General features: G+C 65.3%; 37 protein-coding genes. 19 read left to right on the top strand and 18 right to left on the bottom strand.

Going from position 1 to position 43,897, the window contains the following annotated elements:
- Together AC1DJT_RS06965 and AC1DJT_RS06960 are read right to left on the bottom strand one after the other, a co-directional pair.
- Positions 1-695 (bottom strand): carbohydrate ABC transporter permease (locus AC1DJT_RS06965; RefSeq protein ID WP_476833791.1); only part of this gene is annotated, 695 nt, incomplete at its 3' end.
- Complete coding sequence (locus tag AC1DJT_RS06960; protein ID WP_476833790.1) at positions 692-1,588, bottom strand: carbohydrate ABC transporter permease; 897 nt, start codon at positions 1,586-1,588, stop codon at positions 692-694. The genes AC1DJT_RS06965 and AC1DJT_RS06960, both read right to left, overlap by 4 nt.
- Positions 1,589-1,737: 149 nt before the next feature.
- Here AC1DJT_RS06960 and AC1DJT_RS06955 point away from each other — a divergent pair, with 149 nt between their 5' ends.
- Positions 1,738-2,997 (top strand): ROK family protein, encoded by a 1,260-nt coding sequence (locus AC1DJT_RS06955; RefSeq protein ID WP_441507829.1) that lies wholly within the window; start codon positions 1,738-1,740, stop codon positions 2,995-2,997.
- Positions 2,998-3,043: 46 nt separating this feature from the next.
- Here the strand turns inward: AC1DJT_RS06955 and AC1DJT_RS06950 are convergent, their stop codons facing one another.
- Positions 3,044-3,910: an MBL fold metallo-hydrolase gene (locus AC1DJT_RS06950; RefSeq protein ID WP_476833789.1), complete on the bottom strand. Its 867-nt coding sequence runs from the start codon at positions 3,908-3,910 to the stop codon at positions 3,044-3,046.
- 86 nt (positions 3,911-3,996) lie between these two features.
- Between AC1DJT_RS06950 and AC1DJT_RS06945 the strand changes: the two genes are divergently transcribed.
- On the top strand, positions 3,997-5,286 hold the full coding sequence (locus AC1DJT_RS06945; RefSeq protein WP_476833788.1) for an extracellular solute-binding protein: 1,290 nt from the start codon (positions 3,997-3,999) through the stop codon (positions 5,284-5,286).
- Between the two features lie 58 nt (positions 5,287-5,344).
- On the opposite strand, the gene AC1DJT_RS06940 is transcribed toward AC1DJT_RS06945, so the two are convergent.
- Genes AC1DJT_RS06940 through AC1DJT_RS06925 form a run of 4 tightly spaced genes read right to left on the bottom strand, consistent with a single transcriptional unit; the run spans position 5,345 to position 9,962 of the window.
- Entirely contained in the window at positions 5,345-6,592 is a 1,248-nt protein-coding gene (locus AC1DJT_RS06940; protein ID WP_476770111.1) for a Gfo/Idh/MocA family protein, read from the bottom strand.
- Positions 6,593-6,605: 13 nt separating this feature from the next.
- Positions 6,606-7,472 carry an ABC transporter permease gene (locus tag AC1DJT_RS06935; RefSeq protein ID WP_476833787.1) on the bottom strand — a complete coding sequence of 289 codons (867 nt, stop codon included), beginning with the start codon at positions 7,470-7,472 and terminating at the stop codon, positions 6,606-6,608.
- A complete protein-coding gene (locus tag AC1DJT_RS06930; protein ID WP_476833786.1) occupies positions 7,469-8,410 on the bottom strand; it encodes an ABC transporter permease in 942 nt (313 codons plus the stop codon). The genes AC1DJT_RS06935 and AC1DJT_RS06930 overlap by 4 nt, the downstream gene beginning before the upstream one ends.
- Before the next feature lie 31 nt (positions 8,411-8,441).
- On the bottom strand, positions 8,442-9,962 hold the full coding sequence (locus AC1DJT_RS06925; RefSeq protein ID WP_441507832.1) for an ABC transporter substrate-binding protein: 1,521 nt from the start codon (positions 9,960-9,962) through the stop codon (positions 8,442-8,444).
- Positions 9,963-10,161: 199 nt separating this feature from the next.
- On the opposite strand from AC1DJT_RS06925, the gene AC1DJT_RS06920 reads away from it, so the two are divergent.
- Genes AC1DJT_RS06920 through ggt form a run of 3 tightly spaced genes read left to right on the top strand, consistent with a single transcriptional unit; the run spans position 10,162 to position 13,763 of the window.
- Positions 10,162-11,403 (top strand): ROK family transcriptional regulator, encoded by a 1,242-nt coding sequence (locus tag AC1DJT_RS06920; protein ID WP_441490498.1) that lies wholly within the window; start codon positions 10,162-10,164, stop codon positions 11,401-11,403.
- Positions 11,400-12,149 carry a glucosamine-6-phosphate deaminase gene (gene nagB, locus AC1DJT_RS06915; protein ID WP_441507833.1) on the top strand — a complete coding sequence of 250 codons (750 nt, stop codon included), beginning with the start codon at positions 11,400-11,402 and terminating at the stop codon, positions 12,147-12,149. The genes AC1DJT_RS06920 and nagB overlap by 4 nt, the downstream gene beginning before the upstream one ends.
- Before the next feature lie 21 nt (positions 12,150-12,170).
- Positions 12,171-13,763, top strand: a complete 1,593-nt coding sequence (gene ggt, locus AC1DJT_RS06910) for a gamma-glutamyltransferase (RefSeq protein ID WP_476833785.1) — start codon at positions 12,171-12,173, stop codon at positions 13,761-13,763.
- 106 nt (positions 13,764-13,869) lie between these two features.
- Here ggt and AC1DJT_RS06905 read toward each other — a convergent pair whose 3' ends face one another.
- Entirely contained in the window at positions 13,870-15,105 is a 1,236-nt protein-coding gene (locus AC1DJT_RS06905; protein ID WP_476833784.1) for an MFS transporter, read from the bottom strand.
- A gap of 206 nt (positions 15,106-15,311) precedes the next feature.
- A complete protein-coding gene (locus AC1DJT_RS06900) occupies positions 15,312-16,199 on the bottom strand; it encodes a LysR substrate-binding domain-containing protein (protein WP_441507835.1) in 888 nt (295 codons plus the stop codon).
- A gap of 245 nt (positions 16,200-16,444) precedes the next feature.
- Here AC1DJT_RS06900 and AC1DJT_RS06895 point away from each other — a divergent pair, with 245 nt between their 5' ends.
- The 5 genes from AC1DJT_RS06895 to AC1DJT_RS06875 all read left to right on the top strand — a co-directional run bounded on the left by AC1DJT_RS06895 (position 16,445) and on the right by AC1DJT_RS06875 (position 22,458).
- Positions 16,445-17,188, top strand: coding sequence for a helix-turn-helix transcriptional regulator (locus AC1DJT_RS06895; RefSeq protein WP_441507836.1), 744 nt, complete (start codon positions 16,445-16,447; stop codon positions 17,186-17,188).
- Positions 17,189-17,270: 82 nt separating this feature from the next.
- A complete protein-coding gene (locus AC1DJT_RS06890) occupies positions 17,271-17,978 on the top strand; it encodes an HAD-IA family hydrolase (RefSeq protein WP_476833783.1) in 708 nt (235 codons plus the stop codon).
- A 78-nt stretch (positions 17,979-18,056) separates the two neighbouring features.
- Positions 18,057-20,474: a heavy metal translocating P-type ATPase gene (locus tag AC1DJT_RS06885; RefSeq protein WP_476768636.1), complete on the top strand. Its 2,418-nt coding sequence runs from the start codon at positions 18,057-18,059 to the stop codon at positions 20,472-20,474.
- 348 nt (positions 20,475-20,822) lie between these two features.
- Positions 20,823-22,094, top strand: a complete 1,272-nt coding sequence (locus tag AC1DJT_RS06880) for a hypothetical protein (protein WP_476833782.1) — start codon at positions 20,823-20,825, stop codon at positions 22,092-22,094.
- Positions 22,095-22,110: 16 nt separating this feature from the next.
- Positions 22,111-22,458, top strand: coding sequence for a hypothetical protein (locus AC1DJT_RS06875; protein ID WP_441507840.1), 348 nt, complete (start codon positions 22,111-22,113; stop codon positions 22,456-22,458).
- Between the two features lie 15 nt (positions 22,459-22,473).
- Here AC1DJT_RS06875 and AC1DJT_RS06870 read toward each other — a convergent pair whose 3' ends face one another.
- Positions 22,474-23,463, bottom strand: coding sequence for a radical SAM protein (locus AC1DJT_RS06870; RefSeq protein ID WP_441490290.1), 990 nt, complete (start codon positions 23,461-23,463; stop codon positions 22,474-22,476).
- A gap of 135 nt (positions 23,464-23,598) precedes the next feature.
- On the opposite strand from AC1DJT_RS06870, the gene AC1DJT_RS06865 reads away from it, so the two are divergent.
- Positions 23,599-24,117 (top strand): hypothetical protein, encoded by a 519-nt coding sequence (locus AC1DJT_RS06865; RefSeq protein WP_441490289.1) that lies wholly within the window; start codon positions 23,599-23,601, stop codon positions 24,115-24,117.
- A gap of 177 nt (positions 24,118-24,294) precedes the next feature.
- Positions 24,295-27,465 carry an ATP-binding protein gene (locus AC1DJT_RS06860; protein ID WP_476833781.1) on the top strand — a complete coding sequence of 1,057 codons (3,171 nt, stop codon included), beginning with the start codon at positions 24,295-24,297 and terminating at the stop codon, positions 27,463-27,465.
- A 51-nt stretch (positions 27,466-27,516) separates the two neighbouring features.
- Here the strand turns inward: AC1DJT_RS06860 and AC1DJT_RS06855 are convergent, their stop codons facing one another.
- The 4 genes from AC1DJT_RS06855 to AC1DJT_RS06840 all read right to left on the bottom strand — a co-directional run bounded on the left by AC1DJT_RS06855 (position 27,517) and on the right by AC1DJT_RS06840 (position 31,587).
- Positions 27,517-28,455 (bottom strand): homocysteine S-methyltransferase family protein, encoded by a 939-nt coding sequence (locus tag AC1DJT_RS06855; RefSeq protein WP_441507842.1) that lies wholly within the window; start codon positions 28,453-28,455, stop codon positions 27,517-27,519.
- Positions 28,456-28,535: 80 nt separating this feature from the next.
- A complete protein-coding gene (locus AC1DJT_RS06850; RefSeq protein ID WP_476833780.1) occupies positions 28,536-30,374 on the bottom strand; it encodes a CHASE2 domain-containing protein in 1,839 nt (612 codons plus the stop codon).
- Positions 30,371-30,880 (bottom strand): FecR domain-containing protein, encoded by a 510-nt coding sequence (locus AC1DJT_RS06845; protein ID WP_476833779.1) that lies wholly within the window; start codon positions 30,878-30,880, stop codon positions 30,371-30,373. The genes AC1DJT_RS06850 and AC1DJT_RS06845 overlap by 4 nt, the downstream gene beginning before the upstream one ends.
- A 23-nt stretch (positions 30,881-30,903) precedes the next feature.
- Complete coding sequence (locus AC1DJT_RS06840; protein WP_441490284.1) at positions 30,904-31,587, bottom strand: Crp/Fnr family transcriptional regulator; 684 nt, start codon at positions 31,585-31,587, stop codon at positions 30,904-30,906.
- A gap of 159 nt (positions 31,588-31,746) precedes the next feature.
- On the opposite strand from AC1DJT_RS06840, the gene AC1DJT_RS06835 reads away from it, so the two are divergent.
- Positions 31,747-32,052, top strand: coding sequence for a hypothetical protein (locus AC1DJT_RS06835; protein ID WP_441490283.1), 306 nt, complete (start codon positions 31,747-31,749; stop codon positions 32,050-32,052).
- A gap of 90 nt (positions 32,053-32,142) precedes the next feature.
- The gene (locus AC1DJT_RS06830) at positions 32,143-35,322 is read left to right on the top strand and encodes a cyclic nucleotide-binding domain-containing protein (protein WP_476833778.1); all 3,180 of its coding nucleotides are present in this window, start codon (positions 32,143-32,145) and stop codon (positions 35,320-35,322) included.
- A 21-nt stretch (positions 35,323-35,343) separates the two neighbouring features.
- Here the strand turns inward: AC1DJT_RS06830 and AC1DJT_RS06825 are convergent, their stop codons facing one another.
- Positions 35,344-35,838, bottom strand: a complete 495-nt coding sequence (locus AC1DJT_RS06825) for an Lrp/AsnC family transcriptional regulator (RefSeq protein ID WP_441490281.1) — start codon at positions 35,836-35,838, stop codon at positions 35,344-35,346.
- Positions 35,839-35,996: 158 nt separating this feature from the next.
- Between AC1DJT_RS06825 and AC1DJT_RS06820 the strand changes: the two genes are divergently transcribed.
- Genes AC1DJT_RS06820 through lpdA form a run of 5 tightly spaced genes read left to right on the top strand, consistent with a single transcriptional unit; the run spans position 35,997 to position 41,258 of the window.
- Positions 35,997-36,296, top strand: coding sequence for a hypothetical protein (locus tag AC1DJT_RS06820; RefSeq protein ID WP_441507846.1), 300 nt, complete (start codon positions 35,997-35,999; stop codon positions 36,294-36,296).
- Entirely contained in the window at positions 36,293-37,522 is a 1,230-nt protein-coding gene (locus tag AC1DJT_RS06815; protein WP_476833777.1) for a thiamine pyrophosphate-dependent enzyme, read from the top strand. Before AC1DJT_RS06820 ends, AC1DJT_RS06815 begins: the two co-directional genes overlap by 4 nt.
- A 4-nt stretch (positions 37,523-37,526) precedes the next feature.
- Complete coding sequence (locus AC1DJT_RS06810; protein ID WP_441507848.1) at positions 37,527-38,543, top strand: alpha-ketoacid dehydrogenase subunit beta; 1,017 nt, start codon at positions 37,527-37,529, stop codon at positions 38,541-38,543.
- Positions 38,543-39,856 (top strand): dihydrolipoamide acetyltransferase family protein, encoded by a 1,314-nt coding sequence (locus AC1DJT_RS06805; protein ID WP_441507849.1) that lies wholly within the window; start codon positions 38,543-38,545, stop codon positions 39,854-39,856. The genes AC1DJT_RS06810 and AC1DJT_RS06805 overlap by 1 nt, the downstream gene beginning before the upstream one ends.
- A gap of 4 nt (positions 39,857-39,860) precedes the next feature.
- Positions 39,861-41,258: a dihydrolipoyl dehydrogenase gene (lpdA, locus tag AC1DJT_RS06800; RefSeq protein WP_476833776.1), complete on the top strand. Its 1,398-nt coding sequence runs from the start codon at positions 39,861-39,863 to the stop codon at positions 41,256-41,258.
- A gap of 36 nt (positions 41,259-41,294) precedes the next feature.
- Here lpdA and AC1DJT_RS06795 read toward each other — a convergent pair whose 3' ends face one another.
- The 3 genes from AC1DJT_RS06795 to AC1DJT_RS06785 all read right to left on the bottom strand — a co-directional run.
- Entirely contained in the window at positions 41,295-42,761 is a 1,467-nt protein-coding gene (locus AC1DJT_RS06795) for an ATP-binding protein (RefSeq protein ID WP_476833775.1), read from the bottom strand.
- Positions 42,739-43,395: a response regulator transcription factor gene (locus AC1DJT_RS06790; RefSeq protein WP_476833774.1), complete on the bottom strand. Its 657-nt coding sequence runs from the start codon at positions 43,393-43,395 to the stop codon at positions 42,739-42,741. The genes AC1DJT_RS06795 and AC1DJT_RS06790 overlap by 23 nt, the downstream gene beginning before the upstream one ends.
- On the bottom strand, positions 43,395-43,897 hold a 503-nt coding region (locus AC1DJT_RS06785), incomplete at its 5' end, for a PepSY domain-containing protein (RefSeq protein ID WP_476833773.1). The genes AC1DJT_RS06785 and AC1DJT_RS06790, both read right to left, overlap by 1 nt.

Below are 43,897 nucleotides of genomic sequence, written 5' to 3'. Positions count from 1 at the left end.
CGGTCATTTGTGGCGATCAGCGGCCAGAGGAAGGCGGTCCAATTGCCGAGGAAGGTGAAGATCGCCAGGGCCGACAGCGCCGGCGTCACCAGCGGCAAAGCCACCTTCCACCAGATCGCGAATTCGCCGAGCCCATCGATACGCGCGGCATGGATGTAGTCGTCGGGCACGCCGGCGAAGAACTGCCGCATCAGGAAGACGCCGAAGCCGGTCATCAGTCCGGGAAACATGATGCCCCAATAGCTGTTCAGCCAGCCGAAATTCTTGGCCATCAGATACCAGGGCACTACCAGCATCTCGGTCGGGATCATCAGCGTCGTCAGGATGGCGATGAACACCACCTCGCGGCCGCGGAACTTGAACTTGGCGAGCGTGTAGCCGATCAGCGAATCGAAGAAGAGCACGGACAGGGTGACGAGGAGGCTCGTCACCAGCGAGTTGACGAACCACAGGCCGAAGCGCGTGTTCTTGAAGATATAAACGTAGTTCTCGAAGGTCGGTTCGCGCGKGATGATGTTGAGTTCATAGACCTCGTTGGAGAGCTTCAGCGAGGTTGCGACCATGTAGAGCAGCGGCATCATCATCGCGATGGCGCCCATGGCGAGGAGCGTCCAGGCGAGCACCTGGCCGGGACGAGCGGCGAGTTGCAGCCGCCAGTTCGGCATCGGGGACGCGGCGGAGGTTGCCGTGCTCATGATTTCTCCCGCATCAGCCAGAGTTGGAGGAGGCTGACCGTCAGAAGGATCACGAACAGCACCAATGTCTGCGCCGCCGCATAGCCCATCTGATATGAACGGAAGGCGGTCTCATAGATGTAGAGCACCAGAGGCTTGGTGCTGTTCAGAGGTCCGCCGGCGCCGTTGTCGGTCATGTTGTAGACCGTGTCGAAGATGCGCAGGAAGCCGATCGACGAGATCACCACCAGGAAGACGATGGTGGGCTTGAGCAGGGGCAGGKTGATCTGGCGCAGGATCATCCATTTGCCCGCGCCGTCGATCCGCGCCGCCTCGTAATAGCTCGACGGAATGGCACGCAAGCCCGCCATGAACAGCACGATCTGGAAGCCGAGCCCGGCCCAGATCGCCGGCGTCAGCACTGCATAGAGCGCCTGCGTCGTCGAGCGCAGGAAGGGCTGCGCATCGAGCCCGACCGCGTTCAGCATGTTGTTGAGCAGCCCGATCGGTGGCGGCTGGTAGAACCAGCGCCAGACCCAGGCCATCGCGACTGTCGTCGTCAGGTGCGGGATGAAATAGCAGGCCCGGATCAGGCCATGCGCGAAGCGGACCTGATCGAGATAATAGGCGATGACGAAGGACAGGAGCAGGCTGAGCGGCGTGCCGACCATGAGGTAGATGAACGTGTTCTTGAAGGCGAGCCAGAACACCGGATCGCCCATCATCTTCCGGAAATTGTCGAGCCCGATGAAGACCGGTTTCGAGAGCAGGTTCCACTGCATGAAGGCGATGCCGAACGATTCCAGTGCCGGATAGAATCGGATCACCGCGAAGAATGCGATCGGCACGGCAAGGAACGCCCAGGCCGTGAGTGCCTGCTTCGTCTCGATCGTCAATCCCGCGTAGCCCCGCATTCGTCGCATCCCCGTTCCGGCGTCCCCGCTGTGTGTCGTCCGATTAAATCAAGTCCGTTGATTTAATACGAAGCCGGCGACATGATGCAAGCCCTGCTTCGCGCCAGGCCCACAGGCTCTGCATTTCAATCGGAAGGTTCGCGCCGCTCATGAGCGTATCCGGTCTCGCCCCGTTCGATCGCCGCGGCCATCATCGCCGCGTGGTGATCGAGGCGTTGAGGCGTTCCGGTGCAGCCTCGCGCGCGGAGATCGCCGCGGCGACCGGGCTCTCGGCCCAGACCGTCTCGACCGTGACTGACGAGCTGTGTCGCGAAGGACTGGTGAGCATCGTCGGCCGCCGCGCTTCGGCGCGCGGCCAGCCGCCAATCGATCTCGCGCTGGCGCTCGATGGCGGCTTTGCCGTCGGTGTGCAGGTCGAGCCTGGCCGCATGACCGGTATCCTCGTCGATCTCGGCGCCCATGTCCGGGCCGAGCGCAGCATCGATTGCGATACGGGGCGCCCCGATCTCGCCCTCCCGAGCCTGATTTCGCTGGTTGCCGAGTTGGTCGAGCAAGGCCGCATTGCGCGCGCCCGGCTCTGGGGCGTCGGCATCGCATTGCCGGGCCCGTTCGGTGATGTCGCGGAGAGCGAGCAGGACCCGCTAGCCATGGCGGCCTGGTCGCGGCTTCCGTTTCGCGAAGCCTTCTCTGCGGGGCTGAACCTGCCCGTCATCGTCGGCAACGACGCGACGGCTGCGGCAATCGGCGAGCATCTGCATGGAGTTGCGCGCGATCTGCGCAGCTTCGTCTATCTCTACCTTGCCGAAGGCATCGGTGGCGGCCTCTTCGTCGAGGGACAACCGGTGACCGGCGCCTTCGGCAATGCCGGCGAGATTGGCCGCATGATCGTCGGCCACGAGCCTGATCGGGGTGGGCTTGTGACGCTGGAGGCGCGTGCTTCGCTGCATGCGTTGCGTCGGATGCTGGGTGAGGCCGGCGTCGGGGATGCGGACAACTGTGCCGTTGAGCGTCTCTTCGACGGTCACGAGGCGATCGTCGCATGCTGGATCGCCGAGGCCGCGCGCCATTTGCGCATCGCCATCGCCAACATCGAGAACCTGCTCGATCCCGAGACTATCGTGATTGGTGGGCAGGTGCCGGAGCGGGTCCTGGCTGCGCTGATGCAGGCCATCGCGCCGCTGCCGGCCTCCGTCAGCCAGCGCAAGGGCCGACAGCAGCCGCGCTTGCTGACCGGGCGCGCTGGCCGCAATTCGCCGGCTCTCGGCGGCGCGACCTTGCCGTTGTTCAGTGGCCTGACGCCGCATCCGCGTGCGGCAAAACTGCCGAAACCGGCGCGTGCGGCGAGAGCATCGGAGCTAGGAAAAACCCGTCCGGCCAATGGCAGGCGGGATCTGGCGGCGGGGAGCTGAGGCCATGGTGCCGGCTTGTCCCGCAATCGAGATCGAACCGGCCAGCCTATTGGTGGAGCGGTTGGTAGGCGAGGGCGCCCGTCGCGGCGTCCTGTACGATCTGGCCGAAGGCCTCGGACTCGATGAAATGCCCGGCGGCAACGATCGCCCCGGTTCTGGCTGCATGTTCCGCCACGGCGCGGCGGCTCTGCCGCGCCTGATCCTGGTCGCGATCGGCACGATGGCACCACTCGGGAACCGCGATCTGGGCCGGGTTGTGCCAGCTGTCTCCGGCGATCAGGACGGGGCGGCCCGCACCTTCTATCAGGATCGCATGATGGCCGGCGGTATGTCCGGGAGCCGGCAGGAGCGAGGCGGTGATTTTGCCGCTGTCGAAGATCGGCAGTCCAGCCTCTGCGGCCTCGAGCCGACGGCTCTCGACGATGGGCGCGATGCTGCGCCGGAAGGCCGCGACATGGTGCGGCAGGGCGGCTTCCTCGCCCTGAGCCTGCCAGTGCGCGATCTCGGCTGCCGGCGCGAGATAGCGCGCCTGGCTGAAGCGGAGAGCGCCGGTCTCGTCGAGTGYCCAGCCGACATGGTCGAGATGGAAATGGCTGAAGACCACGAGCGAGACTGCGTTCGGATCGAGCCCAGCGGCCTTGAACTCCTCTGGCAGCCGGCCGCCGAGCCCGTCGAAATAGGGACTGGGGCCGGGGCCGAGGCCGGCATCGACCATGAGGATGCGGCCATCGCGGCAGAGCAGCGCGAAGACGCCGAAGCGCGTGTGGAACATCCCGCCGGGGAACCAGCGCGCCGTCAATTCAGGATGCGCCGCGAAATCGGCTTCGGGAAACGCATAGCGCGAAGCAGCCGGCGCTGGCGCGGCATCGGTCAGCGCAAACAGCGTTGCGCCATCGAGGTCCAGTCGCCGCATTTCAGTCTCCAGCCACAGATGCGGGCCGGCGCCCGCCTGTTCCACGCCTGCCATCCTTCACCAGGGACAACAAGGGAGAGTAGACCATGACGACAGACAACCAGGGCTTCCGCCTCAGCCGGCGCAGCTTCGCGACCGGGGCCGCGGCCGCCGGCCTGACCGTGGCGGCGCCGAGTGTGCTGCGTGCCCAGACCGTGCAGATCKAGTACTGGCAGTACTTCTTCAAGGAACGCGTCGAGGCGATGGATGCGCTCATCCAGCAGTTCGAGGCTGCCAATCCGGGCATCAAGGTCAAGYACACGCACTTCCCCTACGCCCAGTACCGGACCAAGACGGCGGCTGCCGTGCCGGCGGGCGAGGGACCCGATGTCCTGCAGCTCTTCTTCGGCTGGATGCGCGAATACGCCAAGTCGAAGCTGATCCAGCCGCTGCCGGCCGAGCATTTCAACGTCGCCGATATCGACAAGAACTATTTCGAGTTCGTCCGGATGATGCGGACGAACGAGGGATACTGGGCGCTTCCGACCGCCGTCCGCAGCCTCGGCCTGTTCTACAACAAGACGCTGCTGAGCAAGCCGGGCGCATCTGGTGGCAAGCCGCCGGTGACGCTTGACGACATGCTGAAGAACGCGCTGGCCGTCACCGAGCGCGACTCGCGTGGCAACATCACCACGGCCGGCGCGACCATCGGCATCCCGTCGCAGGACTACCATTGGTGGCGCGAGATCCTGCTGCGCCAGTTCGGCGGCAAGCCCTACTCGGACGATGGCCGCACCGTGACCTATGCCAACGACGCGGGGGCCGCCTCCTTCGGCTGGTATACCGATCTGCAGCGCAAGCATAAGGTCGCTGCGGCGGGCTTCCTCTCCGAGAGCCAGGCGGCCTTCAAGGCCGGCAAGGCGGCGCAGCATGTCGACGGTTCGTTCCGCCTCGGCACCTTCAAGAGCGCGCGTGGCTTCGACTGGGGCGTCTCGGAAATGCCGACCCATAACGGCATTGCCAGCAACTACGCCTCCTATTGGGTCAATGGCCTGGCGTCGAGCGCGACCGGAGCCAAGCGCGATGCAGCGCTCAAGTTCCTCGCCTTCATCACCACCAATGACGCGATGCAGCTCTGGTTCGAGAAGACCGGCGAGCTGCCGGCCAAGCCCGAGGTCGCACTGAGCGCCAAGAACCTGGCCGATCCGCTTTCCGGCCCGATGCTGGCTGGCCTCAAATACGCCCATGCCACCGATTTCGTGGCGGAAGAGGCTCAGGGCCAGATCTTCCAGGACATGCTCGACCGGGTGCTGCTGCAGAACCAGGATCCGCTCGCGGCCCTGAAGGAGGCTGCCGCTGCCGAGYAGAAGCTGATCGACGACTACTACAAGGCCTGATCCAAGGCTTTGGTCCAAATGTGCTGCCGCCCGGTTCTCCCGGGCGGCAGCGCTGATCTCAGGTCGCCGGCCGCGCGACGACGGGGACGTACTCGTCCAGATCCTCATCGGCGAAGTTCACGGTCCGGCCGAGTTCCGCCGAGCGATAGAGCGCCATCAGCATGTGCACGACGGCGACGCCGTCGGCAAAGGTCTCCTCCGGCATGGTGCCGCGCCGGAACGCCTCGACGAAATGCCGGTTCTCCAGCGTGTAGCCATAGACGCCGGCTTCGTCCTCCAGCACGGGCATCAGGCCGTGCTCGGCATTCTGCTTCTCGACCAGGTCCTCGCCGCTTGCGCCGCTGACCGCGCGCGAGAAGAAGATCTTCAGTCCCGTGTTCAGCGAGCTGAACTCCATCGCATATTCCGGCCCGAGCAGTTCGAGCGTGATCCTGAGGCCGGGGCCGACATAGGCCCATGACGTCGTCGCCTCGATCATCAGCTCGTTGCCGTCGGGGTCCCGCAGCGTGATCAGCCCGCGTGCAAAATCCTCCGACGGCCGCTTRGCATAGTCGACCTCAGGGCCCATCCCAGCCTTGAGCTGCTTGACATAGGCCGGCCGGTTCCATTTCAGCGTCGCGACGGTGGCATTGGCGGAGACCAGGGTCAGCGCATCGCGGGGCTCGCCCGGCGCGGTCAGCAGATGGCGGGCGACCTCGACGCTGTGGCACATCATGTCCGAGAGCACGCCGCCGCCCTGCTTCTCGCCCTGCCAGAACCAGGGTTCGTGCGGGCCGCTATGTTCTTCGGCGGCGCGCGCGATATAGGGCCGACCGGCGCCGGGCACGGCGCGACGCCAGATGATCTCGCGCCCGCGCTGCACCGCCGTCGAGAACAGCTGGTTCTCGAGATAGCCGTGCAGCAGCCTGGCATCCTCGGCCAGCCTCAGCATCTCGCGCGCCTCGCGCAGTGTCCGGCCCAGAGGCTTCTCGCAGGCGATGGCGCGCAGGCGGGACCGGCCGGACGTTACCGCCGCGTGGATCTCGCGCATCGTCTCGACGCGCGTGTGGTTCGGGCTCAGCAGCCAGATCGCGTCGATCTCGCCGGAGGTCAGCATGGCCTCGAGGCTGGCGAACGCCTTGCAGGGGCCAAGATCGAGTTCGTTCGCCCGCGCCGCGAGGGCCGCGCGGCGTTCCGCGCGCGGCGAGTAGACCCCGGTGACCGCGACATTGCGGACTCCCATCAGCGCCGTCAGATGGAAATGCGCGATGAAGCCGGAGCCGACGAAGCCGATCCGCAGGGTGGGAAGCAGGGAGTGATCGGGCATGGCCACCTCGTGATCAGTCGCGCGGGTTGAGAACGTCATTGAGCGCATCGCCAAGCAGGTTGAAGCCGATCACGACGACGACGATCGCGAGCCCGGGCCAGATCGCCATCCAGGGGGCCTCCACCAGGAATTGCCGCGCGGCGTCGAGCATKCTGCCCCAGGATGGGTCGGGGGGCGCCTGGCCAAGGCCGAGAAAGGCGAGGCTCGCCTCCGCCAGCACAGCGATCGCCGTGGTCAGCGTTGCCTGCACGACGAGCGGCGGCATGATGTTGGGCAGGATATGCGAGATGATGACCTTGCGATGCGACGCGCCGAGCGAGACCACCGCGCTGACATAGTCTTCTTCCCGCACGATCAGGGTCTGCCCGCGCGCGAGCCGCACGAAGATCGGCATCGCCGAGATGCCGATGGCGATCATGGCGTTCTGCAGGCTTGGGCCGAGGAAGGCGGCAAGCGCGATCGCCAGAACCAGGAACGGACAGGCGAGCAGCGCGTCGGTCAGGCGCGAGATCACGATGTCGACGACACCGCCGAAATATCCGGCGATCAGGCCGAAGGGCACGCCGAAGACCAGTGCGATCGCCACCGAGAGGAAGCCGGCCGCGAGCGAGGCCCTCGCGCCGAAGATGATGCGCGACAGGACGTCCCGGCCCAGATCGTCGGTGCCGAAGGGGTGGGCGAGTGTCGGGCCGAGCCGGATCGTCGACCAGTCCGAGGCATTGGGATCGTAGGGGGCGACCCAGGGGGCGAAGACGGCCATCAGCGCGAAGACGAGCACGATGCCACCGCCGATCAGCGCCGAAGGCTCGCGCAGCAGGMGCTCCCACCCCGTACGGGTCCGCACCGGGACAGAGGGCCCAATGATCTCGACCTGGCTCATCCGCGCAGCTTCGGATTGAGCGCCGCATAGGCGATGTCGGCGAGAAGGCTCATCAGCAGGAAGAAACCGGCCGCACACATCACCACGGCCTGGACCACGGCGTAGTCGCGGCTGAAGACGCCGTCGACGATCATCTTGCCGAAGCCGGGAATACCGAAGACCTGTTCCGTCAGCACGGCGCCGGAGAGGAGCTGCCCGAATTGCAGCGTGCCAAGGGTGACGACCGGGATCAGTCCGTTGCGCAGCGCATGGCGGACCACGACGACATGTTCGCTGAGGCCTTTGGCGCGCGCCGTGCGGACGAAATCCTGCTTCAGCACGGTCAACATCGAGCTGCGGGTATGGCGCATGATGATGGCGMCGGAGGCGGCGCCGAGCACGAGGCTCGGCATGGCCATGGTCTTCAGGTTGCCGAGCGGACTTTCGAAGAAGGGGACGTAGCCGCCTGACGGCAGCCAGCCGAGCGAGACCGAGAACAGCAGGATCAGCATGATCCCGAGCCAGAAGCTCGGGATCGAGAGGCCGGCGAGGCCGAACAGGCTGACGGCGTGGTCGAGCACCGAACCGCGCCACAGGGCGGCGATGATTCCGGCCGGGATTCCGATCGCGACCGCGATCAGCATCGAGAGCGTCGCGAGTTCGATCGTGACCGGCAGTTTCTCTGCGATCATCGTGCCGATCGGCAGTCGGGTTCGGATCGAGAGACCGAAATCGCCCTGCACGAAGGCGCTCAGCCAGCTCCAGTATTGCACCGGCAGGGGCTGGTCGAACTGGTACTTGGCGCGGAGGTACGCGATGATCTCGGGGCTGCGATCCTCGCCGGCGAGTGCGAGCGCGGGGTCGCCGGGCAACAGTTTCTGCAGCCCGAATACCAGGATCGAGACCAGCAGCAGCGTCGGCACCGCGACGGCCAGACGCCCCGCCAGGAAGTTGATCATTCCGCGCCCCTCTCGGCCGCCGGCACGTGCCTCACGGCGCCGGCTTGACGCCCTTCAGCCGCAGCAACCCGTCGGGATACACGCTGAGGCCGCCGACATTGGCGCGCGCCGCGAAGAACCAGTTCGGATGATAAAGCGGGATGCTGGGCAGGTCGGCGAGATAAAGGCCGGTGGCCTTCTCATAGAGCGCCTTGCGCTTGCCGGCGTCACCCTCGGCACGGGCGTTGTTCAGGACGGTTTCGAGATCGCGGTTGCAGTATTTGTTGAAATTCTGCCCGCCGGCGCAGGAGAAGAAGGCGTAGAGGGTCGGATCCGGATCGCCGCGCCCGCTCCAGTTGCCGATATAGACCTCGAAATTGCCCGCGAGATAGCGCTGGATCGCACTCGCCGTTTCGAGCGGCAGAAGCTTGACGTCGAAGCCCGCCTCCTTGGCCATGGATTGCACGATCTGTGCGACGCGCGCATCCGTGAGGGCGTTCTCGAAGGTGATCTCGACCGGCACGCTGGTCACTCCGGCCTGCGCCATCAGGGCCTTGGCCGCGGCGACGTCACGGGCCGGAACCGGATGCGCCTTCGAATGGAACGGGTCCGAGGGCGGGATCATCTGGTTGTCGGCGGTGTATTCACCGTTGAAGGCAACGCGGTTGATGATGGCSCGATCGAGCGAGAGCTCGAAGGCCTTGCGCAGCCGGGCATCCTTCGCCAGGGGGCCGTTGGCCTTCTCGCCATTGCCGAGATTGACCATCAGATGCGAGACGGCGAGACCGGGCGCGCCGTGCAGCTTGAGGCTCTTGTCGTCACGCACGGTCTTGAGATCGGTCGGTGCGACGCGCTCGACGAGATCGAGATCGCCGGCCCGAACGCGCGACAGGCGAACGGTTGAATCCGGCACGTAATAATAGGCCACGCTGTCATAGCCGTAATTGGCGGCGTCCCAGTAATCTGCGAACTTCGTCAGCTTGATCAGGTCGCGCGCCTTGCGCTCGACGAACTTGTAGGGTCCCGCACAGACAGGCGCGTTGGCGAAGTCGTCCTTCGCACCGGCCGCAGGCGAGACCATCATGCCGGCGCGGTCGCTGAGCACGGAGAGCAGGGGGGCGAAAGGCTCCTTGAGCGTCAGGCGCACCTGATCGGGGGCCACGACCTCGACGCCAGCCACCGCTGAAAGCTCGGCCTTCCGGCGAGAGTCCTTCATCGTCAGCATGCGCTCGATGTTGAACTTCACGGCCTCCGCATCGAAGCTGGTGCCGTCGTGGAACTTCACGCCTGGGCGGAGCTTGAAGGTGATCGCCTTCTGATCCGGCGCCCATTCCCAGCTCTGGGCGAGTTGCGGTGCGATCGTCAGGTCAGGCGCAATATCGACGAGCTTGTCGCACATGGCCGCGAAGACGAAGCGGCCGGCATAGGTCCCGCTCGTCGCCGGGTCGAGCGCATCGGGGTCGTCCTGGATGCCGACCCGCAGATTGGTGCCCTGGGCTGAAGCGGCAACTGCAGCGCCTGCCAGACTGGCTGCGAGCGCAGCGGCAAAAACCAATGGTCTAGAATTTCGCATGATCCAGCCTCCCGAGCCGTCTCGTCACCAGCTGCCGCCGAGGCGGCGCCGTCTTGAGCGTGATGCTGACGGGAATGCATGCACGTGCTCTCGAGTTTGTAAAGACACCTGACGAACAATGCCGCTCGGCAAGAGGATTTAGTCGCATCTTGCATGTGCGAGATTGACAATTGGCAAGAACGATCCGTTATTAGTTCGCATGGTTGACGAATTGACGGATGAACCGCCTCGCGCAGAGGCTTACTCCACGCCGGTTGCGCGCCAGATGTCGGTGCGCTCGGTGATTGAGGCCGTGCTGCATCGCGGCCCGATTTCACGTGCCGAGCTGGCCCGCATCACCGGCCTGTCGAAGCAGACGACCTCCGAGGTCGTGCGCGCGCTGGAGGATAGCGGCTGGCTGCGTGTGCGTGGGCAGACGCAGGGCGCGGTGGGACGAAGTGCCGTGACCTACGAGATCCAGCAGGACGCCGCTTTCGTGCTCGGCGTGGATCTCGGGGGCACCAAGATCCACGCCGCGCTTGCCAATGTGGTCGGTACGATCGTCGCGGAAGAGATGGAGCCGACGGATTCGCGCGGCGGCCTTGCGGTGGTAGAACAGATCGGCGCGCTGGCTGAGCGGCTGGCGCGCAAGGCCGGCCTCGCTCCGGGCGGCCTGCGCTGCGCCGCCATGGGCAGTCCGGGCGTCGTCGATCCACGCTCGGGCAAGATCGAGATCGCGCCCAACATCCCCGGCTTCGACCGCATCCGGGTGGCGGACGAGCTCGAGCGCCGTCTCGGCTGTGCCGTGGTGATCGAGAATGACGTCAATCTCGCAGCGATGGGCGAGCAATGGCAGGGCTGCTGCAAGGACGTCCGCAACTTCGCCTTCATCGCGATGGGCACCGGCATCGGCATGGGCCTTGTTCTGGATGGGCGACTTGCCCGCGGCGCCAGCGGGGCTGCTGGCGAAATCGCCTTTCTGCCGGTTGGCGGCGATCCTTTCGACTCGCGCGGCCAGTTCCATGGCCCCTTTGAGACCGCGATCGGCAGCGTAGCCATCCTTCAGCGTTACCGCGGCTTTGGCGGTCGCATGGCGCAGGATGTGCGCGGTGTCTTCGCGCAGCTCGCCCAGGGCGAAGAGGCCGCCATCGCGACACTCGACGAGACGGCGCGCGTCATGGTCCAGGGCATGATGGCGATCCGCGCCGTGGTCGACCCTGAACTGATTGTGCTCGGCGGCAGCATTGGCGTGCGCGAAGAACTGATCTCGCGACTGCGTACGCTCGTAGCCCGGCATCTCGGGGGAGCCCTGCGGATCGAGCCGAGCGCGCTTGGCAGCCGCGCGACGCTTGTCGGAGCCGTCGGCACGGCGCTGTCACGAATCCATGACAGCCTGTTCGGCCTGACCAGCCTCCAGAGCGACTTCGCTCTCCCCGTCGGGAAGGCGACCGAGACAGCATGAACGCCCATGTCACTGCCCCCGGCCTCGTCGTGCTCGACGATGCCGCTACCGTTGCCGCGGATGTCGCGAACAGGATCGTGGCGGAACTCTTGTCGCGGCCTTCGACCGTGCTTGGCCTGGCGACAGGCGAGACGATGCGCCCGGTCTACGGCGAGTTGGTTGCGGCCTATCGCGCCGGGCGGGTCTCCTTTGCCGCGAGCACAAGCTTCAATCTCGACGATTATGTCGGCGTGCCGCCGCAGCACCCGGCCTCGTTCCCGCGTTTCATGAATGAGACGCTGTTCGACAAGGTCGATGCCGATCGCTCCCGCACCTTCATGCCAGACGGCAATGCGTTCGATCTCGCTCGTGAGGCGGCAGCCTATGAAGCCGCTATCGCGGCGGCCGGCGGCATCGACCTGCAGCTGCTGGGCATCGGCTCCAACGGCCATATCGCCTTCAACGAACCCGGTTCGGATTTTACCTCGCGTACGCGCCAGGTCGCGCTCGCGGCCTCGACTCAGGAAGCGAACCAGGGGCCCTTCGACGGAAGCGAAACGGTGCCGGAATTCGGCATCACCATGGGGATCGGGACGATTCTGGAGGCGGGCCGGATCATCCTGATCGCTACCGGAGCGGGGAAGGCGGCGGCGGTGGCCCGCGCGGTCAAGGGGCCCCTCGATCCTGCCTGCCCTGCGTCGATCCTCAGGACACATCGCGCCGCGATCATGATATGCGACCGCGCAGCAGCAGCCGGTTTGAGCTGACGACAAAGGGAAGAGACGACCATGTTCGGGACGCGGGATTTCACCAGACCGGGGCGTTCGCTGGCGGTGGCAGAGAACGGGATGGCGGCGACCTCCCACCCCGCGGCCACATTGGCGGCGCTTGGCATCCTGAAGGCGGGCGGTAATGCGATCGATGCGGCGATCGCCGCCGTGGCGATGCAGGGCGTCATCGACCCCCATATGACCGGCATCGGCGGTGACTGTTTCGCGATCTACGCTCAGCCCGGCAAGGCGCCGATCGCGCTCAATGGCTCCGGGCGTGCACCCGCGGCGGCGACGCTGGCTTGGTTCCGCGAGCAGGGCATGACCTCGATTGCCGATAACTCACCCCATGCCGTGACGGTTCCAGGCGCGGCCGATGCCTGGTGCCGGCTCTCGGCCGACCATGGCCGCCTCAGCCTGGAGGAAGTGCTGCAGCCCGCCATCAAGGCGGCGGAGGACGGCTTCCTGGTGACCCCGCGCGTCGCCCATGACTGGGCGATCTACGCCAATCGCCTGCGTAAATATGAAGGTGCGGCCGCTGTCTATTTGCCGGGCGGCGAAGCCCCCCGCGTCGGCGATCGCATGACCCATCCCGCGCTCGGGCGGACGCTGCGCCGGCTCGGCCAGCACGGACGCGACGCCTTCTATCGCGGGCCAGTGGCGGACGAGATCGTTTCCGTCCTCAATCGCAACGGCGCTCTGCATGTCGCGGATGACTTCGTCKGCCAGACCTCCGACTATGTCGAGCCGATTTCAGCCGAATATCGTGGCTATCGCCTGCACGAGTGCCCGCCGAACGGCCAGGGGCTGACGGCACTGATCATCGCCCGCATCCTCGAGGGTTTCGATCTCGCCGAGGGGCGCGTCAGCGAGGCCGATCGTATCCATCTGCTGGCGGAGGCGACGAAGGCTGCCTATCACCAGCGCGACCTGCTCGTTGCCGATCCGGCCTTTGCGCCTGTCGATGTGCAGCAGGTTCTGTCGGATGCCTTCATCGGCCGCCTGCGCGACCGGATCGACATGAAGCGGGCGCAGCCCGCCGTCGACGACGACATGCCGGTGCATCGCGACACGGTCTATCTCACCGTGGTCGATCGCGATCGTAACGCCGTCTCCTTCATCAATTCGTTGTTCTGGGCCTTCGGCAGCGGCATCTATGCGCCTGAATCCGGTGTGATGCTGCAGAACCGTGGCGCCGGCTTCCGGTTGATCGAGGGCCATCCCAACGCGATCGCGCCGCGCAAGCGCCCGCTCCACACCATCATCCCGGCGCTGCTGACCAAGGATGGCCGCACCCAGATGACCTATGGCGTGATGGGCGGCCAGTATCAGGCGACCGGCCACGCGCATGTCCTGTCTTCGATGCTCGATCGTGGCGACGACCCGCAGCAGGCGGCCGACCGCCCGCGCAGCTTCGTCGCCGAGGGCAAGCTCACGGTCGAGTCGACGATCGGCCCCGAGATCCGCGCCGATCTCGCCGCGCGCGGCCATGATGTCTCGGTGCTGCCCGAGCCGACCGGCGGCTGCCAGGCCATCTGGATCGACGAGGCGCGGGGCGTCCTGCTCGGCGGCTCCGATCAGCGCAAGGACGGCATGGCGCTCGGCTACTGAGCCTGGCGCCGGCACACCGAGCCCGCTCGGCGTATGATATGAACAGGGCCCGCCTGGCACAGGCGGGCCGCTTTGCGAGAGCTGTCTATCGCTTTGTAAGAGCTGCCTATCGCGGTCTCGGCCCGATATCCGGCATGGACGGTGGCCGTGTGCTGCGCTCGGAGCCGAGGCTTGCCGCCGGCGGCTTTTTCAACAGCCGCACAGCGAGATAGCCGACGAGGCCGGCCGATAGCAGGCCGATATAGGCCAGCAACGCCTGCGGCCCGAACACTTGCATGAACCCGGTGGCGACGATCGGGCCGATGGCTGCGCCCGTTCCCCAGAGGAAGAGCAGCCCGGCCGAAAGGCCGACCGCCTGATCCTGCCCCAGCCTGAGATAGGCATGCGTGACCGCGACGGTGTAGAGCGCAACGCTGCAGCCCCCGATCAGCGCGAAGAGGGTGTAGGACCAGAGCTTGGCGTGCGGAGCATTGGCGAAGAGCACGGCGCCGAGCGCTGCGGCAGCGAGCGTCACGATCGTTGCCGCGCCCAGCATGATGATGCGGCTGTCGATCCGGTCGGCCATCAGGCCGATCGGCCATTGCAGGATCAGCGCGCCGATCTGGATCGAGGCGGTCAGCAGGATGGCCGATTGCTGGTCGAGACCGATGAGGATGCCATAGGCCGGGGCGACATTGGTCAGCACCCCGCCCATCAATCCGACGTAAAGACAACCGACGACGGCAGCCGGGGCCTGGAGCCAGAGCGTCTTCAGCTTGACCGAGACGAGCTCGTGCGATTCCGGGGCTCTCGTGCGCGTCAGCCCGACCGGGATGAGCGCCAGCGAAAAAGCGGCGCTCGCGATCAGGAAGATGTCGTGGGATTCGATGGCGACATAGCCGATCCCGATCTGCGAGCCGAYCAGTGCGAGGCGATTGAGGATCTGGTAGGCGCCGAAAATCCGGCCGCGATGGCTCGAAGGCGCCTGTCCGCTGATCCAGCTTTCGATGCAGATGCCGTGCCCGGCTGCGGCCACGCCCATGATGAAGCGCGAGACGCCCCACCATTCCACCGGCATGGCCGGAAAGCTCAGCGCAAGCACCGATTGCACCGCGGCAAAGACCGCAAAGCCACGGATATGGCCGATCCGCCGGATCAGCGAGGGGATAGCGAAACAGCCGAGCAGGAAGCCGAGCGAATAGGCGGAACCGACGATGCCGATGAGGAGAGGAGGCTGCTTTTCGACCGCCAGGCGCAGGGGTACGACCGTGTGAATGATCGTGCTTGCGATCTGCAGGATCAGGGCACCGGTGACGATCGCACCGAGGGCTGCGACAGAGCCGGTCTGGCTTTTCTCCGTCACCGGCCTGTCCACCCGTCGGCGAGCCGCTCGTMGCGGAGCTGGGGCAGCGAAGACCTGGCGGCCGGGGCKAGGATCCTCATCGAACTATTTTCGTCAGGCGGGCTGATTCGGGGTGAGCGCCGGAGATGAATAGCATCGTGACCGATGCTTCGCTTAGGAAAACTGTTTCCGAGGGCGGGATTATTCCCTTGTCGGCTCGCCCGACGCTAAGCGCGCAGCCCCTTTGCCAGAAACGAGACGACCGCGCGGACGCCGGGGAGCTGCCCGCGCCGATGTGTCGTCAGGATCGAGGTCGTGACCGTGCCGGCTGTCCAGTCCGGCAGGACGCGCATGATTTCGCCGGCATCGATGGCCCTTCGGCAGGCGACCTCCGGCAGGCATGCGATCCCAAGCCCGGCCTTGGCAGCTCCGAGCAATATCTGCGTTTCGTCGGCGATGAAGCGCCCGAAGGGCGCGGCGAGCACCTCCTGGCCTGCGCTGTCGTGCAGTCGCCAGATCTTGGCGGAGGGGGAGACCAGGAGCCCGTCATGCACACTGAGATCGCCTGGCACGGCAGGAGCGCTCCGCTGGCTGAGATAGCCCGGAGACGCCACCAGTATGATGGTCACCGTGGCGACCTGCAACTGCACGAGCCCCGAATCCGGCAGTGGCGCGAAATGGCTGCGCACCGCGATGTCAAATCCCTCCTGGGCCAGGTCGACGAAGCGATCGGTGGCATGAAGCTGCACCGTCAGCTTCGGATAGGCTGCCACAAGCGCCGGTAGGCGTTCCGCCAGGTAGAGCTGCGCTGTCGGGACCGATGTCGTGACCCGCACGGTGCCGCTGGGCTCGGCCTGGCGCCGGCGGACGATGCTCTCGGCGGCTTCCGCCTCGATCAGCGAGGCGCGCGCGTGCTCGTAGAAGTCCCGCCCGAGTTCAGTCAGCGTGAAGCTGCGCGATGTCCGGTGAATCAACCGTGTGGCGAGACTGGCTTCAAGCACGGCGACGCGCTTGCTGATCGTCGATTTGGGCATGCCGAGGCGGCGTGACGCCGACGCGAAGCCGCCGCTGTCGACGGCCTGGACGAAGAGATGAAGGTCGTTGAGGTTGAGCATGGGGCGATTTCATCATCCACCGCTGTGGACTTTCGGCTCTGGTATGAGCGATTGCCGCCGCAAGGTCCATGAACTCATCGCAGGCGAGCCAGGGAATAGCGCCCCAGGACTGGCTCATTTGCTTCGGTTTTCCGTCGAATGATGCTTGCGAAGCGGCCCTTCTCTGCCCATTTTGCCGTGCTCATGCCGGCGCTTCCCCGGGGTGTCGAACTTCGGGCACAGAACTTCGAATGGGGAGGCTGCGGATGCGCCCGATCCTGTCGCTACGATCCTATCCGCCACATGAAACGGAGCACGCGCACGACTGGCATCAGATTGTCGTGCCCGTCGATGGCACCATGCAGATGCGCATCGCGGGGCAGGATGGCATCGTCGATGACAGCAGCTTCGTGATCGTCGCCTCGCAGGCGCGCCACCGTTTCACGACCCCGCATCATGGCCATTTCGTCGTGCTCGATGTTCCGACCGGAGCGGGCTTCTTTGGCCTGCCGGATCGCCTCGTCCACCAGGCGGAGGGGCAGCCATTTCACCCCCTCGACGCCGGATTGCGGCATCTCGCGCATTACATCGCCCATGATGCGGCGGCGCCTGCGCGCCGATCGGACCTGCTTGATCGGCTCGGCGGCATGTTGCTCGAGGCGGTGGCGGAACGGTCCGGCGATCGGCTGCATTGGCCGCCAGCGCTGGAGCGTGCGGTCTCGCTGCTCGGTCATGGCTATGATGCGACGCTGACCGTCCAGCAGCTGGCAGTCGCCGCCGGCGTGTCGGTCAGTGGCTTGCATGCGCTGTTCCAGCGTTGGATCGGTATGTCGCCGGGGCGCTATCTCGCCGATCTGCGCCTGCGGGAAGCCGAACAACTGATCCGTGAAACCCGGCGTCCGCTTGCCGAGATCGCGCTTGCAGTCGGGTTCAGCGATCAAAGTGCGCTGACGCGAAGCCTGCGTCGTCGGCGCTCGACCACTCCCGCGGCATTGCGACGTGGAGATTGAGCCCAAAGGTTTGGAAATCGGGACAAGAGCGGGAATCGCCGCCGGTCTATGACCGTCACCAGAGAGATGATGGAGACGGCCCATGAAGCTGCGTGATTTCACCACCCTGACCTTCGATGTTTACGGCACCCTGATCGACTGGGAGTCCGGTCTGCTGGCGCAATTGCAGCCTTGGCTGAACGCCAGGGGGATTGTCGTCCGTGACGAAGACCTGCTCGCCGAGTTTGCCCGGCTCGAAAGCCAGTGGGAGGCTGAACAGCCGCGGCTGCTTTATCCCGAGATTCTGGAGCGCGTGCATGGCGACCTCGCCAGGCATTTCGGCACGCCGCCTGATCAGCTGGCGGCCCGGGAATTCGGTGCTTCGGTCGGGAACTGGCCGGCCTTCCCCGATAGTCGCGAGGCTCTGCAATATCTGGCCAGGCACTATCGCCTTGTCGTGCTCTCCAATGTCGACCGCGCGAGCCTTGGCCGCAGTGCGGCCTTGCTCGGCACGGAGTTCGACCTCCGGTTCACCGCGCAGGATATCGGCTCCTACAAGCCATCGCTCGCCAATTTCGAGTACATGCTGGCCCATGTCGGCGAGGACAAGGGCAAGATCCTCCACGTGGCGCAAAGCCTGTTCCACGACCACGTGCCGGCCAGCGCAATGGGGATCAGCAGTGCCTGGATCGACCGCCGTCACGACAAGGGGGGCGGAGGCGCAACGCTGCCAYCGAAGGATATGCCGCGCCCAGCCTGGACCTTCCGGAGCTTGGCTGAATTCTGCGAGGCGCATGCTGCGGAGCGGTGAGGGGCAGGCTTGACCTTCCCACAATGGAAGGTTGCACGATGCCGCCGCTATCGCGGCCGGATTGTGCAAAGGAATATCATGGCGAATGCCCCGAAGGAGACGTCTCACGGTGGTCACGAGGCCCATGTGGGCCATGCCGCCCACCATGGTAACCACGGACATGGTGCCCATGTCGGGCACCAGGATGCCGGGAAGACGAATGAGGGGCAGGTCAAGGATCCGGTCTGCGGGATGGCGGTCGATCCCCACGAGACGACACACCGCGCGCAGCACGGAGGGCGGCCCTATTATTTCTGCTCCTCTGGCTGCCAGTCGAAATTCGAGGCTGACCCGGCTCGTTACGTCGATCCAGAGCTAGCCGCGGCAACCGATACCGCGCCGGAGGGGGCGACCTACACCTGCCCGATGCATCCCGAGATCAGGCAGATCGGGCCGGGTTCCTGCCCGATCTGCGGCATGGCGCTCGAACCGGTTCTGATGACTGCTGAAGCACAGCCCAATGCCGAGCTGGTCGACATGAGCCGGCGCTTCTGGATCGGCCTCGTTCTCGCCCTCCCGGTCGCGATCCTGGAAATGGGTGGGCATCTGCTCGACCTTGACCACCTGATTCCGCGTCACCTCTCCAACTGGATCCAGCTCGCCCTGGCGACGCCGGTGGTGCTGTGGGCTGGCTGGCCGTTCTTCGAGCGCGGCTGGCATTCGCTGGTCAGCCGCAACCTCAACATGTTCACGCTGATTGCGATGGGAACGGGCGTTGCCTGGGTCTACAGCGTCGTGGCGACGTTGATGCCCGGGATCTTCCCGCCGGCCTTCCGCGGGCATGACGGCTCGGTCGCAGTTTATTTCGAGGCCGCGGCTGTCATCACGGTGCTGGTCTTGCTCGGGCAGGTGCTCGAGCTGCGCGCGCGGGAAAGCACGGGCGGCGCCATTCGCGCCCTTCTCGATCTTGCTCCCAAGACGGCCCGGCGTCTGAATGCCGACGGCTCCGAGGAGGAGATCCAGCTCGATACGGTGCAATTGGGGGATCGTCTGCGGGTTCGCCCTGGCGAGAAAGTGCCCGTGGACGGCGCAGTGGTCGATGGCCGCAGCGCTGTCGACGAATCCATGGTCACTGGCGAATCCATGCCCGTGACCAAGACTGTCGGCGACGCCGTGATCGGCGGCACGATGAACCAGTCCGGCGGCCTCGTCATCGAAGCGCAGAAGATCGGGCGCGACGCCATGCTGTCGCGGATCGTGTTGCTGGTCTCGGAAGCCCAGCGCAGCCGCGCGCCGATCCAGCGCCTGGCCGACCAGGTCTCTGGCTATTTCGTGCCGGCCGTCATCGCCATTGCCCTGCTCGCCTTTGCCGCCTGGGCCATCTGGGGGCCGGAGCCGCGCCTTGCCTTCGGGCTGGTGGCTGCGGTCTCGGTCCTGATCATCGCCTGCCCCTGTGCGCTCGGCCTTGCGACGCCGATGTCGATCATGGTCGGTGTCGGGCGAGGGGCCCGGGCCGGCGTGCTGATCAAGAATGCCGAGGCGCTTGAGCAGATGGAGAAGATCGACACGCTTGTCGTCGACAAGACCGGCACGCTCACCGAGGGGCGGCCGGCGGTCACCGCGATCCGGCCGGCTTCGGGATTTTCCGAGGCCGACATTCTGCGCCTTGCCGCCAGCGTGGAGCGGCCGAGCGAGCATCCCCTGGCGGTTGCGATCGTTGCATCTGCCGAAGCCAAGGGCGTTACGACGGCGGCCGTGACGGACTTCGATTCCCCGACCGGCAAGGGAGCGTTGGGAACGGTCGAGGGCCAGCGGATCGTGCTCGGCAATGATCGCTTCCTGGCCGAGCACGGCGTCGATGTGTCGGGCCTCGTCCAGATCGCGGACGACCTGCGCAGGGACGGTGCGACGGCGATTTTCATGGGCGTGGACGGCAAGCCCGCTGGCGTGATCGCCATTGCCGACCCGGTCAAGGCTTCGACGCCGGAGGCTCTGTCGGCGCTGCGGTCCGAGGGGATACGCGTCGTCATGCTCACCGGCGACAACCGTACCACGGCGCAAGCCGTGGCCCGCAGGCTCGGCATCACCGAGGTCGAGGCCGAGGTTCTCCCAGAGGACAAGAGCGCGGTCGTGGCGAAGCTCAAGCGGGAGGGGCGCGTGGTCGCGATGGCGGGCGACGGCGTCAATGACGCGCCGGCTCTGGCTGCAGCCGATGTCGGCATCGCGATGGGCTCCGGGACCGATGTCGCCATCGAGAGTGCCGGCGTCACATTGCTCCAGGGCGACATGACCGGGATCGTGCGTGCCCGGCGTCTGTCTGAGGCCACGATGCGCAATATCCGACAGAACCTGTTCTTCGCCTTCGTCTACAACGCGTTCGGGGTGCCGGTGGCGGCAGGCGTGCTCTATCCGATCTTCGGCTTGCTGTTGTCGCCGATCATCGCAGCGGCCGCGATGGCGTTGTCCTCGGTCAGCGTGATCGCCAATGCCGCGCGGCTGCGGGCGGTGAAGTTGTGACCGATGCGAGCCGGCCGCGGCCGTATCCCCGCTCCGGCTCGCTGGCGGCTTGCCGGTGGCGAGCGCCGAGAGGGCGCAGGAACACGGTCAGACATGTCCTCGGGCCGGAATGCGCCCGGACGGTGCGCCCATTCTTCGTCTTGGTTCGGATTTGAGTTCCTGACGCAGATCTGAGGGAAGCATCTCGTAGCGTCACTACAGCATTGCCTGCGTCAGTCGTTTGAGAGATGCTGTCATTGCGGTTTGGGATGGTCGCGTCGTTGTTGCCCCATCCCTGCCGGCCTGTCGCTTGGATGAGCAAGCCTGCCTTACCCGCAGAATGTGAGAGCGTTCTCGACCGGAGGCGAAATGAGCTACGTCGCTGATCGTGACAAGCAGCAGCTCGCGCAACTCGACGAGCAGATTTCGCAGTTCATCGCGCGCTACAGGCAGCACAGACCGGCGCGGCGCAAGACGGTCATCCTGTTCCCGGGAGGCATGGGATCCAGCATCAAATGGGCGACCACGACCCAGGGCAATACGCCCTATTTCTACAATCTGATCTGGCTGGATTGCCCCATCCTGACCGGGGGCGCGCTGCTGCTCAAGATGAAGGGCGATGACGATGCGGGCCGGCATTTCGTGATCGCCGATGGCTGCGTCCGGTTTCCTCCGGTGCTTACCCCCTACGACGATTTCCTGAGCTGGTGCACAGCCAGGAAATTCGATTGGTTCGTCTTTGGCTGGGACTGGCGGCGCGATCCCGAGCTCGTGGCGCGCTTCTTCCTGAAGAGCTTCGTGCCGAAGTTCCGTCAACGGGTCCGCGAGGAATGCGGCACCGATCCCTTCGCCGATGTGACGCTGATMGGGCACAGCTTCGGCGGCATGGTCGTCAAGCTGGTCCTGAACCAGGGCGGCTCGCATGTCGCAGCGGTCAGGCGGGCGATCAGCGTCGGGTCGCCCTTCTACGGCTATGCCGGGCAACTGAACCGCTATTTCAAGGGCGACCCCGACCTGGACAGGCTCTCATGGTCCTACGACCCGCGCAATCTGACCCAGTTGATCTCGTCGTTGCCGGGGCCATACACGCTTCTCTACCTGGACCAGGCGACCTTCCAGCGTGACCAGGCGGCGTTGGCTGCCGATCAGAACTATCCGCTGTCGCGATATCCGGTCAGGGACCGCGATACCGGCGCGATCGCCGATCCTTACAACCCCGGGAAGAACGGAACCCAGGTGCGCTACCCCGTGAACTGGGGCTTCAGCCATGCCGCCCTGGGCCGGGGCAACACGGTCTATGAGAATGTGGCGCTGCCGCTCGGGGCGGCCACGAAGAGCAAGTTCTACAATATCCGCGGCGTCCAGCAGCGCAGTGGAAGAACCGTCGACGAGACGATCCTTGAGCAGACATGGGACTGGATCGACCCCGCCTTCGACCCGAACTCCGATCCGTCACCCATTGTCGATCACTCCTGTTGCCCGGGAGATGGCGTGATCCCGGCCTGGTCCGCGCGTCTGGTCTCGACCCCCGCGGCCAATGTGCGCACCGTGACCGGAGACATTGACCGGGACAGTCTCGAGCATATGGATCTGATGCTGAGCCCGCAGATCCGCGCGCAGATCCTCAACATCATGCAGTAGCTTGGCGAGGTGCGTCATGGCCGTGAAAACACGCAAGCCAAAGTCCCCGCCGCCTCCTTTGCGTGCCTCCCGGGACGAGCTCAACAGGTTTCTGGACGGTCTCCAGGCTGCCCAGGCGGAGGCTGCCGGAGACAGCACCAAGCTCCGGACGGCGACGCTCGCGCACATCGCCAAATACAGTCTGCCTGAATTGCAGGGACTCATCGGCAGGGCCTATGTCGATGCGCCCAAGAGCGCCAGCCAGAAGCTCGGTACRATGCCGAAGGATGGCGGGCCTACGGAAGAGGAAGGTTCGCCCAAGGTTCCACGACCGCGCTCTCCAGCCCCGAGGGGCAGGGCCAGCCCAAAGCCGAAAGGCAAGTGAGCCTGGAATGCTGCGCTATTTCTCCGGCCGCATGGCGACGATGCCGGTGTCCAGGGGAGGCGAAACCGGCAGAGGTCGTGCCGTCGCCTTGGGTTTCCGGCGGGCTTCGGCATAGGGAATGAGCCAGAGGCTCGGCTTGCCGTCGCCATCGGTGAGCGCGATCGGCTCGAAATAGCGGACGCGATCCTCCGGCGACAGATCGTCCGGATGTTCGCCATATTGCGGGTCGAGCGTATCGCTCCCAGCCAGATAGGTGCGCGGTCGCGCCGGCGAGGACTTTGACCAGGTAAAGCAATGAAAGCTCGCCGAGGCGATGATGTACCATCGCATCGGGTTGAACGAACGGCTGTGGCGGAGCCTCCGCAAGGTCTTGAGCAGGATGCGCATGCGCCCGACCACGGTCCAGGGACGCCGGAAGATCCGTTCGAGAAAGGCGACGATCGGCTGAGCCGGTTCGGCAAGCTGCGCGTAGCAGATCGTCTCGCCGTCCAGGTCCCGGAAGCGAAGATTGGGAGCCAGGCGCCCGCTCTCCAGATCCTCCCAGAAGAGCTGGGTTCCGGCGAGAGGAGCAACGACGCTGAGATAGGTCGGCATCGGCATCAGCGGGTTGTCGGCGATGGCTTCCATGGCCTGCTGCATCTCCGCAGCCGTCTGGTAGCGAGGGTCGAAGAGATAGCCGTAACCGACGGCAATGCCGTGCCCCTCGGCGAAGGCGACGTCATCGATGACATTCTGGCGCCGGCTGAGGTTCTGGGTCTTGTTGTAGCGGCGCAGAAAGCTCGCATCGAGCGATTCAATCCCGACGAACAGCCCGACGCATTTGGAGGCGGCGAAGGTCTCGATGAGCGCGCGGTCCTGGACGACGTTCTGGGTGACCAGCGCGCCCCAGCCCCGCACCTTGGGATGGTCGCGCAGGAACTCGCAGATGGCCAGCATATGGGCCCGGTCATCCGAGAAATTATTGTCCAGCAGCATGACCATCGGATACCAGCTGCGCATGCTCAAGCGGGGGCTCGATTGCAGCGCGCTTTCGAGCGACGCCTTGAAGCTGGCTAGCCCATGGCGAACATGCGCCCCGACTTCCGAGGGGATGACGCAAAAGCTGCATTTGAAGCTGCATCCGCGTGAGGTCTCCGCAAGATGCGTGCTCGGATTGATGCCGCTTTTGCGCAAAAGGCTATAATCGACCGTGTAGTCGGAGATTTGTGCAATCGGAGAGCGGTAGATTGGTCGGAGCGAGCCGGCCAAATAATCGTTAACGACATCTCTGACGCAATCGACGCCGCCGGCGCAGACGACATCGAAGAACTGCTGAGCGAATTCCGGGAAAAGCGTGCATACGCTCCCGCCGGCAACGACCGTCGCTCCACTGCGTCTGAAATGATAGGAGAGTTGCCGCAGTCGATCGAAGTCGGGCTGAAGCCCCGTGAGGAATACGAGGTCGTACTTGTTGCAATGTGCAGGGTCGAATGGGCCGTGCCAGTCTTCATGATAAAGCACGACATCAAATCGCTTTGCATCGATCAGTGCAGCAATATGCAGACCTGCGATAGGTTGCATGAAATGCGTCGAGCGCCGTTTGTCGCGACCAGGCCGAAGATGGGCGCAAATGACGACCGTTTTGATCGTCTGTGGTGCGCCGGGACTGGCTTCGGCTGATGTTCGGGAGAAAAGACGCGATATTCTTGAGGCAGGCATGAACGGTCGCCCCCCGTATACTGGCGGAAAAACTAGAGACAGCTAGGTAATGACTTCACTCTATGCGCATATGCGGCCATATTCAAACTGACGAGACAGTAGCCGAGCGCCGACTTTCGCGACACAGGAGCCTGTGCGATGACGATGAGCGAAGCCGAGCCTCGAAAACTTGTGTCGGAGAGGCGCTACGTCACGATCGTCTTCGTCGACCTCGTCGGTTACACCCAGTTGTCGGAGCAGCTTGATCCGGAAGAGCTCCGTCTCGTTCAGCGCCGCTACCAGCAACTGACCCTGACGACCATGGAGCGCTATGGCGGCTTCGTTGCGAGTTACACGGGCGACGGTGTCCTCATCTTCTTCGGCTATCCCACGGCCCGCGAGAACGACGCGGAACGGGCCGTCCGTGCCTCCCTCGAGCTGATGGAGCGGATCAAGACGCTGAACACGAGCATCGAGGATGGCACCGTTCCGGATATCGCAGCGCGTATCGGCGTTCACACGGGCCTCGTCGTGATGGCTCCGGCCCGCGTCAGCAGCGGCTCCAGCGAACTCGGTGCGGTGGGCGAGGCCATCAATCTCGCGGCGCGACTGCAGGCTGAGGCCGCGCCTGGGACGGTCGTGGCGACCCGGGAGGTCACCGACCTCACCGCCGGGCTGTTTGAAGTCAGGGCCCTCGGCCCAAGAGCCATCCGGGGCCTTTCGCGTGAGATCGAAGTCTTCGAGATTGCTCGTGAGCGATTGGGAACGGCGCGGCGCCGAGGCAGGGTCGCGAGCAGTGTTCCGATCGCTGTCGGCCGGGAAAGCCATCTCCAGAGCATCCTTGCGCGCTGGACCAGCGCAACGAGCGACAGGCGGGCGCAGTTCGTTCTCGTGGCCGCGGATGCAGGAGTCGGAAAGACGAAGGTCATCACGGAGATCTGCGGTCATCCGGCGCTCTCCGATGCAGCGATTTACATGACCTATTGCCATGAGCTGTTCGCGAGTACGCCGCTCTACCCGGTCGCGAGCTTTCTCTGGGCACGGGCTGGTCTCAAGTTCGAGGACGACAACAAGGTGCGCGGCGCGAAGATCGGCGCCGTCCTGGACGAAATCGGCCTCAACACGCCGGAGAACAACGAAATACTGGCAAGCCTGATCGGTTTGGCTGCAACCGGCATCCGCGAGCAGTTTGCCCCGGCCCCGACAATGTTCAAGCGCAAGCAGTATGAGTTCGTCATCTCGGTCATCGTGCGCACGGCCCGCCGACAGCCGACCCTTGTGGTGATCGAGGATGCGCATTGGCTCGACCCGTCCTCGGCGGAGCTCTTGCGGGAACTCCTCGTAGCCGGGGGCGATGAGGCACTGATGGTCGTGGCMACCGCACGGCCGTTCCCGCGCGCCGAGGGATTGCCGGAGCCCGACGAAGTCGTGACGTTGGAGCCGTTGTCGGGGGAGCAGAGTCTCGCACTGGCGCACGCGATTCCGGGTTCGGAGGAGCTGCCTCCCGAAAAGATCGCGCAGGCGGTCGCTGCCGCCGAGGGCGTTCCGCTCTTTGTCGAGCAGTTCGTGCTCTCCTTGATCGACGAACACATCCAGACGCCTCATCCCATCCGCAAACCGTCGAATGTCCCGCTTCTCCTCGCGGAACTCATGTCCGAGCGGCTCGATCGGCGTCCGGGTGCCCGACCCGTCGTACAGGCCGCGGCGTGTATCGGTCGTTCCTTCACCCCGGTATTCCTCGCCCACGTCCTGGAGAAGGGCATCAGGGAGGTGATCGCGCCTGTCGAGGCGCTGGTCGACGCCGAGATTCTCCTGCCCAAGCGCATAGGCGGGGAAATCCGCTACGAGTTTCGGCATTCATTACTTCAGCGCATGGCTCATGAATCGATGCTCGCCACCGAACGGCGCGCGATCCATGATCGCATTCTGGGCCTGCTCGATCAGGGGGACGGCGTCGATATCCCCTTGCCTGAGGTCACTGCGCACCATCTCACCGAGGCGGGCCGCTACCAGGAGGCAGTCAAGGCCTGGCTGAGGGCTGGGGCGAGCGCCGGACAGCGTTCTGCCCATATCGAGGCGATCGGGCATATTCGCCACGGCTTGTCTCTGCTCGACAAATTGCCGGAGGACATGGCGCGGACGACGCTCGAGCGCGGCCTTCAGGCGGCGCTGGTCGGCTCCATCACCGCCGCGCAGGGGCCGACATCGTCAGGTTTGCYGCAATGCTGCAAGCGCGGGTTGGAGCTTTGCAGCGAAGACGAGCCCTCGGCATTGATGTTTCCGTTCCTGTTCGGAAAGTTCACTTTCGCCAATTGCAGCGGCGATGTGCCCGAAGCCGCGTCGCTGGCCCAGAACTTCCTCGATCGATCCGAGCGCGCGGACTATGGCTCCGGCCGAGCCATCGGGCACCGTCTGATCGGCATGGTGCGGCTCGGCCAGGGCAAGGCCGACGAGGCGATCGAGCATCTCGAGCACTCCCTGCTCATCGGAGAGCGTGATCGCGACGAGGCCAGTACATTCATGTTCGGCCAGAACACCGAGATTCACACCAGATCACTGCTGAGCCTCGCTCATTTCTGCCTCGGCAATGTCGGCGAGTCCCTGCGCATAGGCATCGATGCGCTTCGCTCCGCAGACGCCTTGCGGCATCCTCATTCCGCGGCGATTCCGATGTCCTATGTCGGTGGCTGGGTCTTCGGGCTTTCGAAGGCGACCAATGAGCTGATGCAGGAGGCAGGGCGGCTGGTGGCCTTGTCGGAGCAGCACGGGCTCGCAGGCTTCCGGGCCCATGGCGCGGCGTTTCTGGGCTGGGGGCTCTGCCAGAAGGGTGATCTCGCGCGCGGCGCGGCAACCATGCAGAGGGCGATCGCGGCATTCGAACGCGTCGGTTACGTATTGTCCCTCTCCGGCTATCTCGCCAATCTCGCCGAAGCTCAGCTTCAACTCGGGCAGTTGGCGGAGGCGCAAGCCTCCTGCGACCGGGCGATCGCGTTGATGTCGCGAAGCGGTTCGCTGTGGCTGGAGCCGGAGCTGGATCGGATCCAGGCCGGCATCATGGCCAGGGGCGTGCGGGCGCAGCAGCAGGATGCGGAGGCGGCACTGCGCTCGGCGGTGGAGAAGGCAAGGCGGCTGAACTCTCCCGTGCTGGAGCACCGCTGCCTGGCGTCCCTCCGGGATCACCTCAGGCCGCAGGGCCTCGACCCCGAGGTCGAGGCGCGTCTGGAGGCTCTCGCACGCTTTGACGATCTGTCCGGGACTGTGTCGCGCGCCTTGCGGGAGACGGGCGCTGCGGCTGACCTGTCTCGTGTCGCCAGCCAGATGGTGTCATAGGCCGCTGATGCGGCATGAGCAGCCGCGGCAGCGGCGCAATCTCCCGTCGCGCTACAGGCAGGCATAGCAGATCGCCCTGACATGGCGCAGGTCGGTGCCGCAACAGCCTCCGAGGACACGCGCGTTCTTGAGTTGCTTGCGCAGGCTGCGATAGCGATGGGCGAGGTCGAGGGGATCCCCAGCATCGAGTTCGGTTGCCATGTCGAGTTCGGTGTGGCTCAAGGTCGAGGCGTTCGCCCTCAAGCCCCCGATCCTGTCGAGCCAGGGTGCGCTGCCGGAGATGACCCGCTCGAAATGCAGGGGATGCGCGCAGTTGATCATGTAATGGAGGGGATAGGCCTCGGTTGCCTCATCGACGCGCTCGATCGCATGGCCCAGGGGCTCTCCGCTCGGGAGCCTGCCGTCGGTCTCCAGGGTGAAGGAGATGACGGCGGGCATTCGGTGAGCCTGCGCAGCGGCGGCGATGCCGATCGCCTCGTTGCTGTAGGTCATCGTGATGGCGCTCACCATGTCCGCTTCGGTGCGGGCAAAGGTCTTGACCTGATCCTGATGGTAGAGCTGCGCTTGCCGCGCGCTCATGCGCGTATCGATCCGATAGCCATCCCCACGCGGCCCGATCACGCCGTTGATCACGATCCTTGAATCGCTGGTTTCGTAGTGAGGACGCAGCTCCATCGCCAGCTGAACCGAGGCTCTCTGAACCTCCTCGATCATGGTGCGCGAGTAGTCCAGCTTGCGGGCCCAATCGGGATTGGCGCGCCAGGTCGGCGTATCCAGAATGAAGCCCTTGCCGTACTCGGCGGCGAGCGTGAGATAGGGCAGGAAATAGGCCTTGAGGCGGGCTCGGCCTTCTTCGCTGCGCACCAGCGGGAAAGCGGCGAAGAATGGCAATTCAAGCCCGTCACGAAAGGCGAGTGTCGTTTCCAGTCCGCCGTCCGTGAGGAATTCTCGCGCCAGGACCTGCGGAAGAATCGCCCTGTACTTGGCCATGGCCTTTCCCCTGTGTGGGATTGTCGCCGAACCCTTCCCGGAAAGGCGGATGCGTTCTGTGATCTGGATCACAGATGCTGTCAGGCGCCCCAGAGCGCGACGGAGATGCGTTGGCGCCTGCCGCGAATCTCGACTGTGCGAATGCTGTCGGGTTCGCGGTGGCGCTTCCGGATGTCGCCGGATGCGACGAGGAGCTCTGCTGAAACGGCAAGCGCGGCGCCTTGCTCCTTTGCGACTTCCATCAAGCGGCTCGCGACATTGACGCTGTCCCCGGTCGCAGTGATGTGCTGATGCGCTTCGTGCCCGAGACGAGAGACGATGACCGGGCCGAAATGGACACCGACACGAAGATCCGGATGGCCAATCGATACCTCTTCGCCGGTGGCCCACTCGCGCATATCCTTGAGCAGTGCCCAGGCCGTGGAGAGAGCGTGGCCGGCATCATCGGCGTGCGGATCTGGAATGCCGAACGCGATCATTGCACCGTCGCCCATGAAGGAGATGACGAGCCCGTCATGCGCGGTCACCTCGTTTTCGATGAGCGTGTGAAACGCCTTGAGAAATTCGCGTGTTCGCGTGAGGCCGGCCTGCTCGCTCAGCCGCGTGAAGCCCGAGAGGTCCACGAACAGGATCGCAACCGTCTGTTGCACCGGCTCGCGCAGGAACCCCGGGTCCCGTGCAATGCGATCTGCGAGCAATGGCGGCTGAAACTGCCGTAAAGCGGCTTCGGAACGGGCGATATCCGTGGCCTGGCGGCGGTCCCATGTCTGCCGTAAAACCACTGCGAGGACGACAGGTGGAATGACTGACGCCAGCGGGAGCGCCGAACTGAGCCAATAGCCTGCGGCGAAGAGCGCCGTGGTGGCCAGCAGCCAGGCAGCGAGACCGAAGACCGCTGCGCCGACGCCGATGCCGAGCGGAGCAGAGGCGATGAAGAAGACGGAGCCGGTGGCCAGCACGAGTGCCACGCCTGCGTCGAGCAACCGCACCTCGTGATCCCGGACCAGTCCGGTGCCGGCGATCAAATGAGCGATGCCGGTCGCCAGGACCTCCACGCCCGGCGTCACGGGATCGAAGGCGGTGCTGAAGGTGTCGCCGATAGCCGTGGCGGTGACGCCGACAATGACGATACGGCCCCGCAGGCGCTCTACGGGCACGGTGCCCGCAAGCAGGCCGGTTGCACTGATCGTTTCGAAGCTGCCTCGCGGGCCGTAGAACCGGAGCGGAAGATGGAATCCGAGGTCGAGCTTCACCGGGCTGCCTGCCAGGCGCACGGTATCGACGCCGAACACAGGAGCCTCGCCCTTGAAGCCTGCCGCCACACTTAGGACGAATGATGGCATGACCCCGCGGTCGGTCCGGAAAAGCAGCGGCACATGCCGCGGGGTGCCGCTTGCGTCGGATGAAATATTGACGAGACCGACGGCTGCCAACCGGTCGAACGGCGACAGCGGCCAGAGCATCTGTTTCGGTGCCGGTAATTGCGAGCTTCCTTCCTCGTCCMGGCCGAAGCTGCCGGCCGCGGCGACGAGTGAAGGCGTTCGTTCGAGAGCCTGGGCAAGCGCCTCATCTGTCTCGGGCGAGGTCGGGTCGACGAGCAGCAGGTCGAGTGCAAGGGTGCGTGGGGCCGCGGTTCCAATGGCGAGGATCATCCGAGCCAAAGTGGAGCGCTGGAGCGGGTAGCCGCGTTGCTGAGCCACGGTTTCATCATCGATGGCGATGATGACGATTTCGCCTGGGGGTGAGCGTCGACCGGCAATAAGCAGGCGCATGTCGGCGAGCGCCGCCTCGACTCGGTCGAGAGGATTGCGCTCGCCCGCGAGATGCATTCGCCCCAGAAATCCGGACCAGAGCGCGGCGATCACGAGGCAGAGGATGGTGATCGACGCGGGCAGGCGGACACTGCGCGTCGAGGTCACCGCCCGAACCGAGCAAGCAGCCCTGCGGCGCGCTMGCGGGACCAGCGGTGCACGTCAAGTCGCTTTTCCTGGGAGACGTCAACGCCATCGCCGGGATTGAGTTCGACGGGGTCCGTGCCATCGCGGCGCGTGACACGCACGCGCCCTTCGGCGACGAACACCGATGTCTTCGAGGTCGTTACGTCGACGGCATAGATCGTGCCGCGGACCGAGGCGATGGCGTGGGGCGTCAGGATCTGGAGGGRCCCGCGGCGACGGGGTAGCTCGACCAGAAGGCCTTTGCCATCCAATGCGATTGATTGAATCGCGCGGCCGGGCTGTGGCGATTGGACCTGGAAGCGGGTGGCGGCCTCCGCTTCAATGATCAGGCCACCGCTGCACCGGAACACGGTTCTCGGCGGATCGGTCCGCGCTGACGGGGTGCAGCCCGCAGGTTGTTGCGCGGCGGCGGGCGGGATCGATGCGCAAATGGCGCAAGCGGCAATCGAGAATCGGAGGAAGCGCATGGCAAGCCTCTCATGCTCGGTATTCAGATCGCGCCGGACTTCGCCAGCTGCCGAAAGCTGTCGACATTATGAATCACGAGGCGGCCCCGTCCAAGGGAGAGAATGCCGATCTGTTTCCAGCGCTGCAGCTGGCGGTTCACGGTTTCGCGGGTGACGCCGGTCAGCGCCGCCAGTTCCTCCTGGGAAATGTGCAGCTCGCTGCCATAGTCGGTGACGAGCACTTCGATGCGTCGCGCCAGCCGTGATGCGGCTGGAAGGAAGGCCGTGTCCTCCATGCGCTCGCTCATGCCKCGCAGCCGCTCGCAGAGCAATTCGATCAGCCGGATTGCAATCAGTGGCTCGTTGTCGAGCAGATTCAGGAAGTCACGCCGCGGCACGAAGAACATCTCGGTGTCTTCCAGCGCAATKGCGTCGGCGCTGCGGGCGCGACCGTCGAGAAGGGCGATCTCCCCGAAGACGTCGCCGCCTCCCAGCAGGTTCATCGTCAGCTGCTGGCCGGCATCGTCCGTGGTGCCAATTCGGATCCGGCCATGCCGGATGGCATAGAGGCCATCGCCGGGATCGCCCTTCAGGAACAGGACCTCGTGCGGTGCCAGGTGCCTCGGCAGGCAAATTGCGGCGATCTTGACCAGGGCGTCGTGAGCAAGCCCAGCGAAGAACGGATTTACCGATAGAAGCCGAACCACCAGATGCGGCGCGCTGCGCATTCCCAAGTCCCCCTGTTCTCTCCGTTGCTAGGAAAAGCTGACGCCTATGTGACCTGTTTCACAGAAGATAGCACGGGAACGGCCGAAAACCCCCGGCGAAGGCCGCAGCGACCGCAGCCCGCAGTCGCTGTGTGTGCCGCTCCGAACGGGAGTTTCGCCGTGCACCACACCGCCAACACTCATTCCACGCCGTTCAGGACAACCTCGCTCGAACCGCTGCGCGAGCCCGAGACAGTGACGCAGGCGGGCGAGTGCCCCTTTCTTGGCAGGATGACGCGCGCGAGCCGCGCGCTGGTCACATCGCTGGCGCTCGCCTTTGGCCCGCAGCGCGGGCAGTCGCAGAGCGTTGCCATGGATGCGCATACATTGAATGACATTGGGCTGAGCCACGCCGAGGCTGCCCAATGGGGGCCGCTGAGCCGTTACATGCCACGCCCCTGGGGCGAGACGGATACGCTGAACTGATGCGCAGGCGCAGGGAAGCTATTGTCCGCAACACGCGAAAATTGCGGTACGCTGGAGCGCAGCGCTCACATCACAGGCCGGATGCGCTCCATGGCGGATGGTTCCTCTCTGCAGGCGGCCCAGCGCTTGCGCTCGCGGCCAGGACAGGCGGCAGCGCAAACCACGCCTCAGGCGCCGGTTGAGGCGAGCGCGCCCGCAGCAACAGGCTTGTTTGCCTATATCTGGCGCAACAGCCGCCGGCAGCAGCTCCAGATCATCGCGATCGTGCTGCTGTCGTTTCCCTTTTACTATCTTTCGCTTGAGCTGCCGAAATACATCATCACGGACGCCATCCAGGGCCGCGCCTTTTCCGGTGGGCAGGAGACTGCACGGCTCTTCCGGTTCTCGCTCGCCCTACCGGCCTGGCTCGGGGGCAGCCGTGAACTTCTCAGCGGCGTCATGCTCGATCGCATCAGCTATCTGTTTGCGCTGTCCGGCCTGTTTCTGCTGCTGGTGCTCATCAATGGCGCCTTCAAATACGTCATCAACATGCGCAAGGGGGCCTTGGGCGAACGGCTGCTGCAGCGCCTGCGCGCCGACCTCTTCGCGACGCTGCTGAGTTTCACGCCCGAGGCACGGCGCCGGCTCAAACCGTCCGAGGCCGCGACTGTCATCAAGGACGAGGTCGAGCCAGTCGGCGGTTTMGTCGGTGATGCCTTCATCCAGCCGGTTCTGCTCGGTGGCCAGGCGCTGACGGCGCTGATCTTCATTCTGCTGCAGAATCTGGCGCTGGGGTCGATCGCGGCAGGCATCGTTCTCGTGCAGGCAGTGATCATTCCCCGGATGCGGCGTGAGCAGATCCGGCTTGGGCGACAGCGCCAGATCGAGTCGCGGGCCCTGGCCGGCAAGATCGGCGAGGTCGTCGAGTCGCTGGACGAGGTTGCTGGCCACGGCACCTCTGCGGTCGAAAAAGCACTCGTCGCAGTGCGCCTCGAGAGGCTGTTCGGCATCCGCTACCAGCTCTATGGGCGCAAATTCGCGGTCAAGTTCCTGAACAACCTGTTGGCCCAGCTGACGCCATTCCTGTTCTACACGATCGGGGGGTATTTTGCCCTGACCGGCCGTCTCGACATCGGCCAGCTCGTCGCGGTCATCGCCGCGTATCGTGACCTGCCGACGCCGGTAAAGGAACTGATCGACTGGGATCAGCAGCGTCTCGACGTCGAGGCGCGGTTTCAGCAGGTCACCCAGCAATTCTCGCTGGACGATGCCCCGGCGCCGGAACGGCCGCAGGCCCCKCTCTCCGGAGATGGGATCGTGCCTGGCGAAGGCATGATCGCGGCCAAGGGGCTGACGGTTCTTGGGCCGGCCGGCGACCGGCTGCTCGAGCGCGTTTCATTCGCTCTGCCCTTGGGGGGGAACATCGCCTTGATCGACAAGGCGGGGGAAGGGGCGGCTGCGTTCGCGTCTGTGCTCGGGGGCAGTATGGCGCCGTTCGACGGCGCGGTGACGCTGGCCGGTATTCCCTTGGCTTCGTTGTCCTCCKAACGGCGAGGGCGGACACTGGCCTATCTCGGAGCGGAGCCCGTCATTCTCGATGCGTCCCTGCGCGACAACATTCTCTATGGCCTGCGCCGCCCTGTTGTCGCCCAGGCCGGGGCCCAGCCCTGGTCGCTCGACTTCAGCGGCGCCGGCGTCGCGAGCAGGCACGAGCTCGAACGTCTCCTGGTCGAGGTGCTAGGCGTGGTCGGGCTCGCCGAAACGGTGTTTCGCTTCGGCCTGCAGCGCCAATTGAGTGCGGACGACCCGACCGAGATCGTCAACAGGGTTGCCGAGATCCGTACGAGAATTCGCTCCAGGCTGATTGGGCGCGGGGCGGGCGATGCGGTGGAGCCCTACGATCCCGAGCGATACACACGAAACGCGACCATCGGCGAGAACATCCTGTTCGGCGTCGTCACTGATCCCGGCTTCGCCGGGGAACGCCTGGCCAGTCACAAGCTGGTGCGCGCCATTCTGGACGCGCAGGGCCTGACCACGCTTCTGACCCAGATCGGGCGGCGTATCGCGGCGACCATGCTCGAGATCTTTCGCGATCTTCCAGCCGATCACGTCCTGTTCGAGCAGTTCTCCTTCCTTTCCGCGGCCCAGTTCCCTGACTATCAGGTCATTCTCGGGCGGGCCGAGGCCCGCACCCTCCGGGAGGCCGATCGCTCCCGGTTGATCGCGCTGGCATTTCTCTATGCGGAGCCGCGGCATCGGCTGGGGCTGCTGAGCGAGGCGGACGAGGTCCGCATCCTCGCCGCGCGGCAGTCTTTCCGCGCGCAGGCCACCCCGGAGATGGCGGATGCCATCGCCTTCTACGATCCGGCCCGTTACTGCCCGGCAGCCCCTCTGCGCGACAATCTCTTGTTCGGCTGCGTTGCCAGCAGCAGTGCTGCGGATGCGGAGCGCGCGCTCGAGGCCATCCGTGAGAGCCTGATCGAACTGGGCCTGGAGCGTGACGTCTATCGTTGGGGACTTGAACAACAGGCCGGCTATGGCGGACAGTTCCTGTTTCCGGCTGCGAAAGCGGCCGTTGCTCTGGCACGTTGCCTGATCAAGCGCCCGCAGATCATGATCCTGAACGACGCGTTGGCGTCGTTCGGGCAGGCCGAGGCTGCCAGGCTATTCGCACGGATCACGACCTTCATGAAGGGGCGGACCATTCTCGTTGCCGGCCGGCAGATTGCGGAACTGGGTCGTTTCGACGCCAGCCTTGAATTCCACGGAACCAACTCCGTCAGTTCCGCAGACGCGGCGGTTCAGACGCAAGCTCAGTCCGACGAGGCGTTCGTGAGCGATCAGTTTGACGCGGGCAGTATCGAGCTGCGCGCCCTGCGTTCCGTGCCGATCTTTGCCGATGTCGATACGGTGCGCCTGAGGTTGCTGGCCTTCACTGGCGAGCGGGTCGAGTTCGCGGCGGGGGAGGTCATCTTTCGCCAGGGAGACGAGTCGGACGCCGCCTATCTGCTGATCACGGGCTCGGCCGACGTCGTGTCCGAGGCGTCGGGGCCGCCTGTCCGGATCTCGACCATGAACGCCAACAGCCTGTTCGGTGAAATGGGGATCGTGACGGATGATCCTCGCTCGGCAACGGTCATCGCGACCACGCCGCTGACGGCGCTCCGCCTGCGCAAGGAGGTTTTCGTCGCTCTGCTGACGGAGTTCCCTAACATGGCCCTCTCGGTGACGCGGTTGATCGTCCGGCGCCTGCAGGACAATGTGGTTACGCTGAGCCATCGGCACTGAACCGGCCCCTGGCATGGTGCATCACGGCAGTTGCAGCGGATCGACCGAGATCGCCCGCTTCAGCGTCCTGAGACCGAAGGTCGTGCGTGACTGGCGAATTCCGGGGATCCGGTACAGCGTCTCACGGAGGAAGCGCTCGTAGTGGTCGGTGCCGCTGACCACGACCTTGACGAGATAGTCGTATTCGCCGGTGACGAGATGCGCCTCGACCACTTCGGGAATGCGCGCCAGCGCGTCCCCGAACGTGTCGAGCACCTTGTCGTCGTGCTTGTCGAGCGTGATCTCGACAAAGACGGTGTTGTTGAGCCCCAGGGCCGCGTGATCCAGGACTGCCACATAGCGCTCGATTGCGCCGCTTTCCTCCAGCCGCCTGACCCGCGTCCAGCAAGGCGATGGCGAGAGCCCGACCTTCTCGGCCAGTGCGCTCGTCGTCAGGCGGCCATCGGCCCGCAGGGCGGACAGAATCCGCCGGTCGATAGGGTCGAGAGCGTCGCTGCGCCTGGACTTGCCGGTCATCGGGCGAATCTTCTGTAAATGGAGACAGTGGCGGAAGAATTTGCCGAGATTGAGCCGAATGTCGAGCGTCTTCGGGAAAACTCTTTCCGTTTGCCGGATTAACGTCGTTGCGGCGATGGGGGTGCGTGATGACCGGGCGAATGCAACGGCGAGTTGTGGTGAAAGCGTCGACCAGCGACGCCTATGACGGGCTGGTCAGACTCCTGCTCGATGCCCAGCGCCTAGGCTTCGCCCTTGTCGAACTGTCGAGCTCCCGCCAAGATGACGGACGAACCGCGATCCGCATGGTCATCGAGACCGAAGGCGTCTCGGACTGCGCGGAGATCGGCTTCCGCCTTGCCCGCCATCCGGCGCTCGCAGCTGTCGAGGCTTTCGAGTTCGGCGACGAGCCGGGTTCATTCTATGTCGGCTCGCTGCATGCGGGTCGGCAGGGCGCCCTTGCCGGAGTGCGGGCATGACCGATCAGCCGTTGCGCTTTCATGTCCCCGAACCCGCCAGCCGCCCGGGCGGCAGGCCGGATTTCTCCAATGTCGTCATCCCGGAAGCGGGCTCGGTCCGCCGGCCTCCGGTCGATATCGATCCCAAGGAAATTCGCGATCTCGCGTATTCGATCATCCGCGTGCTCGACCGGGAGGGGCAGGCTGTCGGCCCGTGGGTGCCCGATCTCGACAGGGATGCTCTGATCCGGGGCATGCGCCACATGATGACGCTGCGCGCCTTCGATGCCCGCATGCAGATGGCGCAGCGCCAGGGCAAGACCTCGTTCTACATGCAGCACACCGGGGAAGAGGCGGTGAGCTGCGCCTTTCGCATCGCGCTCGGCCCGGAGGACATGAATTTCCCGACCTATCGCCAGGCCGGGCTCCTCATCGCGCATGATTATCCGCTCGTCGACATGATGTGCCAGATCTACTCGAATGAGCGAGACCCGATCAAAGGCCGCCAGCTTCCGGTCATGTACTCGTCGAAGGCGCACGGCTTCTTTTMGATCTCCGGCAATCTCGCCACCCAATTCGTTCAGGCGGTAGGCTGGGCCATGGCCTCGGCGATCAAGGGCGATCGCAGGATCGCCGCCGCCTGGGTCGGCGACGGCTCGACAGCGGAGTCCGATTTCCACGCCGCCCTGGTCTTCGCCTCGACCTACAAGGCCCCGGTCGTCCTCAACGTCGTCAACAATCAGTGGGCGATCTCGACCTTCCAGGGCATTGCCCGCGGCGGCTCCGGCACTTTCGCGGCGCGCGGACTCGGCTTCGGCATTCCGGCCCTGCGCGTCGACGGCAACGACTACCTTGCGACCTACGCAGTGGCGCAATGGGCGATCGAGCGCGCGAGGCGCAATCTCGGGCCCACGCTGGTCGAATACGTCACCTATCGCGCCGGCGCCCACTCGACCTCGGACGACCCCTCCGCCTATCGGCCCAAGCATGAATCGGAAGGTTGGCCGCTCGGCGACCCGCTGATCCGGCTGAAGCAGCATCTGATCGCATTGGGCGCCTGGACTGAAGAGCGGCACAAGCAGGCCGAGGCCGAGATTCTCGCAACCGTGATCGCTGCGCAGAAGGAGGCCGAGGGCCACGGCACCCTGCATGCCGGCGGCAAACCCTCGGCACGCGACATCTTCGAGGATGTCTATGCCGAACTGCCTCCGCACCTGCGCCGGCAGCGTCAGCAGATCGGAGTCTGACGCGATGGCTCGAATGACGATGATCGAGGCGATCCGTTCGGCGCTCGATGTCTCGATGGGGCGCGACGAGAACGTCGTGGTCTATGGCGAGGATGTCGGCTTCTTCGGCGGCGTGTTCCGATGCACCCATGGCCTGCAGCAGAAATACGGGGTGAACCGCTGCTTCGACGCCCCGATCAACGAACTCGGCATCGTCGGCACGGCAGTCGGCATGGCGGCCTATGGCCTGCGCCCCTGCGTCGAGATCCAGTTCGCCGACTACATGTATCCGGCTTACGATCAGATCGTCTCGGAGGCGGCCAGGCTGCGCTACCGTTCGGCCGGCGATTTCACCTGTCCGCTGGTGATCCGCATGCCGACGGGCGGCGGCATCTTCGGCGGCCAGACGCATAGCCAGAGCCCGGAGGCGCTCTTCACCCATGTTTCCGGGCTGAAGACCGTGGTGCCCTCCAACCCGCATGACGCCAAGGGCCTCTTGATCGCCGCAATCGAGGATCCCGATCCCGTCATCTTCCTCGAACCGAAGCGGCTCTATAACGGCCCGTTCGACGGTCATCACGATCGCCCCGTGACACCCTGGTCCAAACATGAGCTCAGCGAGGTGCCGGACGGCCATTTCGTGCTGCCGCTCGGCAAGGCCGCGATCCGGCGCGAGGGCGCGAGCGTCACCATCATCGCCTATGGCACCATGGTTCATGTCGCCGAAGCGGCAGCCGAAGAGACCGGCATCGACGCCGAGGTCATCGATCTGCGCAGCCTGCTGCCGCTCGACCTCGATACGATCGTGGCCTCCGTGCGCAAGACCGGCCGCTGCATTGTCCTGCACGAGGCGACGCTGACCTCGGGGTTCGGCGCAGAACTCACGGCCCTGGTGCAGGAGCATTGCTTCTACCATCTCGAGGCGCCCGTCATGCGCGTCGCCGGCTGGGACACTCCCTATCCGCATGCCCAGGAATGGGCCTATTTCCCCGGCCCGGCGCGCGTCGGCGCCGCCCTGCGTGAGATCATGGAGAGCCGATGATGGCGGAACGGGTCATCAAGCTTCCGGATGTCGGCGAGGGCATTGCCGAGGCCGAGCTCGTCGAGTGGCACGTCAAAGTCGGCGACATCGTGCGTGAGGACGATCTCCTTGCTGCTGTGATGACCGACAAGGCGACGGTCGAGATCCCGTCGCCGGTCGACGGGGAGGTGGTCTGGGTCGGCGCCGATATCGGCGACACCGTTGCGATCGGCTCGGCGCTGGTCCGGCTGAAGGTTGCAGGCGAGGGCGCGACTGATCCTGGCGAACCGGAAGGGAGCGCGGCGCCGGAGCTGGTCGTTGTCGAGCAGCCTGTCGCCGCGCCGAAGAACGAAGCTCCCGCCCCCGCTCCGGCAAAGCTGACCGAGGCCAGGCCCGCTGCATCGCCCAAGCCGCGCGCGGTCTCAGCTCCCACGCTGAGCGCCGTACCGAGGCGGCAGGCTGGCGAGAAGCCGCTCGCTTCGCCGGCCGTCCGGCTGAAGGCGCGCGAGGCCGGGATCGACCTGCGCCAGGTCGTGGGCTCCGGCCCGGGTGGGCGCATCACTCACGAGGACCTCGACAGCTTCGCGTTGCGCGGGCCCGAGGCCGAACGAGCGCCAGGGCTGGCGCGCCTGACCGCCGTCACCGACATCAAGATCGTCGGCCTGCGCCGCAAGATCGCCGAGAAGATGGCGCTGTCCAAGGCGCGCATCCCCCACATCACCATCGTCGAGGAGGTCGACGTCAGCGCGCTGGAGGACCTCCGCGCAGTCCTGAACAAGAAGCCGACGCTCGAGCGACCGAAGCTGACGCTTCTGCCCTTCGTGATGCGGGCGCTGGTCAAGGCGCTGGCCGAGCAGCCGAACCTGAACGCGCTGTTCGATGACGAGGCCGGGATCGTCCACCAACATGCCGGCATCCATATCGGTATCGCGACCCAGACGCCGACCGGACTGATCGTGCCGGTCGTAAAACATGCCGAGGCTCGTGATCTCTGGGACTGCGCCCGGGAACTCGGCCGGCTCGCCGAACGGGGACGCGAAGGCATCGCGACCCGGGACGAATTGACGGGTTCAACGATCACGGTCACATCGCTCGGCGCGCTCGGCGGCGTCGCCACCACGCCGGTGATCAACCACCCCGAGGTCGCCATCGTCGGCGTCAACAAGATGATGATCCGGCCGATGTGGAACGGCACGAGCTTCGTCCCGCGCAAGATGATGAACCTGTCGTCGAGCTTCGACCATCGCGTCATCGACGGCTGGGATGCGGCCGTCTTCGTGCAGCGGCTCAAGGAGCTTCTGGAAAACCCGGCAATGCTCTTCGTGGATGCCTGACGCCATGACCGAGATCACCTGCAAACTGCTTGTCATCGGCGCGGGCCCGGGCGGTTATGTCTGCGCCATCAGGGCTGGCCAGCTCGGCATCGACACCGTGATCGTCGAGAGCACGAAGCTTGGCGGCAGCTGCCTCAATGTCGGCTGCATTCCGTCCAAGGCGCTGATCCATGTCGCCGATGAATATGAGAAGCTGGCCACGGCCGCGCAGGGCAAGACGCCGTTCGGGCTCACGGCCTCGGCGCCGGCGCTCGATTTTAAGCAGGCCATCGGCTGGAAGGACGGGATCGTCCAGCGCCTGAACAACGGCGTCGCCGCGCTCTTGCGCAAGTCCAAAGTCAAGATCGTGCATGGCCGGGCTCGCTTTCGCGACGGCAAGACCGTTGCCGTCGAGACCGAGACGGGCCCGAAGCTGATCCGGGCCGAAACAATCGTCATCGCCACCGGCTCTGCGCCGGTCGAGCTGCCCTTCCTGCCCTTTGGCGGCACTGTGATCTCGTCGACGCAGGCATTGTCGCTGCCCGCGGTTCCGGGGCGGCTGGCGGTCGTCGGTGCCGGCTATATCGGCCTGGAACTCGGGATCGCCTTTGCGAAGCTCGGCTCGCAGGTCACCCTCGTCGAGGCGTTGCCACGGATTCTTCCGCTTTACGATGCCGAGCTGACCGCGCCGGTCGAGAGATCGCTGTCGAGGCTCGGCGTCGGGCTTCTGCTCGGGGCGAAGGCGCGCGGCGCGACTCCGGACGGCAAGTCCCTGCTGGTGGAGACGGCGGAAGGCGAGGAACGGCGGATCGCGGCGGACGCGACACTCGTCACCGTTGGCCGCAAGCCGGTGCTGTCCGATCTCGGGCTCGAGGAACTGGTGCTCGACATGGATGGCAGCTTCATCCGCATCGGCGAGCGCTGCGAGACCTCGATGCGCGGTATCCATGCGATCGGGGATGTCACCGGCGAGCCGATGCTGGCGCACCGCGCCATGGCGCAGGGCGAGTTGGTGGCGGAGATCGTCGCCGGCCTGCCGCGCGCCTGGGACAAGCGTTGCATTCCGGCGATCTGCTTCACCGATCCGGAAATCGTCTCGGCCGGTTTTTCACCGGGCGAGGCGCGTCGCGCCGGCTTCGAAATTAAGACCGGGCAGTTTCCGCTGGCTGCCAGCGGCCGTGCGATGACGCTCCACAGCGAGCAGGGCTTTGTGCGCATCGTCGCGCAGGCCAACACCCATGTGATCCTGGGTATCCAGGCAGTCGGGCAATCCGTCTCCGAACTCAGCGCGGCGTTCGGGCTCRCCATCGAGATGGGCGCAACGCTCGAGGATATCGCCGGAACGATCCACGCCCATCCGACGCTTGGCGAGGCCGTGCAGGAGGCGGCGCTGAAGGCGCTCGGCCACGCCATTCATATCTGACGCGATTGCGGCTGTGACTGCGCTACGGCCCGGGCTTCATTCGGCAGCCCGCGCAACCGAGGGGATGACTGCCGGTCTCGGCTTCGCTGTGCCATCGCCCTKCCTTCGTTCGCTGCGCCGGGGCGGCTCGATTTCGAACGAGATGGTGCAGCCCGTTTCGGTGTCGGCGATGATCAGTTCCCGGCCGTACTCGGCCAATGTATCCGAGACGATTGCAAGGCCCAGTCCGGATGAATGATGACTGTCCGGAGCGAAGTGGACGCCACGTTGCAGGATCAGTTGGCGTCGKTCTCCCGGCACGCCGGGCCCATCATCGCTGACCGAGAGAACGGTGCTGCCGCCGTCAGCGGTGTGGACCTGCACCGTAACGGCGCTGCGTGCCCATTTGCGCGCATTGTCGAGCAGATTGCCGACGACCTCGGCGAAGTCGTCGGTTTCCATCGCGGCGCTGACGTGTTCGGGAATCGTGACGCTCCAGCTGATGCTGTCGGCGCTGTCGATGCGGCTCATCAGATCGACCAGCCGGTTAACGATCGGCAGCACGAGCGTTCTCATGCTCACTGCCTGGATCGCACCGTGCGTCCGCGCTCGCGCAAGCTCGCGCTCGACATGTGCGCCGATCGCTTCGCATTGTTCACGCAGAATGGCTGCATGCGCGTGCTGTCCGGACTTTTCAAGGCGCGCCACTTCGCTCGACAGGATCGTGAGCGGCGTCTTCAGCCCGTGGGCCAACAGGCCCGCCCTGTCGCGCGCCTTGCGCACCAGCTCATCCTGGCGATCGAGCAGCCTGTTCAGATCATCGACCAGCGGCTTGATCTCCTCGGGAAGGGTACCTGTCAGGCGCGATGTGCGGCCTTCGCGCACGGCGGTGAGACTCGCGCGTAGCTGATGAAGGGGGCGCAGGCCGAACCGCATCTGCAGCCAGGCCCCACCGATCAGCAACAATGCGAGCAGGAACAGGATCTTGGCGACATCGAGGGAGAAGGCGTGGCGCAGTTCGCCGATATCGGCATGATCAAGCGCGACGGCCAGCTGGAACGTCCGTGGGCCATCGGCGCCATCGAGCTTCACCGAGCGTTCGAGGACGTAGAKCTCGGAGTTGTTCGGCCCGTCGATCTCGAACGCGCCCTTGCTCTTGTCCTCCCCCTTGGCCGTGCTCGTATCGAGGATCTGGTCCCAGAGCGAGCGCGAGCGCAGATGCTGCACCGCCCCTTCGCTGATCTGCCAGTAGGCGCCGCCATAGGGCAGCTGATAGCGCGCATCGGCGAGATCGTGGTTGATCAGCGGGTTGCCGTCCGCATCGAGCTCGAACGCCTTGGCGAGTTCGCTGGAGCGGATCTCCAGCTCGATCGCGATGCGCTTCAGGACATGCTGCTCGAACACCAAGATGAGCGCTGCGCCTGCGGCCGCGAGCGTCACGGCAATCGTCAGGGCTGCGATCGTCAGGATGCGCTTGCGGATCGAGCCCGAGCTCATCGCCTCAGCCCCCGATGATGTAGCCATGGCCACGCCGGGTGCCGATCGTCTCCGCCCCGACCTTCCGGCGCAAGCGCCCGACCAGCACTTCGACAGCGTTGCTGTCGGGTTCGTGATCGCCGCCATAGACATGGTCGATCAATTCGCCCTGCGACACAACCCGCCCCTGATTATGCACGAGGTAGCGCAGCAGCCGATATTCCAGCGGAGACAGCTCGACATTGCGCCCGCCAACCGCAACCGTTCTGCGGCGCGTGTCGATATTGAGGTCGCGATAGACCAGTTGAGGCGTCAGGTGACCGCCAGCTCTGCGAATGAGTGCGCCGACCCGGGCGACCAGTTCCTCGGCCTGAAACGGCTTGGGCAGATAGTCGTCGGCGCCGGCGTCTATGCCTTCGACGCGCTCCATCCAGGCGCCGCGCGCGGTGAGGATCAGAATAGGTGTCCTGACCGAGGCTGCCCGCAGCTTGCGGACAACCGAGAGCCCGTCGAGCTTCGGCAGGCCAAGGTCGAGCACGAGCGCATCGAAATCGTCCGTCTCGGCGCGAAACCAGGCGGCCTCTCCATCATGGACGACCTCCGGAACATAGCCGGCTTCCGTGAGCGCGGAGGCGACATCGCTGGCGATGCGCCGTTCGTMCTCCACGACGAGAATTCTCATCATCGCCTCCGCATTTGGAGGATCCGGTTGCGCCGGGCGTCGACTACGACTTCGCGGTAGCGGCCTGCGCCGTCGAGAACCAGTAGTTCATAGCGCCATTCGCCCGTGGGCGCGAGGCGCAGATCGACCTCGAGCACGTCACCGGGAACAGCCGCGCGCACCACTGACAGGACGGCGCCGAGCGACACGACCTGTCCTCCCTGGGTCGCCTGACGTGCGAAATCGGCACTCGTATTGCCCCAGTGCTGGCCGGTGCTGACGGCATCCTCGCCGTTCCTGCCGCCGCGACCCGAGCGACCACGCTGATTGTCTCCCGAATTCTGGCTCGCGGCGGACCCGCCGTCATGGCCCGATCTGCCGCTGCCGGAATTGCTTCCGCTGTTGCCGGAGCCTCCGCCGCCGCTGGATCCGGAGCCGCCGCTGGAGCCACCGCTGCCACCGCCGGAGCCGCCGCCGCCGGAACCGCTACCTCCGCTTCCGCCTCCGGAGCCACCTCCACCTC

The organism is Allobosea sp. 05T422_2, assembly GCF_056396265.1.
The sequence above is the reverse complement of the archived record's forward strand: the minus strand, read 5'-3'. Positions and strand labels throughout refer to the sequence as shown.

Coding starts and splice junctions, on each gene's coding strand:
- AC1DJT_RS06885 (WP_476768636.1), top strand. CDS start 18,057: ATGGCGAATGCCCCGAAGGAGACGTCTCACGGTGGTCACGAGGCCCAT.
- AC1DJT_RS06920 (WP_441490498.1), top strand. CDS start 10,162: ATGGTTGACGAATTGACGGATGAACCGCCTCGCGCAGAGGCTTACTCC.
- AC1DJT_RS06855 (WP_441507842.1), bottom strand. CDS start 28,455: ATGGCCAAGTACAGGGCGATTCTTCCGCAGGTCCTGGCGCGAGAATTC.
- AC1DJT_RS06895 (WP_441507836.1), top strand. CDS start 16,445: ATGCGCCCGATCCTGTCGCTACGATCCTATCCGCCACATGAAACGGAG.
- AC1DJT_RS06900 (WP_441507835.1), bottom strand. CDS start 16,199: ATGCTCAACCTCAACGACCTTCATCTCTTCGTCCAGGCCGTCGACAGC.
- nagB (WP_441507833.1), top strand. CDS start 11,400: ATGAACGCCCATGTCACTGCCCCCGGCCTCGTCGTGCTCGACGATGCC.
- AC1DJT_RS06825 (WP_441490281.1), bottom strand. CDS start 35,838: ATGACCGGCAAGTCCAGGCGCAGCGACGCTCTCGACCCTATCGACCGG.
- AC1DJT_RS06955 (WP_441507829.1), top strand. CDS start 1,738: ATGAGCGTATCCGGTCTCGCCCCGTTCGATCGCCGCGGCCATCATCGC.
- AC1DJT_RS06865 (WP_441490289.1), top strand. CDS start 23,599: ATGCGTGCTCGGATTGATGCCGCTTTTGCGCAAAAGGCTATAATCGAC.
- AC1DJT_RS06810 (WP_441507848.1), top strand. CDS start 37,527: ATGGCTCGAATGACGATGATCGAGGCGATCCGTTCGGCGCTCGATGTC.
- AC1DJT_RS06805 (WP_441507849.1), top strand. CDS start 38,543: ATGGCGGAACGGGTCATCAAGCTTCCGGATGTCGGCGAGGGCATTGCC.